The sequence below is a fragment of the Escherichia sp. XD33 genome (assembly GCF_019375075.1).
GTDB lineage: Bacteria > Pseudomonadota > Gammaproteobacteria > Enterobacterales > Enterobacteriaceae > Enterobacter > Enterobacter flexneri_A.
Genome location: NZ_JAENDM010000026.1, coordinates 1 through 56818 on the forward strand (window position 1 = coordinate 1; position 56818 = coordinate 56818).

Genomic DNA, 56818 nt, shown 5'->3' on the forward strand with positions numbered 1-56818 from the left:
GAACGTTGAAGACGACGACGTTGATAGGCCGGGTGTGTAAGCGCAGCGATGCGTTGAGCTAACCGGTACTAATGAACCGTGAGGCTTAACCTTACAACGCCGAAGATGTTTTGGCGGATGAGAGAAGATTTTCAGCCTGATACAGATTAAATCAGAACGCAGAAGCGGTCTGATGAAACAGAATTTGCCTGGCGGCCTTAGCGCGGTGGTCCCACCTGACCCCATGCCGAACTCAGAAGTGAAACGCCGTAGCGCCGATGGTAGTGTGGGGTCTCCCCATGCGAGAGTAGGGAACTGCCAGGCATCAAATTTAGCGTGCTGATATGGCTCAGTTGGTAGAGCGCACCCTTGGTAAGGGTGAGGTCCCCAGTTCGACTCTGGGTATCAGCACCACTTTTTAGGTTAAAGTTCGGCAGATTAGAAAAGAATTTGTCTGGCGGCAGTAGCGCGGTGGTCCCACCTGACCCCATGCCGAACTCAGAAGTGAAACGCCGTAGCGCCGATGGTAGTGTGGGGTCTCCCCATGCGAGAGTAGGGAACTGCCAGACATCAAATAAAACAAAAGGCTCAGTCGGAAGACTGGGCCTTTTGTTTTATCTGTTGTTTGTCGGTGAACACTCTCCCAACCAGGACAAATCCGCCGGGAGCGGATTTGAACGTTGCGAAGCAACGGCCCGGAGGGTGGCGGGCAGGACGCCCGCCATAAACTGCCAGACATCAAATCAAGCGAAAGGCCATCCGAAAGGATGGCCTTTTTGCTTTTCGAACTAACATTCAATTAATGGATTACCTGCGATAAAAATGCCCTCGTACGCTCTGATTTAGGATGCGCAAAAAACTCATCAGGTGCAGCTTGTTCCACTATCTCCCCACGATCCATAAAAATCACCCGGTCAGCGACGGTTCGTGCAAACCCCATCTCATGTGTTACACACAGCATTGTCATACCCGACTGCGCCAGCCCAATCATCGTATCCAGCACCTCTTTCACCATCTCAGGATCGAGCGCCGACGTTGGCTCATCAAACAACATAATTTTCGGCTTCATACACAGCGAACGCGCAATGGCAACGCGTTGCTGCTGACCACCTGAAATCTGTCCGGGAAACTTATGCGCATGTTCGGCAATTCTCACCCGCTCGAGGTAATGCATCGCCAGATCTTCAGCCTCTTTCTTAGGCATCTTGCGTACCCAAATCGGTGCCAGGGTACAGTTCTGTAGAACGGTCAGATGAGGGAAGAGATTGAAATGCTGAAAGACCATTCCCACTTCCTGCCTGACGCGCTCAATATTGCGGATATCTTCATTAAGTTCGATGCCATCTACCACGATCCGTCCCTGTTGATGTTCTTCCAGATGATTAATACAACGAATGGTTGTCGATTTACCGGAACCTGAAGGGCCACACAGAACGATCCGTTCTCCCGGTTGCACGGTTAAATTTATATTTTTCAAAACATGGAATTGTCCATACCATTTATTGACGTTTTCCAGCGTAATCATCGCGTTAGCAGGTTGCAGTAAAATTTGGCTCATAGTGTCCTCAATGCGGTGTACGCCCGGTGTTAAAACGTTTTTCCAGATGCTGGCTATAGCGCGACATGCTGAAACAGAAGATCCAGTAGATCAGCGCGGCGAAAACATACCCTTCCGTCGACATACCCAACCAGGCGGGATCAACGGTTGCCTGCTGAACGCTACTGAAAAGATCGAACAACCCGATAATGATCACCAGGCTGGTATCTTTGAAGAGTGCGATGATGGTATTTACCAGCCCAGGAATTACCAGCTTCAACGCCTGTGGCAGAATAACCAGCCCCTGAGTTTTCCAGTAACCCAACGCCAGCGACTCTGCCGCTTCATACTGCCCTTTAGGCAGTGCCTGTAATCCGCCTCGCACGACTTCCGCAACATATGCTGACTGAAACAGGATCACGCCAACCAGCGCGCGGATCAGTTTGTCGATACTGGTGCCTTCTGCCATAAACAACGGCAGCATGACCGAAGACATAAACAATACGGTAATCAACGGTACGCCGCGCCAGAACTCGATAAAAATGACCGATAAGATACGCACAATCGGCATATGGGAGCGGCGACCTAACGCCAGTAAGATCCCCCACGGTAGCGCCCCCGCAATCCCAACTGATGCAATAATTAAAGTTAGCGTCAGCCCGCCCCATTGCCGGGTTTCAACCCGCTCAAGAGCAAAAAAACCGCCATACATCAGCCACCAGACAATCAGTGGGTAAATCACCGCCCAGGCCGCAATATAGCGACCGCGATGCGGGAGTATTTTCCAGAACATTGGTGCGATCGACACAAGCCCAATCAGTAATGCGAGGTTAATTCGCCAGCGTTGGTCGTGTGGGTAAAGCCCATACATAAACTGACCAAATCGTTCGTGGATGAAGACCCAACAGGCACCGGCTTTTGTGCAGTCGGCACGCGTTGAGCCAACCCAGTTAGCCTGCAAAAATGCCCAGTTCAGCAACGGTGGGATCAGTTCCCACATCAACCATATGCAGCCAATAGTCAGCAGGCTATTGCTCCAGCTGGAGAACAGATTTTTTCGCACCCACACCATCGCGCGGTTTGAGTTATGGCTCGCCGGGCGCGGGGGATGAGACAGCAATACTTTTGTCATCATGACTCCTTAGCGTTCAACGATCGCGATGCGGCGGTTATAGATATTCATCAGCAGCGAGATAGTCAGGCTGATAATCAGATAGACCGACATGGTCATGGCTATCGTCTCGATGGCTTGCCCCGTCTGATTCAGCACGGTGCCGGCAAACAGCGAAACCATATCGGGATAGCCAATAGCGGCGGCAAGAGAGGAGTTTTTGACGATGTTGAGATACTGGCTGGTTAACGGTGGAATAATCACCCGCAATGCCTGGGGAATAATGACCTGGCGTAGCGTAACCGGGTTGGGTAATCCCAGTGACCGAGCCGCTTCATGTTGACCATAAGGCACTGCCTGGATCCCAGCGCGGATAATCTCGGCGATAAATGCAGAGGTATAAACCGAAAGTGCCAGCGTTAAGGCTGTCAGTTCAGGAATTAAAACCATCCCGCCGCGGAAGTTAAAGCCTCGTAGGGCTGGGACATCCCAGTGTAGTGCTGCGCCAAAAAGCCATTGCGCCAGTAAAGGCAAACCAATGATCAACACTGCGGCGATCGGCCAGGTGCGGCGCAGTTGTCCGGTCTTTATCTGGTATGTTTTATTAAAGCGGAATAGCCCAACAGAAAGGACTATAGCCATAACAACAGCCAGGATAAACGCAATAAATCCGTCTCCCAGCTGCGGTGACGGAATATAAAGCCCACGATTGCTCAAAAAGGCCAGATCAAACGCGCTCACAGCCTGGCGTGGTCCGGGCAAATTGCGCAACACGGCAAAGTACCAGAAGAAGATTTGCAGCAGCGGGGGAATATTACGGAAGATCTCAATATAAATTGTGGAAAGCTTTCGTAGCAGCCAGTTATCCGAAAGTCTCGCCAGACCGATAAAGAAGCCCAAAACAGAAGCGAACACAATACACAATGCAGAAACCAGTAGCGTATTGAGTAAGCCGACAATAAAAACGCGTCCGTAGGTGTCGCCCTGCTGGTAATCGATCAAATGCTGGACAATACCGAAGCCAGCGCCGCGATCCAGAAAGGCAAAACCTGAAGTAATGCCACGATTATTGAGATTCGTTACAGTGTTGTGAAATAACCAACCAACAATGCCGACAACAGCAACAACGGCAAGGATCTGGAATAACCAGGCACGAACCGTAGGGTTGGCAAAGGAGAGTGAGCCTTTAACGGTTGAGCGGCGATGAGACATAGAAACCTCGGAAAGCATAACGCTGAAGAGAGCGCCGCCGTCGCGACGCTCGTTACCTCACACCGACTTAACGCACGGGCGGTGCGTACTGAATACCGCCGTTATTCCAGAGATTATTTTGCCCACGTTTAATTTTCAGCGGGCTTTCTGAACCTACGTTACGCTCAAAAATTTCCGAGTAGTTACCCACCTGTTTGATGATGTTATAGGCCCATTTATTATCCAACTTCAGATCCTTGCCGTAATCGCCTTCTTTACCCAGCAGATGTGCCATATCAGGCGTTGCTGGATTAGCCGCTTTTTCATCAACGTTCTGGGAATTGATGCCCATCTCTTCAGCATTCAGCATGGCGAAAAGCGTCCAGCGTACAATCGAGAACCATTCATCATCGCCACGACGAACTACCGGCCCAAGCGGTTCTTTAGAGATAACCTCCGGTAAGACAATCCATTCAGCTGGGTTGCTTAATTTGATGCGCAGGGCATACAGTTGCGACTGATCCGAGGCCAGCGTATCGCAGCGACCAGATTCCAGTGCCTTCGCTGATTCGTCAGAGCGATCGAAAGTCACCGGTGTGTACTTCATATTGTTTGCCTTGAAATAGTCGGCAACGTTGAGTTCGGTATCAGTACCCGCCTGAATACAGACGGTAGCGCCATCCAGTTCTTTCGCGCTTTTTAGCCCCGCTTTATCGTGCGTCAGGAAGCCAATGCCGTCGTAATAAGTGACGCCAGTAAATGCCATTCCCATCCCGGCGTCGCGAGATGAAGTCCAGGTCGTATTACGGGAGAGCAAATCCACTTCCCCTGACTGTAAAGCCGTGAAGCGTTCTTTTGCTGTGAGTGGGGTATATTTCACTTTCGTGTCGTCACCAAATACAGCAGCGGCAACACCACGACAAATATCAACATCAATACCTGAAAATTTACCGTCAGCATCGGCATAAGAGAACCCAGGTAATCCATCACTGATCCCGCATTGCACAAAACCTTTTTTCTGTACGGCATCAAGCGTCGCGCCAGCATGCGCCTGATTTGCAACGGCAAGCAGCACGCTGGCGGCAGCCAGTGTGGCTATCATCATCTTTTTCATAATGCTTCCTGTGAGGCGAAAATTATCGTTATAGGACGTTTGGGAAACGTCTTTTACCTGTCTGTGGCCATCCTCTTATAAGCAAAAGTAGTGCCAGCTTTTGCGCACGATTTCGCGTCGCAATAAGCTGAGTGTAGACAGGAAATAATAAAAACAGCGCCCCGCAATGGTGCGAAAATGAAACATGCGCCACATTTTGGCGCAAAATATTTACGCGTGTTTTACTAAGCAGAATAATGATTGTTAGCGTGAGTATATTTCTGGTGAGAAGTGTGAAAGTTAAATTGATGCGTTATTTCGAAAGCAGCGAAATAACGCGATATAACATGCTAAATCAGCAGAGAATTAGCCAGCAGAATATAGCAATATTTTATCTTATGTAAAGATACTGTATCGTTAAACAGAGCGCGAAACTTCGCGCCCTGTTCAGTTATTTCGACAGAGCGATGATCCCCATCGTCAGGCCAGCAACAGCAGCTGCCCCGCCGGCAATAGCCCCAGCCGTTTCCCAGTTATCCTGAGTCGTGCCTTTCATACAGGTATTGGTGTGAACCAGACGACCCTGATCGTCATAAACCGGAACGCAGGGCGAATCGTGAGCACAGCCCGCCAGCAATGCGGTGAGCAATGCCACAGGAATTAATCTTTTCATGGTGTTACCTCAGTAATAAACGCTAACGCTTAATAAGTTAACTCTCTTATTAACGAGCTGAATGCCATTTTATCACCGGAGGTTATAAATCTTGCGGAATGAATAATGACAAATTATGTGAATTGTAAAAATAGTGAAGGGAGCGGGAACTATAGAAAGCTTTTAAAGAGTGAGCAGAAGAATATCTTATTAATTTTTATGGGTTTCACTGGAAATAATAAAGGCACCCGAAAGCGCCTTTATGTTTCTGATTTATCCTTTAAAGCAACGGCGGATCACCACAAAGAACACCGGTACGAAGAAGATTGCCAGCAACGTTGCAGAGACCATTCCTCCCATTACCCCGATACCCACAGCGTTCTGCGCGCCACTGCCGGCACCGTTACTGATAGCTAGCGGTAATACGCCGAGAATAAAGGCGAGAGAGGTCATCAGGATAGGACGCAGACGCATACGTACTGCCATCAGTGTCGCTTCAACAACACCTTTACCCTCTTTCTCCATGAGATCTTTAGCGAACTCAACGATCAAAATAGCGTTTTTGGCCGACAAGCCAATTGTCGTTAGCAAGCCCACCATAAAGTAGACGTCATTTTTTTGATTAAAGAGTGTCGCCGCCAGCAGCACGCCGACAATCCCTAACGGCACTACCAACATAACCGAGACAGGAATTGACCAGCTTTCATAGAGTGCAGCAAGGCACAGGAAAACAACCACAAAGGAAATTGCTACCAGAGCGGGAGCCTGGTTTCCCGATAAGCGTTCCTGATACGACATACCCGTCCAGTCATAACCAATGCCCGCAGGTAATTTTGACGCAAGGTTTTCCATCAACGCCATGGCATCGCCGGAACTGGTTCCTGGCGCGGCTTCCCCCTGAATCTCCATTGACGGCAGACCGTTGTAGCGTTCCAGTCGCGGAGAGCCATACACCCAATGTGAAGTGGTAAAGGCCGAGAATGGCACCATTTCGCCGTTGGCGCTGCGGACATAAAGTTTATCGACATCTTCTGGCAGCATACGGAATTTGGCATCCGCCTGAACATACAACTTTTTCACGCGACCACGGTCGATGAAGTCGTTAACGTAAGTCCCACCCAGCGCCGTTGAAATGGTCTGATTGATGTCAGAAAGTGAAACACCTAATGCCTGCGCCTTTTCCTGGTCAACTTCCAGTTTAAACTGCGCGGTGTCTTCCAGGCCATTAGGGCGCACGCTGACTAAGCTGGCAGGATGTTGCGCAGCCATACCAAGCAACTGGTTACGGGCCTGGGTTAGGGCATCGTGACCCAGCCCAGCCTGATCAATTAACTCAAAGTCGAAACCCGTTGCCGTGCCCAGTTCAACAATGGCTGGCATATTGAATGGAATGACAAAACCGTCGCGGATCTTGCCCAATTCCATTTTGGCACGATGGATTACCGCTTCCGCACTGTTTTCATCACCATTACGCTCTTCCCACGGTTTCAGACTGACGAAGGCCATACCGGCGTTTTGTGCCTGGCCGCTGAAGCTAAAGCCGTTAACCGTAAAGACACTTTCAACGTTCGCTTTCTCGTTTTTCAGATAGTAATCCGTCACTTGATCCAACACTTTTTGCGTCCGCTCTTGCGTCGCGCCAGCGGGTAACTGAATCATGGTCAGAAAGACACCCTGATCCTCTTCAGGTAAGAAGGAAGACGGAAGACGTAAAAACAACACCACCATTCCTGCAACAATCAGCGCATAGATCAGTAAATATCGTCCTGTGGAACCGAGGATTTTGCCGACGCTGTTGGTGTAGTGGTTAACGCTATGATCGAAGGTGGTATTAAACCAGCCGAAGAAACCGCCCTTATTTTCGTGATGCTCAGCAGAGACGGGTTTAAGCAGCGTTGCACATAACGCAGGGGTAAGAATCAATGCCACCAGAACAGAAAGCGCCATTGCCGAAACGATGGTGATAGAGAACTGGCGATAAATTGCCCCAGTAGAACCGCCGAAGAATGCCATCGGAATAAATACCGCTGACAGCACCATCGCGATACCCACCAGTGCGCCCTGAATTTGCGACATTGATTTTTCCGTCGCTTCTTTTGGCGGGAGCTTATCCTCCATCATCACGCGCTCGACGTTCTCCACCACCACTATCGCATCATCGACGAGCAGCCCGATGGCAAGCACCATCCCGAACATCGTTAGTGTGTTGATGGAGTAACCAAAAGCGGCGAGGATGGCAAACGTCCCTAACAACACCACGGGTACCGCAATGGTGGGGATCAGCGTTGCTCGCATATTCTGCAAGAACAGATACATCACCAGGAACACCAGCATAATGGCTTCGAACAGCGTTTTTACCACTTCGTGAATAGAAAGCTGGACGAATGGCGTGGTGTCATAAGGGTAGAGAACCTTCATTCCCTGCGGGAAGAATGGCTGTAATTCCGCCAGTTTTGCCTTAATGGCTTTCGCGGTATCGAGAGCATTCGCGCCGGTTGCCAGCTTAATCCCCAGGCCCGCCGCCGGTTTTCCGTTGATGCGAGCGATAACGTTATAGTTTTCACCGCCAAGTTCAACCCGTGCGACATCTTTCAGACGCACCACCGAGCCGTCACTGTTTACGCGCAGGGTCACTTTGCCGAATTCTTCCGGATTTTTTAACCGCGTCTGAGCAATAATCGAGGCATTCAACTGTTGCCCTGGTAACGCTGGCGTTCCGCCCAACTGTCCGGCAGCGATCTGATCGTTCTGTACCTTCAACTGGTTAATCACATCAACCGGTGTCAGTTTATATTTGTTTAGCAGATCGGCGTCCAGCCAGATACGCATCGCATACTGTGCGCCGAAAAGCTGTACGTCACCGACGCCATTCAGACGGCTAAGCGTATCTTTAACGTTAGAAGCCACATAGTCCGAGATATCGTCCTGTGTGGTGTCTGGGTTATCAGAGACAAAGCCCGCCACCATCAAATAGCTGCTACTGGACTTTTCAACACTGATCCCCTGCTGCTGAACTTCCTGCGGCAGCAACGGCGTGGCGAGCTGGAGTTTGTTCTGCACCTGCACTTGCGCGATATCAGGATCGGTCCCGGACTGGAAGGTAAGGGTAATTGTCACGCTACCGGCGGAATCGCTGGTGGAGGACATATACATCAGGTTATCGATACCATTCATATTCTGTTCGATAACCTGCGTCACCGTATCCTGCACGGTCTGCGCATCAGCACCTGGATAGTTTGCCGAAACAGAAACCGCAGGCGGTGCAATGGTTGGATACTGAGCGACGGGCAATTGTAGGATCGCCAGTGCGCCCGCCATCATCAGAATAATGGCCAGCACCCATGCAAATATCGGTCGTCGAATAAAAAAGTTTGCCATGTCAGATTACCTTACTTCGATGCAGTATCTGCGGGGGTATCGGTAGTGGCTTTAACCTGCTCTCCCGGACGCGCTTTTTGCAGGCCGCTGACAATGACTTGATCGCCAGATTTCAGACCTTCGCTAATCAACCATTTATCGCCAATCGCCTGACTGGCAACGACAGGGCGCGCTTCCACCTGACTTTTATCGTTAACAATCAGCACGGTTGCATCACCACGCGGTGTGCGGCTAACGCCTTGTTGCGGGATAAGAATGGCGTCAGGTTGGACGCCTTCATCAATCCGTGCACGCACAAACATACCCGGCAAAAGCGTATGTTGCGGGTTAGGGAAGACAGCACGTAGGGTTATGGAGCCGGTGCTTTCATCAACGGTCACATCAGAGAATTGCAGCGTACCTTTCAGGGGATAGGTTTGACCGTTTTCCATGACCAACTCTACGTTGCTGGTGGCGTTTTCCTTATGCAAATTTCCTTGCTCTACGGATTGCTTCAGCCTCATAAAATCGTTGCTGGATTGGGTCACATCAACGTAGATAGGATCGAGCTGCTGGACAGTCGCCAGTTCAGTCGTTTGCCCATTAGTGACAAGAGCGCCTTCGGTCACGGTCGATTTGCCGATACGTCCGCTAATTGGCGCAGTCACTTTGGTATAAGCGAGATTGATGCGAGCGCTTTCGACTGTGGCTTTTGCGGCAATCACGGCGGCATCGGCCTGGCGAGCATCAGCAATGGCCTGGTCGTACTCCTGCTGGCTGATGTATTTCGTACCCACGAGCGGAACGTAACGTTTTACCGTCAAATGCGCGATGGCGGCGGCGGCTTCACTTTTCGCCAGTTCGCCTTTCGCGCTGTCATAATTTGCCTGATAGGTCGCGGGATCGATCTGGTACAGGGACTGGCCTGCTTGTACATCGCTGCCTTCAGTGAAATTACGATTCAGTACGATCCCGCTAACCTGTGGGCGAACTTCGGCTATACGGTAAGCATTGGTGCGGCCTGGTAATTCAGTCTTAACTTCTAACGGGGCCGTTTTCACAATATGAACGGTAACCTGCGGTTCACCGACGTGAGCTTTCTCTTCTCCCTTATCGTTACAACCGGCGATTAAAGCCGCGGAGATCAGAATAAAGGAGGGCAGGAGGAAAAACCTGGCATGTTTCGTCATTACTATTCCTCAAAAAACCAAAAGCGCGTTATTTACCCAGAAAGGCAACGCGTTAACTCGCAGAAAGAAAAATACAGTTTGCTATCCTACAAATTATCATTCGTCGATGTAAGGAATAGTTATGAATACTGGCGTCTCAAGGCACATAAACACAAAAAAAGAATAATATTCTACTGTTTTATTTTGACGCGGGTTGAAAGAGGCAGAATTAAAACCTCGTAAATTGAAATATATATTCATGTGGCGAATGTATTTTAGGTAAATAATATATATTATTTATTTGACGATTTATAGCAACTCAATGTTACCCTCTCGTATAAATACACATTAGATGATAGATTAACCTTCGCTATTTTCTCACCCTGTGTCGAATATATTTATTTCCTGAATAATTAATCATGGCAAAAAGAACCAAAGCCGAAGCTCTGAAGACCCGGCAAGAACTGATTGAAACTGCCATCGCCCAGTTTGCGCAACATGGCGTAAGCAAGACGACGCTCAACGACATTGCCGATGCCGCTAACGTTACGCGTGGCGCTATCTACTGGCACTTCGAGAACAAGACCCAACTGTTTAATGAGATGTGGTTGCAACAGCCTTCATTGCGGGAGTTAATCCAGGAACACTTGACGGCTGGATTAGAGCATGACCCGTTTCAACAATTGCGTGAAAAATTGATTGTCGGCTTGCAATATATTGCCAAAATTCCCCGCCAGCAGGCGTTGCTGAAAATCTTATATCACAAATGTGAATTTAATGATGAGATGCTGGCCGAGGTAGTGATACGCGAAAAGATGGGCTTTAATCCGCAGACTCTCCGCGAAGTATTGCAGGCGTGTCAGCAACAAGGTTGTGTAGCAAATAACCTCGATTTAGATGTTGTGATGATTATTATTGATGGTGCCTTCAGCGGAATTGTTCAAAACTGGTTAATGAATATGGCGGGTTATGATCTTTATAAACAAGCACCCGCGCTGGTCGATAACGTATTAAGAATGTTCATGCCAGATGAAAACATAACGAAATTAATTCATCAAACGAATGAATTAAGTGTCATGTAAATTCACATTCTGTCCTGAAAATTCAGTTCGTCACAGTTAACCAGTTTTAGTGGATTAACTGAGTTCATATTACGGCATTTGTCTGTTTCTGTTGTCAGCAGTTCAATCCACTGCATCAGTAAAGTATCAAACAGAAAAACGAAGACAGCGAAAACGACGAGCCACCAATACTTGCGAATCATTACCTGAGCCTGTGCATGTTTAACCAAGTCTGGCAGGAAATATACACGAAATGAATAATCTGAAAACCAGGCTTACACTTCCTTTACTTTGCAATGAGATCGGGGTCAACTTCGCTTAACCGGCTTCGTTTTGACAGGTTGCCGGTCTTTCTTTTTTTCACTTTCGCCAGTTCTTCCGCAGAGTAATGCGACGCGACATCCAGCCGTCGAAGCCCCATTTTGATGTACTCGCTGTTGATCTCAATACCAATGAATTTTCGCCCGCTGGAGACGGCTACGGCACCGGTAGTAAAGCTACCGGCAAACGGGTCGAGAACGATATCGCCTGGGTTGGAAGAGGCGAGAATAATGCGTTTCAGTAAGGCTTCCGGTTTTTGCGTCGGGTGGTTCTCATATTCATCCATCAAATAACGCACGCGCGGAAAATCCCAGACGTTACCCGGTACTTTTTGATGATTGTATGGCTGTGGAGGATTTTTGCGATAATCGATCAACGCGCGCTGCGATCCGGTTTTGGCTTCTACCAGAATAGCATCACCGTTGAATGTGTAGTTCTTTGCGTCTTTCACCATCATCAGGATGGGTTCGTACATGGAGCCGTAGTGTTTTTTCGCCTGTACTCCAGAACTGTCATATGACCAGACGATGCGACTTTTGATGGTAAAAAGCTTGCGGCACTGGAGATCGATAAAGGGCATGTTTTCCGTGCTGTTCATGATGTACATGCTGCCCTGCTTTTTCAGAACGCGGTGGCACTCTGCAATCACTTAAAACAGCCAGTCGATAAACAGATCTTCTTTCCAGGCTTCGATCAGACCATCAAAATTTTTACCGATGTTATATGGTGGGTCGGCAAAGATCAGATCGACACTTTCGGCGGGGATCTTTTTAAGTTCGGCAAGCGCATCACCGTGAATAATGGTCTTAGCTTCATTACCAAACCGGGTCGGTTCACATCCTGTTCTCATGGTCACTCCCTTTGTGACACCTATAAAAAAGGCGCTTCCCCATGCCGAGTAGCGCCTTTTTAATCAAGCATTTAGCTAACCTGAATTAGTTCATGCCGTATTTTTTCAATTTTTTACGCAGCGTACCACGGTTGATGCCCATCATCAGCGCAGCACGGGTCTGGTTACCACGGGTGTATTGCATCACCATGTCCAACAGGGGCTGTTCTACTTCAGCCAGTACCAGCTCATAGAGGTCATTCACATCCTGACCATTCAGTTGAGCAAAATAGTTCTTCAGTGCCTGTTTAACCGAGTCACGCAGGGGTTTTTGGGTTACCTGATCCTGAGAGTTAACGGTAGAAACGGTCAGTACGTCAGAATTTACGCGTTGTTCGAACATAGTTCTGTCAGCTCTTTATTTCTGTTTACGCAAAATTTTCGAAGTATGCCTCCAACGCCTCCAGCTGTTCGCTGGCATCCTCAATGGCGTTGAATGTGCGCCGAAACTGGTCATTTGGAGCGTGTTCCTGGAGATACCAGGAAACGTGTTTACGTGCAATTCGGTACCCTTTTGCCGGACCATAAAAGTCATGCAGTTCCCGAACGTGCGCGCAAAGCAAGCGCTTAACCTCTGCCAAAGGCAGCGGGGGCAGCAACTCCCCAGTGTCCAGATAATGCTGGATTTCCCGAAAGATCCAGGGTCTTCCCTGAGCTGCGCGGCCTATCATCAGGGCATCCGCCCCTGTATAGTCGAGCACAGCTCTGGCTTTAAGCGGGTCAGTAATGTCGCCATTCGCGATAACCGGAATGGAAACTTTCTGCTTAACTGCCCGAATACTGTCGTACTCAGCTTCTCCATTGAACAAACAGGCGCGTGTACGGCCATGAATGGTCAGAGCCTGAATGCCACAGTCTTCAGCCAGTTGGGCAATCTCTTCGCAGTTACGGTGTTCCGGTGCCCAGCCGGTGCGAATCTTCAGGGTAACAGGAACGTCCACTGCATTGACGACCTCGGTAAGGATCGATTTAACGACATCCGGGTACTGCAAGAGGGCTGAACCTGCGAGCTTGCGATTCACTTTTTTAGCCGGGCAACCCATATTGATATCAATAATCTGGGCACCGCTTTCCACGTTAATACGTGCTGCATCTGCCATTTCTTTCGGATCGCTACCAGCAATTTGCACGGTGCGAATACCGGGTTCATCAATGTGCACCATCCGTAAACGAGATTTGTCGCTTTCCCAAACCTGTGGGTTAGAAGACATCATCTCGGATACTGTCAATCCGGCTCCCATCTCGTAGCACAACGTCCGAAAAGGTCTGTCTGTAATGCCAGCCATGGGCGCTGCGATCAGGCGATTTCTGAGCTGATATTGTCCGATGCGCATGAGTTAAGAAATGACCATACTGTGACTGCAAGGCGGCGTATATTACGCATTTTTTGCACGAGATGAAAGGCCAAACTTTGACCAATCCTCTGAGATGGATCAAAGAATTGCATTTAAAATGAGCGTGGTGCGATAATTACTCATAAAAATCATCATATTAGAAAATAGTGACTAAAATTTACACTCAAAGAAATTTGAGTAAGTTCTCAATTTTTCTTTATGAATGAAAATTTTGGCACGCAAATTTGCGTAAATAATCGGCAAATTTACGTGCCTTTTGTGAGCTTGCTCGCACTTCGCCCCGCGTCACCCTACGGCGATGCGAAGGTTAATTCTTACGACCGGTAATACGGCACCACTCTTCTTTTTCCACGACCGGGTCCAGTGCGAAGCTATCGGCATAAGCTTCACAAACGCTCTCTGCCTGGCTTGCCAGAATACCGGAAAGGCCCAGCAAACCGCCTGAAACCGGCAGGACGCTGATTAACGGTGCCAGTTCACGTAATGGGCCTGCAAGGATGTTAGCGACCACCACGTCGGCTTTCATTTCTTCTGGCTGATCTTTCGGTAAGTAGAGTTCCAGACGGTCAGAAACGCCATTACGTTCGGCGTTATCGCGGCTGGCCTGAATCGCCTGCGGATCGATATCAATACCAATGGCTTTTGCTGCACCCAGTTTCAGCGCCGCGATCGCCAGAATGCCGGAACCACAGCCAAAGTCGATGACTGTTTTACCGGTTAAATCGAGGCTGTCGAGCCATTGCAGGCACAGAGAGGTGGTTGGATGGGTACCCGTACCAAACGCCAGCCCTGGATCTAACATCACGTTGACGGCGTTTTCGTCCGGCACATCACGCCAGCTAGGGCAGATCCACAGTCGTTCACCAAAGCGCATCGGGTGGAAATTATCCATCCATTCGCGCTCCCAGTCTTTATCTTCTAGTTGTTCGATTTTATGCGCGAAGCCTGCGCCGAGCAGCGGATGGTTTTCCAGAATCGCCACCACGTCGTTCATATCGGTTTCAGCGTCGAACAGACCAATCACATCGGTGTCGCCCCACAGGCGCGTTTCGCCCGGCAGCGGTTCAAATACTGGCGTATCGTGGGTATCCTGAAAAGTGATAGAAACGGCACCCGCTTCCATCAGCGCATCGCTAAGATCTTCCGCGTTCGCGCCGGTGGTGTTCAGTTTCAGTTGGATCCAAGGCATGGCAAAACTCTTTATTTATCAGTAGTCAAAACGGTAGCTTGCGGGACGGATGTACCGAAACGGTTTCCGACCAGGAAAGCCAGCAAACTTAGTAGTAACGAGGGCACGATAGGGTGGAAGCCCAGGTACTGAATATTCAGCGTCGCGAGTACGGCATACAGCACGCCGCCAACGATCATCGCACTTAGCGCGCCTTTGGCGTTGGCGCGTTCCCAGTAAAGACCCAGCACCAGCGGCCACAGGAAAACGGCTTCCAGCCCACCGAAGGCCAGCAAATTCAGCCAGATGATCATTTCTGGCGGCTTCCAGGCGGCAAGCAGCAGCAACGCGCCGAGAACTAACGTAATTACCGCCGACATCCGCTTCAGACGCGTCTCGTTTTGCATTTGATCCGGACGGATATTCAGATAGAGATCTTTAATGATCGTAGCGGAACTTTGCAGCAGTTGGGCGTTAATTGTCGACATGATCGCAGCCATCGGTGCAGCCAGGAAGATCCCGGCGGCAAACGGTGGCAGCACTTTTACCATTAACGTCGGGATCACCAGATCCGGTACGGTGAGATCGGGGATCACCGCCCGACCTAACGCTCCGGCCAGGTGCATACCGAACATCAGGATTGCGACTACAATCGTACCGATGATGATCCCCCGGTGTACTGCTTTGCTGTCTTTATAAGAGATACAGCGCACCGCAGTATGCGGCAGGCCTATAACGCCAAAGCACACCAGTACCCAGAACGACGTCATAAAGGCAGGCGACAGAATATCGTCAGCGCCTTGTGGCGTAACCAGTTGCGGATCGATGGTTTGCAAGGTCTGTACTGCGTTGCTTAAGCCGCCAGCGGCATGTACCACGCCAATAAGCAGCACAACGGTGCCAATCAGCATCACAAGCCCTTGCATGGTGTCGTTCAGCACGCTGGCGCGAAAGCCACCAAAGGCGGTATATAACGCAATGCTGATACCAAAAATCAGCAGCCCGGTTTCATAAGGAATACCCGCCGCGGTTTCCAGCAGGCGCGCACCGCCGATAAACTGCACGGTCATCGCACCAACGAACGCAACCAGCAAACTCAAACTCGCCAGCCACACCAGAAGACGACTCTGGTAGCGGGCAAACAGCATATCGTTTAGCGTCACTGCATTGTAGCGGCGCGCAAGAATCGCAAACTTCTTGCCGAGAATACCGAGTGAAAGCCAGACTGCAGGAAGCTGAATCATCGCCAGCAATACCCAGCCCAGCCCGTATTTATAAGCAGCTCCTGGCCCGCCGATAAACGAACTGGCACTGATATAGGTCGCGGTGAGCGTCATCGCCAGCACAATACCGCCCATAGAGCGGCTGCCGAGGAAATACTCATTAAGGAAGGTGCCGGTGCTCCGTTTACGCATCGCATAAACCGAGATACCGAACACCACCACCAGATAGGCGACCAGCGGTAGAATTACTTCAAGCTGCATCGTCATCCTCCAGTGGGATATCGCGATAGATAAATTTCACCATCGCCCAGCACAGTCCAATAAACAGCAGCGGCGTCAGGATGCAGGCCATCTCAAACCAGCGCGGAAAGCCGGTAAAACCGGGGGCAACGCCAGATAAGTAAGCGGCTACTAACCAAACTGCCAGATACAAAAGGGTCAGCCCCAGCGCCCAGCGCGCCTCTTTATGGGCCTGAACAAAACGAGTGTCCATTTTTTGTCCCTGATGGGTGAAGAAAGCGGGGATTGTACCTTATGGGGGTTGTCGATCCCCAGTAATAAAAAAGGCCGGAAAATCCGGCCTTTTGACGCTTTAGCAGTCTTATTTTTCCTGAAGACCGAGTTTTTTCTCCAGATAGTGGATGTTAGTGCCACCATGCTGGAAGTTCTCGTCATTCATGATGCGGATCTGCAGATCAACGTTGGTTTTGATACCGTCGATGATCAGCTCCTGCAGCGCATTCTTCATGCGGGCAATCGCCACGTCACGGTTTTCACCGTAGCAAATCAGCTTACCGATCATTGAGTCATAGTACGGCGGTACGGTGTAGCCCGCGTAGATATGAGACTCCCAACGTACGCCAAAACCGCCAGGTGCGTGGAAACGGGTGATTTTGCCCGGACTTGGCAGGAAGGTGTTCGGATCTTCGGCGTTGATACGACATTCCACCGCATGGCCGCGAACGTGAACTTCTTCTTGCTTGATCGACAGCGGTTGACCGGCAGCGATACGCAGCTGTTCTTTGATCAGGTCAACGCCGGTGATCATTTCTGTAACCGGGTGTTCTACCTGAATACGGGTGTTCATTTCGATGAAATAGAACTCGCCGTTTTCGAACAGGAACTCGAAAGTACCTGCACCGCGATAGCCGATATCAACACACGCTTTAGCGCAACGTTCGCCGATGTAGCGACGCAGTTCCGGGGTAATGCCCGGTGCTGGCGCTTCTTCGACCACTTTCTGGTGGCGGCGTTGCATGGAGCAGTCACGTTCCGCCAGATAGATAGCGTTGCCCTGACCGTCAGCCAGTACCTGAATCTCGACGTGGCGAGGATTTTCCAGGTATTTCTCCATGTAAACCATATCGTTGCTGAAAGCAGCTTTCGCTTCCGCACGGGTCATGGAGATGGATTGTGCCAGTTCAGCGTCGCCGCGCACTACGCGCATACCGCGACCGCCGCCGCCGCCGGAGGCTTTGATAATCACCGGATAACCAATGCGTTTAGCAATGGCACGGTTTTTATCCATATCGTCGCCCAGCGGGCCGTCAGAACCCGGTACGCAAGGGACGCCCGCTTTTTTCATCGCCGCGATTGCGGATACTTTGTCGCCCATCAGGCGAATGGTTTCTGCTTTCGGGCCAATGAAGATAAAGCCGGAGCGTTCAACCTGCTCGGCAAAGTTGGCGTTCTCGGAGAGGAAGCCGTAACCCGGATGGATTGCTACTGCGCCGGTGATTTCAGCGGCGCTGATGATTGCCGGGATGTTCAGATAACTTTTTACTGACGGAGCAGGGCCAATACAGACCGTTTCATCTGCCAGTAATACGTGTTTTAGATCGCGATCCGCGCTGGAGTGCACAGCGACAGTCTTGATGCCCAGTTCTTTACAGGCACGAAGAATACGCAATGCAATCTCGCCGCGGTTGGCAATAACAATTTTATCCAGCATGTTCGCCTCGTTACTCGATGACGACCAGCGGCTCGTCAAATTCTACCGGTTGTCCACTTTCGACCAGAATTGCTTTCACGGTACCGGATTTGTCCGCTTCGATCTGGTTCATCATTTTCATGGCTTCAACGATGCACAGGGTATCGCCCACGTTGACTTTCTGACCCACTTCGATGAACGCTTTTGCGTCCGGGCTTGGGGTGCGGTAGAAAGTACCAACCATCGGGGAACGTACGATGTGACCACTGATTTCCGCTGCTGCTGGCGCTTCCATGGAAGGAACGGTCGCCGGAGCGGCTGCGTTAGATTGAGCTGGCTGCTGCATCATTGGTGCAGCGTAAGCTTGTTGCATCACAGGGAAACTTGCGGCAGGAGCTGCACGGCTAATGCGTACTGACTCTTCGCCTTCAGAAATTTCCAGTTCGGAGATGCCTGATTCTTCAACCAGCTCGATCAGTTTTTTAATCTTACGAATATCCATGAGTGGGTTCCGTACTCTTTGTTTAGTGTGATTGTGACAGGCGTTTCACCGCCGTCTGTAAAGCGTATGCCCCGACAGCTGTATGCATAGCGATAAATTCCAGCAGGCCGGGACGCTGGTCTATTTTGCCCCAGAGTGTCAATGTTAGACTTGACGGACATTGTGCAGCGATCTGCTGCTATCCTCCGGCAAAAAACAAAATATACCTTCGTTGCGCCAATGTCACCTTTTCCGCAGCGCAAAAACTGCGTCAGGGAGGACGAGGTCGCACATTATAACGATTTCGTAGCAATTGGCAGCTAAATACTGGTCTTATCAGGGAAGATAATCAACAGCTAACATGTAAATAACCTTCAACACCGTGTAATTTGCAACAAGCCGCACAATTCACGAAATTAGCGCCATCATCGACGGAACTTCTTATAACGTAAGGTGAAAAGCTGAAAAGCCAGCCCTGCGAAGATGAGGGGCTGCAATGAGATAATCTTCACAGACCACAAATAATGTAGGGATGCCAGGATCGCGACAAGATAGACGACATTACGCAGCGGTTGCTGGGGATTACCCAATTTTCACTGCATCGTCTGGATAGATGTGAATGCTAAAGCACGCAAAATTAACCGATTGACAATGCTCAGCATTAAATAGGTTCGAGTGATTAATTTGTAGTCAAACAAAATCAGATTATTCACCCCATGGTACCAGAAATAAGTAAGGGGCTAAGCGTAGCGTCGCCCAGGCAAAGCACCATAAACCTAACAGGCGACGGAGGCGTATCAATAATAGCTGTTTAGTGGAGTATCAATGCGCATCAATTTGTGGTCAGTCGAAATCATGACTTTCCAGTTTGGATGATGTTGTATAACTTCCTGACCAAGGTGTTCGACGAAAGCTGTCCGGCTAACCGCTTTTCCCGTTAACCGATTGAATAATGATTTCAAAATGAGTTCCCTCTCTTATTATTCCCTGCTAAATGGTTAGTTAACCTTCACCAGCGTGCGACCCTGGATCTGGTTATTAATGATGGCCTCGGCAAAGTTCGGTGCCTCTGACAGAGATATCTCTTTTGCCGCCTGGGTATAGAATGATTCTGGTAAATCGGCGACCAGTCGCTGCCAGGCTTGTGCGCGGCGTTCTGGTGGCGTCATTACTGAATCCACCCCTTGCAAACGGACATTACGCAGAATAAATGGCATGACCGTGGTTGGCAGAGTAAAACCACCCGCCAGACCACAGGCCGCCACGCAGCCGCCGTAATTCATTTGCGCCAGCACTTTTGCCAGCACTTTGTCGCCAACGGTGTCAATTGCCCCAGCCCAGACTTGTTTTTCCAGAGGACGGGATTCGGCAAACTCATCACGAGGGAGAACACGGCTAGCACCTAAACTTTTCAGATATTCATGGGTACTTTCGCGACCGGAAACGGCAACGACCTGATAACCCAACTTATGCAGCAGCGCCACGGCGGTACTGCCGACGCCACCACTGGCACCCGTCACGACAATCTCCCCGTCCTGCGGGCGAACACCGGCATCTTCCAGCGCCATCACACACAGCATGGCGGTAAAACCGGCAGTACCGATAATCATTGCTTTACGCGCGTCCAGCCCTTGCGGCATGGCAACCAGCCAGTCACCTTTCACTCGCGCCTGCTCCGCCAGCCCACCCCAGTGGTTTTCACCAACGCCCCAGCCAGTGAGTAACACCTCCTGACCGGCATGAAAACGCGGATCTTCGCTGGTGCGTACAGTTCCGGCAAAATCGATCCCAGGAATCATCGGAAAATTACGGATGATTTTTCCCTTACCGGTAATCGCCAGCGCATCTTTATAGTTCAGGCTCGACCAGTGAACATCGACCGTGACATCGCCCTCCGGCAGGCGACTTTCGTCCAGAGTCTGTACTGATGCGAGAGTTTTGCCGTCCTGCTGTTCTAAAAGTAACGCCTGCATAAGTGGTCCTCATGTGCATGATGGATTGGAAAATAATTTCTGAAGACTATACTCGCTAATGGAAAAGCAAAGCCGATGAAGCGCAATAAATTGCGAGATAAATCTGATTTGCTAGTATGCCCGCTTCCTCACTATCGGAGTTAACACAAGGATGAGATTAACGACGAAATTTTCGGCCTTTGTTACGCTGCTCACCGGGTTAACAATTTTTGTGACTTTGCTGGGCTGTTCGCTAAGTTTCTACAACGCCATTCAGTATAAGTTTAGTCATCGCGTTCAGGCGGTGGCGACGGCGATTGATACCCACCTTGTGTCGAATGACTTCAGCGTATTAAGGCCACAAATTACCGAATTAATGATGTCGGCAGATATCGTTCGTGTAGACCTGCTCCATGGTGATAAACAGGTTTATACCCTGGCCAGAAATGGTAGTTATCGTCCAGTTGGCTCCAGCGATCTGTTTCGCGAACTGAGCGTTCCGTTGATAAAGCATCCGGGGATGTCGTTGCGTCTGGTTTATCAGGATCCGATGGGCAACTATTTCCATTCGTTGATGACCACCGCGCCGCTCACGGGGGCGATTGGCTTTATCATTGTTATGCTCTTCCTGGCGGTACGCTGGTTACAACGGCAACTTGCCGGGCAAGAATTGCTGGAAACCCGGGCTACTCGTATCTTAAACGGTGAGCGTGGCTCTAATGTGTTGGGAACCATCTATGAATGGCCGCCCAGAACCAGCAGTGCGCTGGATACGCTGCTTCGTGAAATTCAGAACGCACGCGAACAACACAGCCGTCTTGATACGCTGATCCGCTCTTATGCCGCCCAGGACGTGAAAACCGGCCTCAATAACCGACTCTTTTTCGATAATCAGTTAGCAACGTTACTGGAAGATCAGGAGAAAGTAGGTACCCACGGGATCGTGATGATGATTCGTCTGCCGGATTTCAATATGTTGAGCGATACCTGGGGGCACAGCCAGGTTGAAGAACAGTTCTTCACTCTGACGAATCTGCTGTCGACATTTATGATGCGCTACCCTGGCGCACTGCTGGCGCGTTACCACCGCAGTGATTTTGCTGCGCTGTTACCGCACCGGACGTTAAAAGAGGCAGAGAGCATCGCCGGTCAGTTAATCAAAGCCGTTGATACCTTGCCGAACAATAAAATGCTCGATCGCGACGATATGATCCACATTGGTATCTGCGCCTGGCGTAGTGGTCAGGATACCGAGCAGGTAATGGAACATGCAGAGTCTGCCACGCGTAATGCGGGATTGCAGGGCGGCAATAGCTGGGCTATTTACGATGACTCGTTGCCTGAAAAAGGACGCGGTAATGTTCGCTGGCGTACGCTTATCGAGCAAATGCTCAGTCGCGGCGGCCCGCGCCTTTATCAAAAACCGGCGGTTACTCGCGAAGGTCAGGTTCATCATCGCGAACTCATGTGCCGCATCTTCGATGGTAATGAAGAGGTTAGCTCGGCGGAGTATATGCCGATGGTCTTGCAGTTTGGCTTATCGGAAGAGTATGACCGTCTGCAAATCAGCCGTCTTATTCCACTATTGCGTTACTGGCCAGAGGAAAATCTGGCGATTCAGGTTACCGTTGAGTCGCTGATTCGCCCGCGTTTTCAGCGTTGGCTGCGCGATACGTTAATGCAATGTGAAAAATCACAACGAAAACGCATAATTATTGAACTTGCAGAGGCCGATGTAGGTCAACATATCAGTCGTTTACAACCTGTTATTCGTTTAGTGAATGCTTTAGGGGTACGGGTAGCCGTCAACCAGGCTGGTTTGACGCTGGTAAGTACCAGTTGGATCAAAGAACTTAATGTTGAGTTACTCAAGCTCCATCCGGGGCTGGTCAGAAACATTGAGAAGCGAACGGAGAACCAGCTGCTGGTTCAAAGCCTGGTGGAAGCCTGCTCCGGGACCAGCACCCAGGTTTACGCCACCGGCGTGCGTTCGCGAAGCGAGTGGCAGACCCTGATTCAGCGCGGTGTTACAGGCGGGCAAGGGGATTTTTTCGCGTCCTCACAGCCACTTGATACTAACGTGAAAAAATATTCACAAAGATACTCGGTTTAACCTGCCGTTTAATCCGTTTTCACGTAGAATAACGCGCGCTGCGTCTCATGGGAGTGTGCTTGTCTGCTCGCCAGATTGTTGCAGCACATATGCAGATGAATGACCTTACGCGGTTGCAAACAGGCGAGGAATGCTGCTGATGCATTAAGCCTTTCTGGACTCAGGCAGAGATTTGTAACAAAGGAAACGAACTGCACTAATTTTCACCGTAGCAGATGATTTTTGCGCCTTGTCGCTGCTGCGTGTGGTTGGTAAAGTAAGCGGATTTTCTTTTCCGCCCCAGCTTTCAGGATTATCCCTTAGTATGTTGAAAAAATTTCGTGGCATGTTTTCCAATGACTTGTCCATTGACCTGGGTACTGCGAATACCCTCATTTATGTAAAAGGACAAGGCATCGTATTGAATGAGCCTTCCGTGGTGGCCATTCGTCAGGATCGTGCCGGTTCACCGAAAAGCGTAGCTGCAGTAGGTCATGACGCGAAGCAGATGCTGGGCCGTACGCCGGGCAATATTGCTGCCATTCGCCCAATGAAAGACGGCGTTATCGCCGACTTCTTCGTGACTGAAAAAATGCTCCAGCACTTCATCAAACAAGTGCACAGCAACAGCTTTATGCGTCCAAGCCCGCGCGTTCTGGTTTGTGTGCCGGTTGGCGCGACCCAGGTTGAACGCCGCGCAATTCGTGAATCCGCGCAGGGCGCTGGTGCCCGTGAAGTCTTCCTGATTGAAGAACCGATGGCTGCCGCAATTGGTGCTGGCCTGCCGGTTTCTGAAGCGACCGGTTCTATGGTGGTTGATATCGGTGGTGGTACCACTGAAGTTGCTGTTATCTCCTTGAACGGTGTGGTTTACTCCTCTTCTGTGCGCATTGGTGGTGACCGTTTCGACGAAGCTATCATCAACTATGTGCGTCGTAATTACGGTTCTCTGATCGGTGAAGCCACCGCAGAACGTATCAAGCACGAAATCGGTTCGGCTTATCCGGGCGATGAAGTCCGTGAAATCGAAGTTCGTGGCCGTAACCTGGCAGAAGGTGTTCCACGCGGTTTTACCCTGAACTCCAATGAAATCCTCGAAGCACTGCAGGAACCGCTGACCGGTATTGTGAGCGCGGTAATGGTTGCACTGGAACAGTGCCCGCCGGAACTGGCTTCCGACATCTCCGAGCGCGGCATGGTGCTCACCGGTGGTGGCGCACTGCTGCGTAACCTTGACCGTTTGTTAATGGAAGAAACCGGCATTCCAGTCGTTGTTGCTGAAGACCCGCTGACCTGTGTGGCGCGCGGTGGCGGCAAAGCGCTGGAAATGATCGACATGCACGGCGGCGACCTGTTCAGCGAAGAGTAATCGGATGCAGGCAGGGGAAGTGTCTGTTTACCCTGCCTGGTCTGATACGAGAATACGCATAACTTATGAAGCCAATTTTTAGCCGTGGCCCGTCGCTACAGATTCGCCTTATTCTGGCGGTGCTGGTGGCGCTCGGCATTATTATTGCCGACAGCCGCCTGGGGACGTTCAGTCAAATCCGTACTTATATGGATACCGCCGTCAGTCCTTTCTACTTTGTTTCCAATGCTCCTCGTGAATTGCTGGATGGCGTATCGCAGACGCTGGCCTCGCGTGACCAATTAGAACTTGAAAACCGGGCGTTACGTCAGGAACTGTTGCTGAAAAACAGTGAACTGCTGATGCTTGGACAATACAAACAGGAGAACGCGCGTCTGCGCGAGCTGCTGGGTTCCCCGCTGCGTCAGGATGAGCAGAAAATGGTGACTCAGGTTATCTCCACGGTTAACGATCCTTATAGCGATCAAGTTGTTATCGATAAAGGTAGCGTTAATGGCGTTTATGAAGGCCAGCCGGTCATCAGCGACAAAGGTGTTGTTGGTCAGGTGGTGGCCGTCGCTAAACTGACCAGTCGCGTGCTGCTGATTTGTGATGCGACCCACGCGCTGCCAATCCAGGTGCTGCGCAACGATATCCGCGTAATTGCAGCCGGTAACGGTTGTACGGATGATTTGCAGCTTGAGCATCTGCCGGCGAATACGGATATTCGTGTTGGTGATGTGCTGGTGACTTCCGGTCTGGGCGGTCGTTTCCCGGAAGGCTATCCGGTCGCGGTTGTCTCTTCCGTAAAACTCGATACCCAGCGCGCTTATACTGTGATTCAGGCGCGTCCGACTGCAGGGCTGCAACGTTTGCGTTATCTGCTGCTGCTGTGGGGGGCAGATCGTAACGGCGCTAACCCGATGACGCCGGAAGAGGTGCATCGTGTTGCTAATGAACGTCTGATGCAGATGATGCCGCAGGTATTGCCTTCGCCAGACGCGATGGGGCCAAAGTTACCTGAACCGGCAACGGGGATCGCTCAGCCGACTCCGCAGCAACCGGCGACAGGAAATGCAGCTACTGCGCCTGCTGCGCCGACACAGCCTGCTGCTAATCGCTCTCCACAAAGGGCTACGCCGCCGCAAAGTGGTGCTCAACCGCCTGCGCGTGCGCCGGGAGGGCAATAGTGGCGAGCTATCGTAGCCAGGGACGCTGGGTAATCTGGCTCTCTTTCCTCATTGCGCTGTTGCTGCAAATCATGCCCTGGCCGGATAACCTGATTGTTTTCCGGCCAAACTGGGTGTTACTCATCTTGTTGTATTGGATCCTGGCCTTGCCTCATCGCGTAAATGTGGGCACAGGTTTTGTGATGGGTGCCATACTGGATCTGATCAGCGGCTCGACGCTTGGCGTACGCGTATTGGCGATGAGCATCATTGCTTACCTGGTGGCGCTGAAATACCAGCTTTTCCGCAACCTCGCATTATGGCAGCAGGCGCTGGTCGTCATGTTGCTTTCGCTGGTGGTGGATATTATTGTTTTCTGGGCAGAGTTTTTAGTGATTAACGTCTCTTTCAGACCGGAAGTGTTCTGGAGTAGTGTAGTCAATGGGGTGCTCTGGCCGTGGATTTTCTTGCTGATGCGCAAAGTCCGTCAGCAGTTTGCAGTGCAATAAAGGTTTCTATGACTTCTCTGTATTTAGCTTCCGGTTCTCCGCGTCGTCAGGAGTTACTTGCGCAACTTGGCGTGACCTTTGAACGTATTGTTACGGGCATTGAGGAGCAGCGTCAGCCGCAGGAGAGCGCGCAGCAGTATGTTGTGCGTCTGGCGCGCGAGAAAGCACGGGCAGGTGTCGCGCAAACGGCGAAGGATCTCCCGGTGCTGGGTGCGGATACTATCGTTATCCTGAACGGAGAAGTGCTGGAGAAACCGCGCGACGCAGAGCATGCGGCGCAGATGTTGCGCAAATTATCGGGTCAGACCCATCAGGTGATGACGGCAGTGGCGTTGGCTGACAGCCAGCACATTCTCGATTGCCTGGTGGTCACCGATGTGACTTTCAGAACGTTAACAGACGAAGACATCGCGGGCTATGTCGCCAGCGGTGAACCGTTAGATAAAGCAGGTGCATACGGTATTCAGGGGCTGGGTGGCTGTTTTGTCAGGAAGATAAATGGCAGCTATCACGCCGTAGTCGGCTTACCGCTGGTTGAAACGGATGAATTATTAAGTAATTTTAACGCACTGCGTGAGAAAAGGGATAAACATGACGGCTGAATTGTTAGTAAACGTAACGCCTTCGGAAACGCGAGTGGCGTATATTGATGGCGGTATTCTGCAGGAAATTCATATTGAACGTGAGGCGCGACGCGGAATAGTAGGCAATATCTACAAGGGTCGTATAAGTCGTGTACTTCCGGGTATGCAGGCGGCTTTTGTAGATATTGGGCTGGATAAAGCCGCGTTTCTTCATGCATCTGACATCATGCCGCACACCGAATGTGTGGCGGGTGAAGAACAAAAGCAATTCACGGTGCGCGACATCTCGGAACTGGTTCGTCAGGGGCAAGATCTGATGGTGCAGGTGGTGAAAGATCCGCTTGGCACTAAAGGTGCGCGCCTGACCACCGATATCACGCTGCCTTCTCGCTATCTGGTGTTTATGCCAGGGGCTTCTCACGTTGGGGTTTCCCAACGTATTGAAAGCGAATCAGAACGTGAACGCCTGAAAAAAGTGGTCGCAGAGTATTGCGACGAGCAGGGCGGGTTTATCATCCGTACCGCAGCGGAAGGGGTTGGCGAGGCTGAACTGGCCTCCGATGCCGCTTATCTGAAACGCGTCTGGACCAAAGTTATGGAGCGTAAAAAACGCCCGCAGACCCGTTATCAGCTGTACGGCGAACTGGCGCTGGCGCAGCGTGTTCTGCGTGATTTCGCCGACGCCGAACTGGACCGCATTCGCGTTGACTCACGCCTGACTTACGAAGCATTGCTGGAGTTTACCTCGGAGTACATTCCCGAGATGACCAGCAAGCTGGAGCATTACACCGGACGCCAGCCGATTTTCGATCTCTTTGATGTCGAAAACGAAATCCAGCGAGCGCTGGAACGCAAAGTAGAACTGAAATCCGGTGGTTATCTGATTATCGACCAGACCGAAGCGATGACCACCGTGGACATCAATACCGGAGCGTTTGTCGGTCATCGCAATCTGGACGACACCATTTTCAATACCAATATTGAAGCGACGCAGGCTATCGCTCGCCAGTTACGGTTGCGTAATCTGGGCGGGATTATCATTATTGATTTCATCGATATGAATAATGAAGATCACCGCCGCCGCGTGCTGCACTCGCTGGAGCAGGCGTTGAGCAAAGACCGGGTGAAAACCAGCGTTAATGGTTTTTCGGCGCTGGGGCTGGTGGAGATGACGCGTAAACGCACCCGCGAAAGCATTGAGCACGTACTGTGTAACGAATGCCCAACCTGCCACGGTCGCGGAACGGTGAAAACCGTGGAAACGGTATGCTATGAAATCATGCGCGAGATTGTTCGTGTCCACCATGCTTACGATTCCGACCGTTTCCTGGTCTATGCTTCTCCGGCAGTAGCCGAAGCCTTGAAAGGCGAAGAGTCACACTCGCTGGCGGAAGTGGAAATTTTCGTTGGCAAACAGGTTAAAGTACAAATTGAACCGCTCTATAACCAGGAGCAGTTTGACGTCGTAATGATGTAAACAGATGCTGGGCCGCCATCCGGCAAAGGGTTTTTGAGTCACATTTTTAGCAGACAAGGAGTGACGGGTGAGGCGATTGCCGGGGATTTTACTGCTTACTGGAGCCGCGCTCGTTGTGATCGCTGCCCTGCTGGTTAGCGGCCTGCGTATTGCTTTACCGCATCTTGACGCCTGGCGTCCGGAAATCCTCAACAAAATAGAATCCGCGACTGGCATGCCGGTTGAAGCCAGTCAGCTCTCAGCCAGCTGGCAGAATTTTGGCCCGACGCTTGAAGCACACGACATCCGTGCAGAACTAAAAGATGGCGGCGAATTTTCGGTTAAACGCGTTACTCTGGCGCTGGATGTCTGGCAGAGCCTGTTACATATGCGCTGGCAGTTTCGCGACCTCACTTTCTGGCAGCTGCGCTTTCGCACCAACACTCCTATCACCAGCGGTGGTAGTGATGACAGTCTGGAAGCCAGTCACATCAGCGATCTGTTTCTTCGTCAATTTGACCATTTCGATCTTCGCGACAGTGAAGTCAGTTTCCTGACGCCATCCGGTCAGCGCGCCGAGCTGGCGATCCCACAACTCACCTGGCTGAACGATCCACGTCGACACCGTGCGGAAGGCCTGGTAAGCCTCTCCAGCCTTACCGGACAGCACGGCGTGATGCAGGTGCGCATGGATTTGCGCGATGATGAGGGGTTGTTAAGCAATGGTCGCGTCTGGCTCCAGGCGGATGACATCGACCTGAAGCCGTGGCTCGGTAAATGGATGCAGGACAATATTGCGCTGGAAACGGCACAGTTCTCCCTTGAAGGCTGGATGACGATCGACAAAGGCGATGTAACCGGCGGTGACGTCTGGCTGAAACAGGGCGGTGCCAGCTGGTTGGGCGAGAAGCAAACGCATACGCTGTCGGTGGATAATCTGACCGCGCATATTACGCGTGAAAATCCGGGCTGGCAGTTCTCTATTCCCGATACACGGATCACGATGGACGGCAAACCCTGGCCGAGCGGAGCATTGACGCTGGCCTGGATACCGGAACAGGACGTTGGCGGCAAAGACAATAAACGCAGTGACGAACTCCGGATTCGCGCCAGTAATCTGGAGCTGGCAGGCCTGGAGGGCATACGCCCGCTGGCCGCGAAACTTTCACCTGCACTGGGTGATGTTTGGCGCTCCACACAACCGAGCGGCAAGATTAACACTCTGGCGCTGGATATCCCGCTTCAGGCGGCAGACAAGACCCGTTTTCAGGCATCGTGGAGCGATCTGGCCTGGAAGCAATGGAAATTATTACCGGGTGCGGAACACTTCTCCGGGACGCTTTCCGGCAGCGTTGAAAATGGTTTGCTTACCGCGTCGATGAAGCAGGCAAAGATGCCTTACGAAACGGTATTCCGTGCGCCACTAGAAATCGCCGACGGCCAGGCAACTATAAGCTGGCTGAACAATAACAAAGGTTTCCAGCTGGATGGGCGTAATATTGACGTTAAAGCCAAAGCCGTCCATGCGCGCGGCGGTTTTCGTTACCTGCAACCTGCTAACGATGAACCCTGGCTGGGTATTCTGGCTGGCATCAGTACCGATGATGGTTCACAAGCCTGGCGCTATTTCCCGGAAAACTTGATGGGTAAAGACCTGGTTGATTACTTAAGTGGCGCGATTCAGGGCGGTGAAGCGGATAACGCGACGCTGGTTTATGGTGGCAATCCGCAACTCTTCCCCTATAAACACAACGAAGGTCAGTTTGAAGTGCTGGTGCCGCTGCGCAACGCGAAGTTTGCCTTCCAGCCGGACTGGCCTGCATTAACTAACCTTGATATTGAACTGGACTTTATTAACGACGGTTTATGGATGAAAACCGATGGCGTTAATCTGGGCGGCGTGCGCGCGAGTAATCTTACCGCAGTGATCCCTGACTACTCAAAAGAAAAACTGCTGATTGACGCTGACATTAAAGGTCCGGGTAAAGCCGTTGGCCCTTACTTTGATGAGACACCGCTGAAAGATTCTCTGGGTGCGACCCTGCAAGAACTCCAGCTCGACGGCGATGTGAATGCTCGCTTACATCTTGATATCCCGCTGAACGGCGAACTGGTAACCGCGAAAGGTGAAGTGACGCTGCGTAATAACAGTCTGTTTATCAAACCACTCGACAGCACCCTGAAAAATTTGAGCGGTAAATTCAGCTTTATCAATAGCGATCTGCAAAGTGAACCACTGACAGCAAGCTGGTTTAATCAGCCGTTGAACGTGGATTTTTCCACCAAAGAAGGGGCAAAAGCCTACCAGGTAGCGGTAAACCTCAACGGTAACTGGCAACCGGCGAAAACCGGCGTTCTGCCTGAAGCGGTGAACGAAGCATTGAGTGGCAGCGTGGCGTGGGATGGTAAAGTGGGCATTGATCTGCCTTATCATGCTGGTGCGACCTATAACATAGAGCTGAACGGCGATCTAAAGAATGTGAGCAGTCACTTACCTTCACCGTTAGCCAAACCTGCGGGTGAACCACTAGCGGTAAACGTTAAGGTTGATGGCAATCTCAACAGCTTTGAATTAACCGGACAGGCTGGTGCGGATAATCATTTCAATAGCCGCTGGTTGCTCGGTCAAAAGCTGACGCTCGATCGTGCTATTTGGGCGGCAGACAGTAAAACGCTCCCGCCGTTGCCGGAACAAAGTGGCGTTGAACTCAATATGCCGCCGATGAATGGTGCCGAGTGGCTGGCCCTGTTCCAGAAAGGCGCTGCGGAGAGTGTCGGTGGTGCAGCGAGTTTCCCACAACACATAACGTTACGTACGCCTATGTTGTCACTGGGAAATCAGCAATGGAATAACCTGAGTATTGTTTCGCAACCGACGGCAAATGGCACCCTGGTTGAAGCGCAAGGGCGTGAAATCAACGCCACGCTAGCGATGCGTAATAACGCGCCGTGGCTGGCGAATATCAAATATCTTTATTACAACCCGAGCGTGGCGAAAACTCGTGGTGATTCAACGCCGTCATCACCTTTCCCGACAACGGAGCGCATTAACTTCCGTGGCTGGCCGGACGCCCAAATACGATGCACAGAGTGCTGGTTCTGGGGGCAAAAATTCGGTCGCATTGACAGTGATATCACCATTTCTGGCGATACGTTAACGCTGACCAATGGACTGATTGATACTGGTTTCTCGCGGCTTACTGCCGATGGTGAATGGGTTAATAATCCGGGGAATGAACGTACCTCGCTGAAAGGAAAACTGCGCGGGCAGAAAATTGATGCCGCCGCAGAATTTTTTGGTGTCACGACGCCCATACGCCAGTCGTCATTTAATGTGGATTACGATTTACACTGGCGCAAAGCACCCTGGCAGCCAGATGAAGCGACGTTGAATGGCATCATTCATACTCAACTGGGTAAAGGCGAAATTACCGAAATCAATACCGGACATGCCGGGCAATTGCTGCGCTTATTGAGCGTAGATGCCCTGATGCGTAAGCTGCGTTTTGATTTCAGAGACACTTTTGGCGAAGGGTTCTATTTTGACTCCATTCGCAGCACCGCGTGGATTAAAGACGGCGTTATGCACACCGACGACACGCTGGTGGATGGCCTGGAGGCGGATATCGCCATGAAAGGGTCGGTAAATCTGGTACGTCGCGACCTGAATATGGAAGCGGTTGTCGCACCAGAGATTTCTGCGACGGTGGGCGTGGCTGCGGCTTTTGCGGTTAACCCCATTGTTGGCGCGGCAGTGTTTGCCGCCAGTAAAGTGCTGGGGCCGCTGTGGAGCAAAGTCTCCATTTTGCGCTATCACATTTCGGGTCCGCTGGACGATCCGCAAATCAACGAAGTGTTGCGCCAACCGCGTAAAGAAAAAGCGCAATGATTTGACGAGGGCGCGTAATTGCCCCAATCTCATAGGATAATCGTTGCCAAAGGCCAACGAGCCAGAACATAACCGTAGGTCGGATAGGGCGTTCACGCCGCATCCGGCAGCCGTTGCCTGATGCGACGCTGTGCGTCTTATCAGGCCTACAAACGGAACATAACCGTAGGTCGGATAAGGCGTTTACGCCGCATCCGGCAGCCGTTGCCTGATGCGACGCTGTGCGTCTTATCAGGCCTACAAACGGAACATAACCGTAGGTCGGATAAGGCGTTTACGCCGCATCCGACAGCCGTTGCCTGATGCGACGCTGTGCGTCTTATCAGGCCTACAAACCGGAACATAACCGTAGGCTGGATAGGGCGTTCACGCCGCATCCGGCAGCCGTAAAAAATCCTCTACTGCAGTAACTAACGAGTAGCAAAAACGATGAGTCTTAACCTGGTAAGTGAACAATTGCTAGCGGCGAACGGCCTGAAACATCAGGACTTGTTCGCGATCCTCGGTCAACTGGCCGAACGTCGCCTTGATTATGGCGATCTCTATTTTCAGTCGAGCTATCACGAATCCTGGGTTTTAGAAGACCGCATTATTAAAGATGGTTCTTACAACATCGATCAGGGCGTTGGTGTGCGTGCAACCAGCGGTGAAAAAACCGGATTTGCTTACGCTGACCAAATCAGCCTGCTGGCGCTGGAACAGAGTGCGCAAGCGGCGCGCACCATCGTCCGTGATAGTGGTGATGGTAAAGTACAGACGCTGGGCGCGGTAGAGCATAGCCCGTTGTATACCTCGGTAGATCCGCTGCAAAGCATGAGCCGTGAAGAGAAGCTGGATATCCTGCGTCGCGTCGATAAGGTTGCCCGCGAAGCGGACAAGCGCGTACAGGAAGTGACTGCCAGCCTCAGTGGTGTCTATGAATTAATTTTGGTTGCGGCCACCGACGGCACGCTAGCGGCGGATGTCCGTCCGCTGGTGCGTCTTTCCGTGAGCGTTCTCGTCGAAGAAGATGGCAAACGCGAACGCGGTGCCAGTGGCGGCGGCGGTCGTTTTGGTTATGAATTCTTCCTTGCCGATCTCGACGGCGAAGTCCGTGCGGATGCATGGGCAAAAGAAGCAGTGCGTATGGCGCTGGTCAATCTTTCTGCCGTTGCTGCACCAGCGGGCACCATGCCGGTAGTACTTGGCGCAGGTTGGCCGGGCGTGCTGTTGCATGAAGCGGTTGGTCACGGTCTGGAAGGCGACTTCAACCGCCGTGGCACTTCAGTATTTAGTGGACAGGTCGGGGAGCTGGTGGCTTCAGAACTGTGTACCGTGGTTGATGATGGCACGATGGTCGATCGCCGAGGTTCGGTGGCGATTGATGACGAAGGTACGCCAGGCCAGTACAACGTGCTGATTGAGAACGGCATTCTGAAAGGCTACATGCAGGATAAACTCAACGCGCGTTTGATGGGGATGACGCCGACTGGCAACGGTCGCCGTGAATCCTACGCCCATCTGCCCATGCCGCGTATGACCAACACCTATATGCTGCCGGGTAAATCGACCCCGCAGGAAATTATTGAATCCGTTGAGTACGGTATCTATGCACCGAACTTTGGTGGCGGTCAGGTGGATATCACCTCCGGCAAATTCGTTTTCTCCACTTCAGAAGCATATCTGATTGAAAACGGTAAAGTAACGAAGCCGGTGAAAGGCGCAACGTTGATTGGTTCCGGTATCGAAACCATGCAGCAGATTTCGATGGTTGGCAACGACCTGAAACTGGATAACGGCGTGGGTGTCTGCGGTAAAGAAGGGCAAAGTTTGCCGGTTGGCGTGGGCCAGCCAACGTTGAAAGTCGATAACCTGACTGTTGGCGGTACTGCGTAATAATTTCACTATTTTCAGAAGGATAATTAATCTTTCTACGTGCACGAACGGTCCCCTCGCCCCTTTGGGGAGAGGGTTAGGGTGAGGGGAACCCGTTGGCACAGGTTTGTACAACGTAACAGTACAATATGAATTACTTCTCTTTCCCGCGCCCGTGCATCTCCTGAAACAATTTACCGACCTCAACAAAATAATCCGTCAGCGAGTTGATCACGACCTGTACCTTCAGCGGCAGCTTATCTTTTTCGGTATATAACGCATAAACCGGGCGTGGATCTGACTGGTAACGCGGCAGCAGGATCTCCAGCTCCCCACGATTGATCTCGTTGATCACCCACATCAGCGGCACGTAGGCGATCCCGGCACCCGCCGTCAGCCAGCGCACCAGCGTCATCGGATCATTAGTCACAAATCTTCCTTGTGGGATCAGGCGAGTCGAGATCCCTTCCGGTGCGATCAGTTCAAATTCATTGTCGGGCCGCACGCTGTATTCAAGCCATGAATGACTACTCAAATCGGCGGGTTTTTCCGGTATGCCGTATTGTGTGAGATAGCTTTTCGCGGCGCACACCACCATTGGCATCGCGCCCAGACGGCGGGAAAACAGGCTGGAATCCTGCAACGCGCCGACGCGGATCACCACATCCAGACCGTCGGCAATCAGGTCGGGGGCTGGAATTCCGGTAACCAGATTGACGCTCAAACCTGGGTATTCTTTCAGCATTTTGGCTGTCAGCCCGGCGAGAACATTTTGTGCCATAGTTGAAGAACAGCCAATGCGTAGCGTCCCGATGGGGGTGTTATTGAAGGCATACAGTTGCTCATGAACATCCTGCACTTCATGAAGCATACGACGGCAGCCCTGGTAGTAAATTCTACCGGCTTCGGTCAGGCCAATGCTGCGTGTGCTACGGTTTAACAGCTTTACCTGCAACTCATCTTCCAGTTTTGATACCGTCTGACTGATGGACGAAACGCTCATCTGTAGCTGTCTGGCGGCGGCGGTAAAAGAGCCAAATTCAACTACTTTGGCAAACACCGACATGCGTTTTAGTCGTTCCATTATTCACTCTGACTTAAAAGTGATTTAGATCACATAATATAGATAACAGCATAACAGTTACGCTAATATATTAAATATCAATCTACAGCAATGTTGCTCTCGCCCGGCTTTCCATGCCCTTCTCTGCGGCGACAGATGCTGAAAATAATAACGCCTGCTCTCTCTTTACAACCAAGGTCAACATGAGTCTGTTTCCCGTTATCGTGGTGTTTGGGCTGTCCTTCCCACCGATATTTTTTGAATTGCTTTTATCACTGGCGATTTTCTGGCTGGTGCGCCGGGTACTTGTGCCAACAGGTATCTACGACTTTGTCTGGCATCCGGCGTTGTTCAACACCGCGCTCTATTGCTGCTTGTTTTATTTGATATCGCGACTGTTCGTTTGAGGTTGAAGTGAAAACACTAATAAGAAAATTCTCCCGTACGGCCATCACGGTCGTATTAGTCATTCTGGCCTTCATCGCAATTTTTAATGCCTGGGTCTATTACACCGAATCCCCCTGGACGCGTGACGCGCGCTTTAGCGCTGACGTCGTTGCGATCGCGCCGGACGTTTCTGGACTCATTACCCAGGTGAATGTTCATGATAACCAGCTGGTGAAAAAAGGACAGATACTGTTCACCATCGACCAGCCGCGCTATCAAAAGGCGCTTGAGGAAGCGCAAGCCGATGTTGCTTATTATCAGGTACTGGCACAGGAGAAACGCCAGGAGGCCGGACGTCGTAACCGTCTCGGTGTGCAGGCGATGTCTCGCGAAGAGATCGACCAGGCCAACAACGTACTACAAACGGTTCTGCATCAGTTAGCGAAAGCGCAGGCGACCCGCGATCTGGCAAAACTGGATCTTGAACGCACGGTGATCCGCGCGCCAGCAGATGGCTGGGTGACCAACCTCAACGTCTATACCGGTGAGTTTATTACTCGAGGATCAACGGCGGTTGCGCTGGTGAAACAGAACTCCTTCTATGTACTGGCCTATATGGAAGAAACTAAGCTGGAAGGGGTGCGTCCGGGGTATCGTGCAGAGATCACGCCGCTTGGCAGTAACAAAGTGCTGAAAGGGACTGTTGATAGTGTTGCCGCAGGGGTCACCAACGCCAGCAGCACGCGTGACGACAAAGGGATGGCGACCATCGACTCTAACCTTGAATGGGTGCGTTTGGCGCAACGTGTTCCGGTTCGTATTCGTCTCGACAACCAGCAAGAGAACATCTGGCCTGCGGGCACCACTGCTACAGTGGTGGTCACTGGCAAACAAGATCGCGACGAAAGCCAGGATTCGTTCTTCCGTAAAATGGCCCATCGCCTGCGTGAGTTTGGTTAATCACGATGGGTATTTTCTCCATTGCTAACCAACATATTCGCTTTGCGGTAAAACTGGCGACCGCCATTGTACTGGCGCTGTTTGTTGGCTTTCACTTCCAGCTGGAAACGCCACGCTGGGCGGTACTGACAGCGGCGATTGTTGCTGCCGGTCCGGCCTTTGCTGCGGGAGGTGAACCGTATTCTGGCGCTATTCGCTATCGTGGCTTTTTGCGCATCATCGGCACATTTATTGGCTGTATTGCCGGACTGGTGATCATCATTGCGATGATCCGCGCACCATTATTGATGATTCTGGTGTGCTGTATCTGGGCCGGTTTTTGTACCTGGATATCCTCGCTGGTACGAATAGAAAACTCGTATGCGTGGGGGCTGGCCGGTTATACCGCGCTGATCATTGTGATCACCATTCAGCCTGAACCATTGCTTACGCCGCAGTTTGCCGTCGAACGTTGTAGCGAGATCGTTATCGGTATTGTGTGTGCAATTATGGCGGATTTGCTCTTTTCTCCGCGATCGATCAAACAAGAAGTGGATCGAGAGCTGGAAAGTTTGCTGGTCGCGCAATATCAATTAATGCAACTCTGTATCAAGCATGGCGATGGTGAAGTTGTCGATAAAGCCTGGGGCGACCTGGTTCGACGCACCACGGCGCTACAAGGTATGCGCAGCAACCTGAATATGGAATCTTCCCGCTGGGCGCGGGCCAATCGACGTTTAAAAGCGATCAATACGCTATCGCTGACGCTGATTACCCAATCCTGCGAAACTTATCTTATTCAGAATACGCGCCCGGAATTGATCACTGATACTTTCCGCGAATTTTTTGACACACCGGTAGAAACCGCGCAGGACGTCCACAAGCAGCTCAAACGCCTGCGAAGAGTTATCGCCTGGACCGGGGAACGGGAAACGCCTGTCACCATTTATAGCTGGGTCGCGGCGGCAACGCGTTATCAGCTTCTCAAGCGCGGCGTTATCAGTAACACAAAAATCAACGCCACCGAAGAAGAGATCCTGCAAGGCGAACCGGAAGTAAAAGTAGAGTCAGCCGAACGTCATCATGCAATGGTTAACTTCTGGCGAACCACACTTTCCTGCATTCTGGGAACGCTTTTCTGGCTGTGGACGGGCTGGACTTCCGGTAGTGGTGCAATGGTGATGATTGCGGTCGTGACGTCACTGGCAATGCGTTTGCCGAATCCACGCATGGTGGCGATCGACTTTATCTACGGGACGCTGGCCGCGCTGCCGTTAGGGCTGCTCTACTTTTTGGTGATTATCCCTAATACCCAACAGAGCATGTTGCTGCTGTGTATTAGCCTGGCAGTGCTGGGATTCTTCCTCGGTATAGAAGTACAGAAACGGCGACTGGGCTCGATGGGGGCACTGGCCAGCACCATAAATATTATCGTGCTGGATAACCCGATGACTTTCCATTTCAGTCAGTTTCTCGACAGCGCATTAGGGCAAATCGTCGGCTGTGTGCTCGCGTTCACCGTTATTTTGCTGGTGCGGGATAAATCGCGCGACAGGACTGGACGTGTACTGCTTAATCAGTTTGTTTCTGCCGCTGTTTCCGCGATGACTACCAATGTGGCACGTCGTAAAGAGAACCACCTCCCGGCACTTTATCAGCAGCTGTTTTTGCTGATGAATAAGTTCCCAGGGGATTTGCCGAAATTTCGCCTGGCGCTGACGATGATTATCGCCCACCAGCGCCTGCGTGATGCGCCGATCCCGGTTAACGAGGATTTATCGGCGTTTCACCGACAAATGCGCCGCACAGCAGACCATGTGATATCTGCCCGTAGCGATGATAAACGTCGTCGGTACTTTGGTCAGTTGCTGGAAGAACTGGAAATCTACCAGGAAAAGCTACGCATCTGGCAAGCTCCACCGCAGGTGACGGAACCGGTTCATCGGCTGGCGGGGATGCTCCTTAAGTATCAACATGCGTTGACCGATAGTTAAGTCAAAACCGACGCCAAAAGCGTCGGTTTTTTCATGGCTATACTTAGCGATGAACGGCAGAACTCGCCGTGAAACGTGACGGTGGCAACAGATGAATATTTATACCTTTGATTTTGATGAGATTGAGAGTCAGGAGGATTTTTATCGCGACTTCAGCCAAGCCTTTGGTCTGGCGAAAGATAAGGTACGCGATCTCGACTCACTATGGGATGTGTTAATGAACGATGTCCTGCCGCTACCACTTGAGATTGAATTTGTTCATCTGGGAGAGAAAACGCGTCGCCGTTTTGGCGCGTTAATATTGCTGTTTGATGAGGCAGAGGAAGAGCTGGAAGGGCATTTGCGTTTTAATGTTCGTCATTAGCGCAAAAAAAAGCCCCCGAACCGGGGGCAATATCGTCGGACAAGACGATGAGGGTTTATTTGTACAGTTCAGCCGTAGCGTGCCAGGTGTCACCGCTACGAGCTTCAGTAATCTGGTAGGCCGTTGCGCCTTTTTCTTCCGCTTTTTTGTTCAGCATTTCACGCATATCCATTGGCGAAGACGCCACACCACTTACAGATACGGTCCCGATTGCTTCACGATTTTGTGCTTGTGCAGCATCAATGGAGTCGGCAGCGAATGCACCGAAAGAGAGAACAGAAAGTACGCTTAATGCAGCAACAGTGGTTTTGATTTTCATGATTTTTACCTCGACATAATCTTTTAGCTGGGCCTTTGTTTCGTGACCCATATCACAAAATCAAGTATACACTAATTATTGAGCTAATTAATACCGCGCTAACTGTTTCAGTTGATACTAAGTGTTAAAAATGTGAATTTTAATAACAAAAAAGAATTAAAAATACGGTTATTTATCGTTAATTCTAGTTTTTTCAATTAGATAATGAATTTTGCATAATGTGCTTTTTTTACCTTATGTATTCATTGTGTGAATGACATGTCGCAGTAAAACGCACTATTCGTTAAATTAATCGCAGGGGAAAGCAGGGGGTTGAGAGGGATAAGCAACATTTTCCCCGCCGTCAGAAACGACGGGGCAGAGATTAAAGCTCCTGGTCGAACAGCTCTAAAATCGCTTCGTACAGGTCTTTGACGGTGAAACCGTTAGCAGGGGTGGTAAAGATGGTGTCATCGCCAGCGATGGTGCCCAGAATACCTTCTGCTTTGCCCAGTGAGTCCAGCAGGCGAGCAATTAACTGCGCCGCGCCAGGGCTGGTATGAATCACGACAACTGCATCGTTGTAGTCGATATCCAGCACCAGATTCTTCAATGGACTGGAGGTGGTTGGTACACCCAGTTCAGCTGGCAGGCAGTAAACCATTTCCATTTTGGCATTGCGTGTACGTACAGCACCAAACTTGGTCAACATCCGCGAGACTTTAGACTGATTAATATTGTCAAAGCCTTGCTCCTGCAACGCGGCGACGATTTCGCCCTGGGAGCTAAATTTCTCTTCTTTAAGTAATGCTTTAAATGCTTTAACTAGTTCTTCTTGCTTAGCCGAGCTTCGCATAAGTCACCCGATATGGTGGTTGATACAACATTATTGTGCATACAGATGAATTTTTATGCAAACAGTCAGCCCTGAAGAAGGCTGAAATAATGTTATGAAAGAGCGGGATTTTATCAAATTTCGTTATTGAGAAACATGCCTGCGTCACGGCATGCAAATTCTGCTTAAAAGTAAATTAATTGTTATCAAATTGATGTTGTTTTGGCTGAACGGTAGGGTATATTGTCACCACCTGTTGGAATGTTGCGCTAATGCATAAGCGACTGTTAATTACGTAAGTTAGGTTCCTGATTACGGCAATTAAATGCATAAACGCTAAACTTGCGTGACTACACATTCTTGAGATGTGGTCATTGTAAACGGCAATTTTGTGGATTAAGGTCGCGGCAGCGGAGCAACATATCTTAGTTTATCAATATAATAAGGAGTTTAGGATGAAAGTCGCAGTCCTCGGCGCTGCTGGCGGTATTGGCCAGGCGCTTGCACTACTGTTAAAAACCCAACTGCCTTCAGGTTCAGAACTCTCTCTGTATGATATCGCTCCAGTGACTCCCGGTGTGGCCGTCGATCTGAGCCATATCCCTACTGCTGTGAAAATCAAAGGTTTTTCTGGTGAAGATGCGACTCCGGCGCTGGAAGGCGCAGATGTCGTTCTTATCTCTGCAGGTGTAGCGCGTAAACCGGGTATGGATCGTTCCGACCTGTTTAACGTTAACGCCGGCATCGTGAAAAACCTGGTACAGCAAGTTGCGAAAACCTGCCCGAAAGCGTGCATTGGTATTATCACTAACCCGGTTAACACCACAGTTGCGATTGCTGCTGAAGTGCTGAAAAAAGCCGGTGTTTATGACAAAAACAAACTGTTCGGCGTTACCACGCTGGATATCATTCGTTCCAACACCTTTGTTGCGGAACTGAAAGGCAAACAGCCAGGCGAAGTTGAAGTGCCGGTTATTGGCGGTCACTCTGGTGTTACCATTCTGCCGCTGCTGTCACAGGTTCCTGGCGTTAGTTTTACCGAGCAGGAAGTGGCTGATCTGACCAAACGCATCCAGAACGCGGGTACTGAAGTGGTTGAAGCGAAGGCCGGTGGCGGGTCTGCAACCCTGTCTATGGGCCAGGCAGCTGCACGTTTTGGTCTGTCTCTGGTTCGTGCACTGCAGGGCGAACAAGGCGTTGTCGAATGTGCCTACGTTGAAGGCGACGGTCAGTACGCCCGTTTCTTCTCTCAACCGCTGCTGCTGGGTAAAAACGGCGTAGAAGAGCGTAAATCTATCGGTACCCTGAGCGCATTTGAACAGAACGCGCTGGAAGGTATGCTGGATACGCTCAAGAAAGATATCGCCCTGGGCGAAGAGTTCGTTAATAAGTAATTGATTAGCGAATAATAAAAAACCGGAGCACAGACTCCGGTTTTTTGTTTTGAGCACTCGACTTAATTGGTTGCCGGATATTCCTGAATGGTGACCTGCAGCGTTAACTGCTTATCATCACGCATCACTACAACCGGGATCACCGAACCAGGGCGAATTTCTGCCACCTGATCCATCGTCTCCAGAGCAGAGATGGCCGGTTTGTTATCCACCGAAATAATCAGATCGTTGACCTGAATACCCGCATTCGCCGCCGGGCCGTCAGGTGACACTTCATTAACCACGATCCCTTGCAGTTGATCTATACCACCGCCCTGCGCGTGCAGTGGTGCGATCTCGCGTCCGCCGATACCAATGTAGCCGCGGATCACGCGACCATCGCGGATCAGCTTATCCATAATTTTGGTTGCTAACTGGAAAGGAATCGCAAAGCCGATACCTTCCGGCGTTTCGCCATCGTTACTCTTATCAAACGACAGCGTGTTAATGCCCATCAGTTCTCCCAGCGAGTTCACCAGCGCGCCGCCAGAGTTACCGTGGTTAATGGAAGCATCGGTTTGCAGGAAGTTTTGCCGCCCGGTCGGGTTCAGACCAATTCGACCCGTGGCACTAATAATCCCCTGGGTAATGGTCTGCCCGAGGTTGTACGGGTTACCGATCGCCAGTACCACGTCGCCAATGTGCGGTACGCGACGTGCATTGATTGGAATGGTAGGTAAACCGCCAGTGGCATTAATTTTAAGTACCGCCAGATCGGTTAGAGAGTCAGATCCCACCAGCAATGCTTCAAATACACGTCCATCCTGTAAGGCGACGATGATCTGATCGGCGTCGTTGATGACGTGTTTATTGGTGATGATATAACCGCGTTGATCCATGATTACACCGGATCCCAGGGTGCGGATCTCAAGCTGGTTGTGAGAGTTGGTGTTCAAACCACGGTTGTAAACGTTAACCACCGCTGGCGCGGCGCGGCGAACCGCCAGATTATAGCTGGCAGGCGTCTCATCGGTACTGTCAAATTGCGGAGTGGAAAGCGGGTTAAGGCTGCGCAGCGAAGGCATGGCAACCAGCAGAATAGCGCCGACAATTAATCCAATCGCAACGGAACGTAAGAGCTTCACAAACATGATGGAGGCGTCATTAAAAAAGGGAACGGCAGCAGCATACCACGAGTTAACCGGACATCACACGTCAGCCTGATGCCCGGTTTACGACATTAACGCATCAGCAGATAGATGCTTTCATTGCCGCGTACAATTTGCAGGGCGATGATGGCCGGTTTTGCCGCCAGCACTTTACGCATTTCAGCAATCGAGTTCACCCGATCGCGGTTGACGCCAATGATCACATCGTCTTTTTGCAAGCCTGCCTGAGCAGCTGGGCTTCCTTTGACAACTTCATCGATTTTAATACCTTTGCCGCCATCTTTTAGCTGACCATCGCTCAACGTTGCACCTTCCAGCGTTGGCGTGATCATTTCAGCGCTGGCCGACGAAGAGGTGCTGGTATCGAGCGTCACTTCTACTTCCAGTGGTTTGCCATTACGCAGCAGGCCAAGTTTCACTTTTGTGCCCGGCTCGGTGGTCGCAATACGAGAGCGCAACTCAGCAAAGCTATTCAGCGGTTTGCCGTTGAGGCTGGTAATAATATCGCCCGCTTTGACGCCCGCTTTCGCTGAGCCAGAACCTGGCAACACTTCGCTGACAAACGCGCCACGCTGCACGTCAAGGTTGAAGGCTTTGGCGATATCGGCACTCATCTCGGTGCCTTTGATGCCTAACAAACCGCGTTTGATTTCACCAAAGTCGATAAGCTGCTGCGCCAGTGTTCGCGCCATATTACTGGGGATGGCAAATCCAATCCCGACGCTCCCGCCGCCAGGCGCAAGGATTGCAGTGTTGATGCCAATTAACTCACCGTTAAGGTTTAACAGTGCACCGCCGGAGTTACCGCGGTTAATGGAAGCATCTGTCTGGATAAAGTTTTCCAGACCTTCAAGATTCAACCCGCTGCGGCCTAATGCGGAAACAATGCCAGAGGTGGCGGTTTGCCCAAGGCCAAATGGGTTACCGACCGCCACGGCAAAATCACCGACGCGCAATTTATCGGAGTCGGCAATAGCGATTTGCGTTAATTTGCTCGGGTTTTGAATTTGCAACAGGGCTATATCGCTCTGGTCATCGCTACCAATCAGTTTTGCATCAAACTCGCGCCCATCATTGAGCTGAATACTGATTTTCTGTGCCTGATTAATCACATGGTTGTTGGTCAGCACATAGCCTTTACTGGCGTTGATGATGACACCGGAGCCTAAACCTTCGAAGGGTTGTGCAGGTTGATCCGGTAAATCATCACCAAAAAACTTTTTGAATTCTTCCGGGATTTTCTGTCCCTGACTGGCCGTTCCTTCCACCCGTACGCTCACCACTGCCGGAAGCACTTTTTCCAGCATTGGAGCCAGACTGGGGAGGGGGGCCTGATCGGCAACCTGGCCTGGAATCGACGCGACGGCCTGAAATGACGCCGAGAGAGTTAACCCGACACTTAACGCTAATGCACTCAACAGCTGGGTTTGTTTTTTCATTATTCCTGCTCTCGTACCTGAATGATAAGAAAAGAGATTCAAAACAGTTTGATGTTATTGAATTTTCAGACGGCTAACAATGAGACACCAGATTAAATGATAGTCGGGGAGGGAGAGAAGAGGAGGGCGCAATGGCTGCGCCCGAAAAATAAATTAGTCGCGCTTCGCGCCAGTACGCAGCAGGCCGGATGCGCCTTCAGAATAGTCGCGAGGCATCTGCACCGGTGCCTGATCGTTGCTGGCTTCAGACTCTGCCAGACGATTACGGAACGGGTTTGCTTCAGCAGACAGTTCCGGCAGCAGGCTGCTGGAGCTTTTCGCCATGTGCTGATACAGCTGGCGATAGTCGTGCGCCATGGTATCCAGTAATTCCGCGCTGCGGGCAAAGTGGCTAACCAGCTCTTCGCGATACTCGTCCAGTTCAGCTTTATTCTTTTCCAGTTCGTACTGCAACGCCTGTTGCTGGCGTAGTTTACGATTACCAAAACGCATGGCCACAGCACCAATAATGATGCCGACGACTAACCCAATTAGCGCATATTCCCAGGTCATGAACATCTCCCGTTGTCTTTTGTTTCCGTAGGGTGTTGGCTTCAGGCTCCATGCCTGCGGCTGATTATGCCACTATAACCGTTAATTCCACAGAAGTGGAATCCCGACTGCATATCGCGTAGTGTAGAACGGCCTTTTTTTCGTCAACCGTGAACAACGGCGCACCGATTATTCAAGGAATAACAATAAGATCATGCAAAGCATTACCCCAACATCGCAATACCTGAAGGCGCTCAATGAAGGCAGCCATCAACCCGACGACGTTCAAAAAGAGGCCGTCAGCCGCCTGGAAATTATTTATCAAGAACTCATCAATAGCAGGCCACCAGCCCCCAGGACGAGTGGGCTAATGGCGCGGGTCGGTAAGCTGTGGGGTAAACGCGAAGACACAAAGCATACGCCAGTGCGTGGCTTATATATGTGGGGCGGTGTAGGACGCGGGAAAACCTGGCTGATGGACCTTTTCTATCAAAGCCTGCCGGGAGAGCGGAAACAGCGCCTGCACTTTCACCGTTTTATGCTGCGGGTGCACGAAGAGCTAACTGCCTTACAGGGGCAGACCGATCCGCTGGAAATTATTGCCGATCGCTTTAAAGCCGAAACTGACGTGCTCTGTTTTGACGAATTTTTTGTTTCTGATATTACCGACGCCATGCTACTTGGCGGTCTGATGAAAGCCCTGTTCACCCGCGGTATTACCCTGGTAGCGACGTCAAATATTCCGCCGGACGAACTTTATCGAAATGGCCTGCAACGTGCGCGTTTTCTGCCTGCAATCGATGCCATTAAACAGCATTGTGATGTAATGAACGTGGACGCTGGTGTTGATTATCGACTGCGTACACTCACTCAGGCGCATCTGTGGCTTTCGCCACTCAACGATGAAACCCGGGCGCAGATGGATAAACTATGGTTGGCGCTGGCGGGGGCGAAACGAGAAAATTCACCGACGTTAGAAATCAACCATCGGCCATTGGCGACAATGGGCGTCGAGAACCAGACGCTGGCGGTCTCTTTTACTACGCTGTGCGTCGACGCCCGCAGTCAGCATGACTATATTGCGCTCTCACGTCTCTTTCATACGGTCATGTTGTTTGATGTACCAGTTATGACGCGGTTGATGGAGAGCGAAGCGCGGCGCTTTATTGCGCTGGTGGATGAGTTTTACGAGCGCCATGTCAAATTAGTGGTGAGTGCAGAAGTGCCGCTGTATGCAATTTATCAGGGCGAGCGGCTGAAATTTGAGTTCCAGCGTTGCCTGTCACGTCTGCAAGAGATGCAAAGCGAAGAGTATCTGAAGCGCGAGCATTTAGCAGGTTAAAACCTGCCACAAATCACAAAAAGGGGTCGATCTTTGACCCCGACTTCTCTATAATCCTGCGACCCCACGTTACAAGAAAGTTTTTTTCCCAAAACTTTTTGTGTGCTGGCATAGGCTATTCGAAGGGGTAGGTTTGCCGGACTTTGTCGTGTGAACCTCAACAATTGAAGACGTTTGGGTGTTCACCAACGTGTAACTATTTATTGGGTAAGCTTTTAATGAAAACTTTTACAGCTAAACCAGAAACCGTAAAACGCGACTGGTATGTTGTTGACGCGACCGGTAAAACTCTGGGCCGTCTGGCTACTGAACTGGCTCGTCGCCTGCGCGGTAAGCACAAAGCGGAATACACTCCGCACGTAGATACCGGTGATTACATCATCGTTCTGAACGCTGACAAAGTTGCTGTAACCGGCAACAAGCGTACTGACAAAGTGTACTATCACCACACCGGCCACATCGGTGGTATCAAACAAGCGACCTTTGAAGAGATGATTGCTCGCCGTCCTGAGCGTGTGATTGAAATCGCGGTTAAAGGCATGTTGCCAAAAGGCCCGCTGGGTCGTGCTATGTTCCGTAAACTGAAAGTTTACGCGGGTAACGAGCACAACCACGCGGCACAGCAACCGCAAGTTCTTGACATCTAATCGGGATTATAGGCAATGGCTGAAAATCAATACTACGGCACTGGTCGCCGCAAAAGTTCCGCAGCTCGCGTTTTCATCAAACCGGGCAACGGTAAAATCGTAATCAACCAACGTTCTCTGGAACAGTACTTCGGTCGTGAAACTGCCCGCATGGTAGTTCGTCAGCCGCTGGAACTGGTCGACATGGTTGAGAAACTGGACCTGTACATCACCGTTAAAGGTGGTGGTATCTCTGGTCAGGCTGGTGCGATCCGTCACGGTATCACCCGCGCTCTGATGGAATACGACGAGTCCCTGCGTTCTGAACTGCGTAAAGCTGGCTTCGTTACTCGTGACGCTCGTCAGGTTGAACGTAAGAAAGTCGGTCTGCGTAAAGCACGTCGTCGTCCGCAGTTCTCCAAACGTTAATTGGCTTCTGCTCCGGCAGAAAACAATTTTCGAAAAAACCCGCTTCGGCGGGTTTTTTTATAGCTAAAATCTGAATCAGCGTAAAAACTGGAAAGTTGCTTTTTGCTGCCACCTGACAGACAGGTAAAACAAAAACCACATCGCCAATAAGGGACTAAGTCAACTATTTCAGACTAAAGCGCATCTCTTTTTCCCCATTTCCGGCATCGACTCACCACAATGGTCGCAAAATCTGGTAAACTATCATCCAATTTTCTGCCCAAATGTCGGGTATTGCTCATTTTTTGTTTGATTTTCGAACAAAGAGAGTCGTTCCTTATTGGGTAACACAACTTCTGACTGGCCACCTGGTGGCTGGTAGCAGTAAAAATTCTGACTATACCTGGAGGTTTTCATGGCTGTCGCTGCCAACAAACGTTCGGTAATGACGCTGTTTTCCGGTCCTACTGACATCTATAGCCATCAGGTCCGCATTGTGCTGGCTGAGAAAGGTGTAAGTTTCGAGATCGAACACGTGGAAAAGGACAATCCGCCTCAGGATCTGATTGACCTCAACCCGAATCAGAGCGTTCCGACCCTGGTGGATCGTGAGCTGACCCTGTGGGAATCTCGCATCATTATGGAATATCTGGATGAGCGTTTCCCGCATCCGCCACTGATGCCTGTTTACCCGGTAGCTCGCGGTGAAAGCCGTCTGTACATGCATCGCATCGAAAAAGACTGGTACACGCTGATGAACACCATCATCAACGGTTCAGCTTCTGAAGCAGATGCCGCACGTAAGCAACTGCGCGAAGAACTGCTGGCGATTGCGCCGGTCTTCGGTCAGAAGCCGTACTTCCTGAGCGATGAGTTCAGCCTGGTCGATTGCTATCTTGCTCCGCTGCTGTGGCGTCTGCCGCAACTGGGCATCGAGTTCAGCGGCCCGGGTGCGAAAGAGCTGAAAGGCTATATGACCCGCGTCTTTGAGCGTGACTCTTTCCTTGCTTCTTTAACTGAAGCAGAACGTGAAATGCGTCTGGGCCGGAGTTAATCTGTATGGATTTGTCACAGCTAACACCACGTCGTCCCTATCTGCTGCGTGCATTCTATGAGTGGTTGCTGGATAACCAGCTCACGCCGCACCTGGTGGTGGATGTGACGCTCCCTGGCGTGCAGGTTCCTATGGAATATGCGCGTGACGGGCAAATCGTACTCAACATTGCGCCGCGTGCTGTCGGCAATCTGGAACTGGCGAATGATGAGGTGCGCTTTAACGCGCGCTTTGGTGGCATTCCGCGTCAGGTTTCTGTGCCGCTGGCTGCCGTGCTGGCTATCTACGCCCGTGAAAATGGCGCTGGCACGATGTTTGAACCTGAAGCTGCCTACGATGAAGATGCCAGCATCATGAATGATGAAGAGGCATCGGCAGACAACGAAACCGTTATGTCGGTTATTGATGGCGATAAGCCAGATCACGATGATGACACTCATCCTGACGATGAACCTCCGCAGCCACCACGCGGTGGTCGACCGGCATTACGCGTTGTTAAGTAATACAAAACAGGCCCTGGTGGCCTGTTTTGTCTTTTAATGGCTTAATAAAATAGCGTGATTGTGGCAATCATATTCACCACGAAACCGACTGCCATGGGGATCGCTGTCCGCTTCACCACCGCAAAAGGCGAAACGCCTGCAATTCCTGACGTAACGACTACCACCGCAGTAATCGGCGAAACCGCGCGTGCTAGCGTCGTGGCAAAATGCATCGGCATAATCATTACAACCGCTGGTACATGTAGTCCGGCTGCGATATTCGGAATAAGACTGGCAAATGACATAAACGGCGCATTGCCAGAGCCCATCACAATGGCACAAATGGCAATGACCAGCGCCATAATAATCATCACGCCAATACCGCCCAGACCAGAATGCTCCGCACCCCTGATAACCGCATCGACAGTGCCAATCGTCGTTAAGCCTTTCGCAAATATTTCACCCGCGACCACCAGCGTTACCACGTTGGCAAACTGCGTACCCATGCCGTCAAAAAACGCCTGCACATCGTCCATTGTTTCGCGCAAGTTATGCTTGCGGAAGAACTCAACAAACATCGTCACCGTCAAACTCAGTAACATCACCACCACCAGATGCAGTTCTGACTGCATCAGCCCGACGTGGGCGAGGAACAGCGAGCCGAGCATCAGGATTAACGGCATCACAGGTAAAATGGCGTAATAGAGCGGCGGGACATTATCGAGAGCTTTTTGCTCTGCCTGTTCGTGATTGATATTTTTATCTTTTTTGTCAAAAGCGCGTTGCACGAAAAAGTGGGAGATCGCCACCGAGATAATGACGAAAGAGGCGACCGGAAGCTGGTAGTGGAAGAAGTATGTGGCAATTTTCATTCCCGCTACCTGGGCAGCAAAAATGGAGTTCGTTTCCAGAATTCCCCACTCAATGGACATTGTGGTTGCGATAACCGCCACCGCAGAGAGGCGACTTACTCCCAGACTCACCAGCGTCGGAAATAAGGTGACCATCAGCAACATACCCAGACCGGAGGCGCTGGTAATAAACTGCGCCATGATTTGGCCGATGACGTAAGTTGCCGACAGAATAATATACGGCGAGCGAATGAGTTTTAACGGGCGGCTTAACAAGCTCACCATCGCGCGACTGGCCCCTATGCGCTCCATGTAGCGGGCATAACCGCCCACCGCCATAATCGACAGCCCCAATCCGGCAATGCGGTTGGACAGCATGCGCAGGATTTCATTATAAATATCGACGATCAAGTAGCCGCTGCTTTTGGTGGGATCGAGTACACCACCGAACCCTAACCAGACACCGCACATCATCAGGAAGATACCTGCGGCAGCCAGCACCACCTGAGGTTTGTAGTTTTTCAGGATCAAATAGCCCATCGTAATTAATACGATGACAGATATAATTATGCCGAACATTGTTGAACTCCGTGTCAAAAGAAAACGGTCAATCCCATAAACGGCAGATTGAAAACAACGATGTTATATTTTTTGCAAGGCTATTTATGGTGCGGATGTCGTGTTTTTAATTGTAGGTGAGGTGATTTTTCATTAAAAAATATGCGCTTATGATTATTTTGTAAGAACACATTCATAATATTCATAATGCTCGTGAATAGTCTTATAAATAATTCAAACGGGATGTTTTTATCTGCGTTACATTAATTTTTCGCAATAGTTAATTATTCCGTTAATTATGGTAATGATGAGGCACAAAGAGAAAACCCTGCCATTTTCCCCTACTTTCAATCCTGTGATAGGATGTCACTGATGATGTTAATCACACTGACCTTACAGAATGGGCCTTATGAACGCATTTGATTCGCAAACCGAAGATTCTTCACCTGCAATTGGTCGCAACTTGCGTAGCCGCCCGCTGGCGCGTAAAAAACTCTCCGAAATGGTGGAAGAAGAGCTGGAACAGATGATCCGCCGTCGTGAATTTGGCGAAGGTGAACAATTACCGTCTGAACGCGAACTGATGGCGTTCTTTAACGTCGGGCGTCCTTCGGTGCGTGAAGCGCTGGCAGCGTTAAAACGCAAAGGTCTGGTGCAAATAAACAACGGCGAACGCGCTCGCGTCTCGCGTCCTTCTGCGGACACTATCATCGGTGAGCTTTCCGGCATGGCGAAAGATTTCCTTTCTCATCCCGGTGGGATTGCCCATTTCGAACAATTACGTCTGTTCTTTGAATCCAGTCTGGTGCGCTATGCGGCTGAACATGCCACCGATGAGCAAATCGATTTGCTGGCAAAAGCACTGGAAATCAACAGTCAGTCGCTGGATAACAACGCGGCATTCATTCGTTCAGACGTTGATTTCCACCGCGTGCTGGCGGAGATCCCCGGTAACCCAATCTTCATGGCGATCCACGTTGCCCTGCTCGACTGGCTTATTGCCGCACGCCCAACGGTTACCGATCAGGCACTGCACGAACATAACAACGTTAGTTATCAACAGCATATTGCGATCGTTGATGCGATCCGCCGTCATGATCCTGACGAAGCCGATCGTGCGTTGCAATCGCATCTCAACAGCGTCTCTGCTACCTGGCACGCTTTCGGTCAGACCACCAACAAAAAGAAATAATGCCACTTTAGTGAAGCAGATCGCATTATAAGCTTTCTGTATAGGGTGTTGCTTAATTGATCTGGTATAACAGGTATAAAGGTATATCGTTTATCAGACAAGCATCACTTCAGAGGTATTTATGGCAACGAATTTACGTGGCGTAATGGCTGCACTCCTGACTCCTTTTGACCAACAACAAGCACTGGATAAAGCGAGTCTGCGTCGCCTGGTTCAGTTCAATATTCAGCAGGGCATCGACGGTTTATACGTGGGTGGTTCGACCGGCGAGGCCTTTGTACAAAGCCTTTCCGAGCGTGAACAGGTACTGGAAATCGTCGCCGAAGAGGCGAAAGGTAAGATTAAACTCATCGCCCACGTCGGTTGCGTCAGCACCGCCGAAAGCCAACAACTTGCGGCATCGGCTAAACGTTATGGCTTCGATGCCGTCTCCGCCGTCACGCCGTTCTACTATCCTTTCAGCTTTGAAGAACACTGCGATCACTATCGGGCAATTATTGATTCAGCGGATGGTTTGCCGATGGTGGTGTACAACATTCCAGCCCTGAGTGGGGTAAAACTGACCCTGGATCAGATCAACACCCTGGTTACGTTGCCTGGCGTCGGTGCGCTGAAACAGACTTCTGGCGATCTCTATCAGATGGAACAGATCCGTCGTGAACATCCTGATCTGGTGCTCTATAACGGTTACGACGAAATCTTCGCTTCCGGCTTGCTGGCAGGCGCTGATGGTGGTATCGGCAGTACTTACAACATCATGGGCTGGCGATATCAGGGGATCGTGAAGGCGCTGAAAGAAGGCGATATCCAGACCGCGCAGAAACTGCAAACTGAGTGCAACAAAGTCATTGATTTACTGATCAAAACGGGCGTATTCCGCGGCCTGAAAACTGTCCTGCATTATATGGATGTCGTTTCTGTGCCGCTGTGCCGCAAACCGTTTGGACCGGTAGATGAAAAATATCTGCCAGAACTGAAGGCGCTGGCCCAGCAGTTGATGCAAGAGCGCGGGTGAGTTGTTTTCCCCTCGCTCGCCCCTACCGGGTGAGGGGAAATAAACGCATCTGTACCCTACAATTTTCATACCAAAGCGTGTGGGCATCGCCCACCGCGGGAGACTCACAATGAGTACTACAACCCAGAATATCCCGTGGTATCGCCATCTCAACCGTGCACAATGGCGCGCATTTTCCGCTGCCTGGTTGGGATATCTGCTTGACGGTTTTGATTTCGTTTTAATCGCCCTGGTACTCACCGAAGTACAGGGTGAATTCGGGCTGACGACGGTGCAGGCGGCAAGTCTGATCTCCGCAGCCTTTATCTCTCGCTGGTTCGGCGGCCTGATGCTCGGCGCTATGGGTGACCGCTACGGGCGTCGTCTGGCAATGGTCACCAGCATCGTTCTCTTCTCGGCCGGGACGCTGGCCTGCGGCTTTGCGCCAGGCTACATCACCATGTTTATCGCTCGTCTGGTCATCGGCATGGGGATGGCGGGTGAATACGGTTCCAGCGCCACCTATGTCATTGAAAGCTGGCCAAAACATCTGCGTAACAAAGCCAGTGGTTTTTTGATTTCAGGCTTCTCTGTGGGGGCCGTCGTTGCCGCTCAGGTCTATAGCCTGGTGGTTCCGGTCTGGGGTTGGCGTGCGCTGTTCTTTATCGGCATTTTGCCAATCATCTTTGCTCTCTGGCTGCGTAAAAACATCCCGGAAGCGGAAGACTGGAAAGAGAAACACGCAGGTAAAGCACCAGTACGCACAATGGTGGATATTCTCTACCGTGGTGAACATCGCATTGCCAATATCGTAATGACACTGGCGGCGGCTACTGCGCTGTGGTTCTGCTTCGCCGGTAACCTGCAAAATGCCGCGATCGTCGCTGTTCTTGGGCTGTTATGCGCCGCAATCTTTATCAGCTTTATGGTGCAGAGTACAGGCAAACGCTGGCCAACGGGCGTAATGCTGATGGTGGTCGTGTTGTTTGCTTTCCTCTACTCATGGCCGATTCAGGCGCTGCTGCCAACGTATCTGAAAACCGATCTGGCTTATAACCCGCATACTGTAGCCAATGTGCTGTTCTTTAGTGGCTTTGGCGCGGCGGTGGGATGCTGCGTAGGTGGCTTCCTCGGTGACTGGCTGGGAACCCGCAAAGCGTACGTTTGTAGCCTGCTGGCCTCGCAGCTGCTGATTATTCCGGTATTTGCGATTGGCGGCGCAAACGTCTGGGTGCTCGGTCTGTTACTGTTCTTCCAGCAAATGCTTGGACAAGGGATCGCCGGGATCTTACCAAAACTGATTGGCGGTTATTTCGATACCGACCAGCGTGCAGCGGGCCTGGGCTTTACCTACAACGTTGGCGCATTGGGCGGTGCACTGGCCCCAATCATCGGCGCGTTGATCGCTCAACGTCTGGATCTGGGTACTGCGCTGGCATCGCTCTCGTTCAGTCTGACGTTCGTGGTGATCCTGCTGATTGGGCTGGATATGCCTTCTCGCGTTCAGCGTTGGTTGCGCCCGGAAGCGTTGCGTACTCATGACGCTATCGACGGTAAACCATTCAGCGGTGCCGTGCCGTTTGGCAGCGCCAAAAACGATTTAGTCAAAACCAAAAGTTAATCCTGTTGCCCGGTCTATGTACCGGGCCTTTCGCTAAGGGAAGATGTATGTCGTTACTTGCACAACTGGATCAAAAAATCGCTGCTAACGGTGGCCTGATTGTCTCCTGCCAGCCGGTTCCGGACAGCCCGCTCGATAAACCCGAAATCGTCGCCGCCATGGCATTAGCGGCAGAACAGGCGGGCGCGGTTGCCATTCGCATTGAAGGTGTGGCAAATCTGCAAGCCACGCGTGCGGTGGTGAGCGTGCCGATTATTGGAATTGTGAAACGCGATCTGGAGGATTCTCCGGTACGCATCACGGCCTATATTGAAGATGTTGATGCGCTGGCGCAGGCGGGCGCGGACATTATCGCCATTGACGGCACCGACCGCCCGCGTCCGGTGCCTGTTGAAACGCTGCTGGCACGTATTCACCATCACGGTTTACTGGCGATGACCGACTGCTCAACGCCGGAAGACGGCCTGGCATGCCAAAAGCTGGGAGCCGAAATTATTGGCACTACGCTTTCTGGCTATACCACGCCTGAAACGCCAGAAGAGCCGGATCTGGCGCTGGTGAAAACGTTGAGCGACGCCGGATGTCGGGTGATTGCCGAAGGGCGTTACAACACGCCTGCTCAGGCGGCGGATGCGATGCGCCACGGCGCGTGGGCGGTGACGGTCGGTTCTGCAATCACGCGTCTTGAGCACATTTGTCAGTGGTACAACACAGCGATGAAAAAGGCGGTGCTATGACCACACTGGCGATTGATATCGGCGGTACTAAACTTGCCGCCGCGCTGATTGGCGCTGACGGGCAGATCCGCGATCGTCGTGAACTTCCTACGCCAGCCAGCCAGACACCAGAAGCCTTGCGTGATGCCTTATCCGCATTAGTCTCTCCGTTGCAAGCTCATGCGCAGCGGGTTGCCATCGCTTCGACCGGGATAATCCGTGACGGCAGCTTGCTGGCGCTTAATCCGCATAATCTTGGTGGATTGCTACACTTTCCGTTAGTCAAAACGCTGGAACAACTTACCAATTTGCCGACCATTGCCATTAACGACGCGCAGGCCGCAGCATGGGCGGAGTTTCAGGCGCTGGATGGCGATATAACCGATATGGTCTTTATCACCGTTTCCACCGGCGTTGGCGGCGGTGTAGTGAGCGGCTGCAAACTGCTTACCGGCCCTGGCGGTCTGGCGGGGCATATCGGGCATACGCTTGCCGATCCACACGGCCCAGTCTGCGGCTGTGGACGCACAGGTTGCGTGGAAGCGATTGCTTCTGGTCGCGGCATTGCAGCGGCAGCGCAGGGGGAGTTGGCTGGCGCGGATGCGAAAACTATTTTCACGCGCGCCGGGCAGGGTGACGAGCAGGCGCAGCAGCTGATTCACCGCTCCGCACGTACGCTTGCAAGGCTGATCGCTGATATTAAAGCCACAACTGATTGCCAGTGCGTGGTGGTCGGTGGCAGCGTTGGTCTGGCAGAAGGGTATCTGGCGCTGGTGGAAACGTATCTGGCGCAGGAGCCAGCGGCATTTCATGTTGATTTACTGGCGGCGCATTACCGCCATGATGCAGGTTTACTTGGGGCTGCGCTGTTGGCCCAGGGAGAAAAATTATGATGATGGGTGAAGTACAGTCATTACCGTCTGCTGGGTTACATCCTGCGTTACAGGACGCGTTAACGCTGGCATTAGCTGCCAGACCGCAAGAAAAAGCGCCGGGTCGTTACGAATTACAGGGCGACAATATCTTTATGAATGTCATGACGTTTAACACTCAATCGCCCGTCGAGAAAAAAGCGGAATTGCACGAGCAATACATTGATATCCAGCTGTTATTAAACGGTGAGGAACGGATTCTGTTTGGCATGGCAGGCACTGCGCGTCAGTGTGAAGAGTTCCACCATGAGGATGATTATCAGCTTTGCAGCACCATTGATAACGAGCAAGCCATCATCTTAAAACCGGGAATGTTCGCCGTGTTTATGCCAGGTGAACCGCATAAACCAGGATGCGTTGTCGGCGAGCCTGGAGAGATTAAAAAGGTTGTGGTGAAGGTTAAGGCTGATTTAATGGCTTAAAACTTAGTTCGTTTTAAAGATTCTGCAGACACTGTCTGCAGAATTCGAAACCGCTGAAATTAACGGCGTCTATAGCCTTCCTCTAGCACCGCCTGTGTTCGAACGAGTTCATCTGCGAGTCGTTTCTCATCAGGTAGTTGCATCTTATATTCGCTTGCCAGAACGGTGTTAGGCAAACCTGCCAGAGCATAATGCGCTTCTCCGGCTCCTTTCTCTGCACAGAGAACCAGACCGATGGGCGGATTTTCATCCGGTAGCGTCCAGTGCTCTTTGGCGTAGTTGAGATACATATTCATCTGTCCGGCATCGCTATAGCTGAATTTGCCCACTTTTAGATCGACGATTAGCAGGCAGCGTAAACGGCGGTGGAAAAACAGCAGATCGACACGAAACCAGTTGTCATCAATGCGTAACCTTCGCTGTCGACCAACAAAGGCAAAATCATCCCCAAGTTCCAGCATGAAATCCATCAGGTGGTTGATCAGCGCCTCCTCGAAATCAGATTCTGAATATTCATCTTTCAATTCCAGAAATTCGAGCACAAAGGGATCGCGTATCGCCTGTTGCGGAAGAATATGCGTCTCGGCAGGAGCGTGTTGTTGCAGCATGGCTGATTTGTCATGTGACAGTAGTGTCCGCTCATAAAACTGGGTCGCAATTTGCCGCTCTAGCTGGCGAACAGACCAGCCACAGCGGAGCGTCTCTTTTTCATAAAAGCTGCGGGCGTCAGCGTTTTTAACGGAAAGTAAACGGACGTAGGTGGACCTGGGCAAGGGGAAAGATTTGGCAGACAGCGTCTGCCAAATCTTTGCCGATGGGAATTCTGCAGACGGTGTCTGCGGAATTCCCAATGGTGTTAATTCGCCAGACATTGTCTGGCGAATTTCAACATGTTGAAAAAAGAGGTAAAAAAGCCTCATTTGGCGTAAGTTTTTTGCAGAGAACCCACGCTTATACCTTAGACATAAATCCTTTGATAGTCGCTTGATTAGCTGCGCACCATACGCAGCCCTGGCCTCGCCACCTTGTTCAAATTCGACAATTCGTCGGCCAATTTCCTGGTACGTCGCGGTCATTAACGCGTTAACGCTACGTACCGTTTCCGTCCGGGCGCTATCGACCAGATGAATAATACCGTCGTGGATTTGCTGGTAGCCTGCTGTGGTTCCTTCTGAGAGCGATTCCATTATCTGTCCCTTTATATGGAGCTAAGTTGAATAATGGAATGAGCTATACTCTGGGGGGTGAGCACTGAACAATTAAGAACAGCGTATTACATTTACTTTCCCCAAGATATGCGAAGAGCTTTCCTGAAACATTAACCGATCGTATAAAACGAATGCCTGATAGTACTCCTGTCCGGCATTGTTATCACAAGTAGACTACGCTTATCACAGCTTTCCCATCAAGTTCGATTTTTTCTGAACCGCCTAAATCATTCGCGATAGATGCGCTCACCTGAAGCGGTATAATGGCGTTCGTTACAGGAGTTGGGGTTGTTTCACCTGGTTTTACAAAGGTGTAATAATAGCTTTGATCGACTGCAAGCGGATAAGCGGTGAGCGTTTGCCATGCTCTTTTTTGCCCTGTTATGACGGCATCTGCACCTGCTATTGATACAGCTAACGTCTGGCTACCATTGCTGGCACTAATGTTGTTGCTATCAATTAACACGGCATAACTACCGATATTTTTATTATCTTTTGTTTTCCCTAAGCCGAATAAGCGCGTTGTCTGGCTGGATTTGCCCCTATATTTCCAGACACCTGTTATCACTTAACCCATTACTGGCCTGCTGCCGCAGATATTCCCGTGGCGAGCGATAACCCAGTGCACTATGCGGATGCCATTCGTTATA

At 51.0% G+C, this 56818-nt stretch carries 49 protein-coding genes, 1 tRNA gene, 3 rRNA genes and 2 pseudogenes; 29 read left to right on the forward strand and 26 right to left on the reverse strand.

What is annotated here, in order from left to right:
• The 4 genes from K0778_RS15585 to rrf (K0778_RS15600) form a co-directional block, all read left to right on the forward strand.
• Window positions 1-93: ribosomal RNA gene (locus tag K0778_RS15585) — 23S ribosomal RNA — on the forward strand; the annotation flags it as partial.
• A gap of 94 nt (window positions 94-187) precedes the next feature.
• Window positions 188-303: ribosomal RNA gene (rrf, locus tag K0778_RS15590) — 5S ribosomal RNA — on the forward strand.
• Window positions 304-317: 14 nt separating this feature from the next.
• Window positions 318-393: transfer RNA gene (locus K0778_RS15595), tRNA-Thr, on the forward strand.
• A 39-nt stretch (window positions 394-432) separates the two neighbouring features.
• Window positions 433-548, forward strand: a 5S ribosomal RNA gene (rrf, locus tag K0778_RS15600).
• Window positions 549-778: 230 nt separating this feature from the next.
• On the opposite strand, the gene K0778_RS15605 is transcribed toward rrf (K0778_RS15600), so the two are convergent.
• The 7 genes from K0778_RS15605 to acrE all read right to left on the reverse strand — a co-directional run bounded on the left by K0778_RS15605 (window position 779) and on the right by acrE (window position 10110).
• Window positions 779-1537: an amino acid ABC transporter ATP-binding protein gene (locus tag K0778_RS15605; RefSeq protein ID WP_053286699.1), complete on the reverse strand. Its 759-nt coding sequence runs from the start codon at window positions 1535-1537 to the stop codon at window positions 779-781.
• A 7-nt stretch (window positions 1538-1544) separates the two neighbouring features.
• Window positions 1545-2648 (reverse strand): amino acid ABC transporter permease, encoded by a 1104-nt coding sequence (locus K0778_RS15610; RefSeq protein ID WP_001301413.1) that lies wholly within the window; start codon window positions 2646-2648, stop codon window positions 1545-1547.
• Between the two features lie 9 nt (window positions 2649-2657).
• Window positions 2658-3839, reverse strand: a complete 1182-nt coding sequence (locus tag K0778_RS15615) for an amino acid ABC transporter permease (protein ID WP_063084559.1) — start codon at window positions 3837-3839, stop codon at window positions 2658-2660.
• 67 nt (window positions 3840-3906) lie between these two features.
• Entirely contained in the window at window positions 3907-4932 is a 1026-nt protein-coding gene (locus K0778_RS15620; RefSeq protein WP_000738568.1) for an amino acid ABC transporter substrate-binding protein, read from the reverse strand.
• Window positions 4933-5362: 430 nt separating this feature from the next.
• Window positions 5363-5584, reverse strand: coding sequence for a membrane protein (locus K0778_RS15625; RefSeq protein WP_000825639.1), 222 nt, complete (start codon window positions 5582-5584; stop codon window positions 5363-5365).
• Between the two features lie 252 nt (window positions 5585-5836).
• The gene (gene acrF, locus K0778_RS15630; RefSeq protein ID WP_001273220.1) at window positions 5837-8941 is read right to left on the reverse strand and encodes a multidrug efflux RND transporter permease subunit AcrF; all 3105 of its coding nucleotides are present in this window, start codon (window positions 8939-8941) and stop codon (window positions 5837-5839) included.
• Window positions 8942-8952: 11 nt separating this feature from the next.
• Entirely contained in the window at window positions 8953-10110 is a 1158-nt protein-coding gene (gene acrE / locus K0778_RS15635) for a multidrug efflux RND transporter periplasmic adaptor subunit AcrE (RefSeq protein ID WP_000160334.1), read from the reverse strand.
• Window positions 10111-10508: 398 nt separating this feature from the next.
• Here acrE and acrS point away from each other — a divergent pair, with 398 nt between their 5' ends.
• Entirely contained in the window at window positions 10509-11171 is a 663-nt protein-coding gene (gene acrS / locus K0778_RS15640) for a multidrug efflux transporter transcriptional repressor AcrS (protein ID WP_001556266.1), read from the forward strand.
• A gap of 2 nt (window positions 11172-11173) precedes the next feature.
• Here the strand turns inward: acrS and K0778_RS15645 are convergent, their stop codons facing one another.
• From K0778_RS15645 to K0778_RS15690, 10 genes and pseudogenes are all read right to left on the reverse strand, one after another.
• Window positions 11174-11353, reverse strand: a complete 180-nt coding sequence (locus K0778_RS15645; protein ID WP_001355779.1) for a DUF2556 family protein — start codon at window positions 11351-11353, stop codon at window positions 11174-11176.
• A gap of 83 nt (window positions 11354-11436) precedes the next feature.
• Window positions 11437-12321, reverse strand: a pseudogene (gene yhdJ / locus K0778_RS15650) (adenine-specific DNA-methyltransferase).
• Between the two features lie 85 nt (window positions 12322-12406).
• Window positions 12407-12703 carry a DNA-binding transcriptional regulator Fis gene (gene fis / locus K0778_RS15655; protein WP_000462905.1) on the reverse strand — a complete coding sequence of 99 codons (297 nt, stop codon included), beginning with the start codon at window positions 12701-12703 and terminating at the stop codon, window positions 12407-12409.
• Window positions 12704-12728: 25 nt separating this feature from the next.
• A complete protein-coding gene (gene dusB / locus K0778_RS15660) occupies window positions 12729-13694 on the reverse strand; it encodes a tRNA dihydrouridine synthase DusB (protein WP_001219652.1) in 966 nt (321 codons plus the stop codon).
• Between the two features lie 328 nt (window positions 13695-14022).
• Window positions 14023-14904: a 50S ribosomal protein L11 methyltransferase gene (prmA, locus tag K0778_RS15665; RefSeq protein ID WP_001145827.1), complete on the reverse strand. Its 882-nt coding sequence runs from the start codon at window positions 14902-14904 to the stop codon at window positions 14023-14025.
• Window positions 14905-14915: 11 nt separating this feature from the next.
• Window positions 14916-16367: a sodium/pantothenate symporter gene (gene panF, locus K0778_RS15670; RefSeq protein ID WP_001175728.1), complete on the reverse strand. Its 1452-nt coding sequence runs from the start codon at window positions 16365-16367 to the stop codon at window positions 14916-14918.
• Window positions 16357-16599: a YhdT family protein gene (locus K0778_RS15675; RefSeq protein ID WP_000381173.1), complete on the reverse strand. Its 243-nt coding sequence runs from the start codon at window positions 16597-16599 to the stop codon at window positions 16357-16359. Before K0778_RS15675 ends, panF begins: the two co-directional genes overlap by 11 nt.
• 108 nt (window positions 16600-16707) lie before the next feature.
• Window positions 16708-18057 (reverse strand): acetyl-CoA carboxylase biotin carboxylase subunit, encoded by a 1350-nt coding sequence (gene accC, locus K0778_RS15680; protein ID WP_000884639.1) that lies wholly within the window; start codon window positions 18055-18057, stop codon window positions 16708-16710.
• Window positions 18058-18067: 10 nt separating this feature from the next.
• The gene (accB, locus tag K0778_RS15685) at window positions 18068-18538 is read right to left on the reverse strand and encodes an acetyl-CoA carboxylase biotin carboxyl carrier protein (RefSeq protein ID WP_000354622.1); all 471 of its coding nucleotides are present in this window, start codon (window positions 18536-18538) and stop codon (window positions 18068-18070) included.
• A 977-nt stretch (window positions 18539-19515) separates the two neighbouring features.
• Window positions 19516-20490 (reverse strand): MDR family oxidoreductase, encoded by a 975-nt coding sequence (locus K0778_RS15690; protein ID WP_001148481.1) that lies wholly within the window; start codon window positions 20488-20490, stop codon window positions 19516-19518.
• Window positions 20491-20641: 151 nt separating this feature from the next.
• Between K0778_RS15690 and csrD the strand changes: the two genes are divergently transcribed.
• From csrD to tldD, 8 genes are all read left to right on the forward strand, one after another.
• Complete coding sequence (gene csrD, locus K0778_RS15695; RefSeq protein WP_001241469.1) at window positions 20642-22582, forward strand: RNase E specificity factor CsrD; 1941 nt, start codon at window positions 20642-20644, stop codon at window positions 22580-22582.
• Window positions 22583-22886: 304 nt separating this feature from the next.
• The gene (gene mreB, locus K0778_RS15700) at window positions 22887-23930 is read left to right on the forward strand and encodes a rod shape-determining protein MreB (protein ID WP_000913396.1); all 1044 of its coding nucleotides are present in this window, start codon (window positions 22887-22889) and stop codon (window positions 23928-23930) included.
• A gap of 65 nt (window positions 23931-23995) precedes the next feature.
• On the forward strand, window positions 23996-25099 hold the full coding sequence (gene mreC, locus K0778_RS15705) for a rod shape-determining protein MreC (protein ID WP_000802511.1): 1104 nt from the start codon (window positions 23996-23998) through the stop codon (window positions 25097-25099).
• Complete coding sequence (gene mreD / locus K0778_RS15710; RefSeq protein WP_000179409.1) at window positions 25099-25587, forward strand: rod shape-determining protein MreD; 489 nt, start codon at window positions 25099-25101, stop codon at window positions 25585-25587. Before mreC ends, mreD begins: the two co-directional genes overlap by 1 nt.
• Before the next feature lie 8 nt (window positions 25588-25595).
• Window positions 25596-26189, forward strand: a complete 594-nt coding sequence (gene yhdE / locus K0778_RS15715; protein WP_001618876.1) for a nucleoside triphosphate pyrophosphatase YhdE — start codon at window positions 25596-25598, stop codon at window positions 26187-26189.
• Window positions 26179-27648 carry a ribonuclease G gene (rng, locus tag K0778_RS15720; protein ID WP_063084560.1) on the forward strand — a complete coding sequence of 490 codons (1470 nt, stop codon included), beginning with the start codon at window positions 26179-26181 and terminating at the stop codon, window positions 27646-27648. Before yhdE ends, rng begins: the two co-directional genes overlap by 11 nt.
• Window positions 27649-27715: 67 nt before the next feature.
• Window positions 27716-31516 (forward strand): AsmA2 domain-containing protein YhdP, encoded by a 3801-nt coding sequence (gene yhdP / locus K0778_RS15725; RefSeq protein ID WP_001253618.1) that lies wholly within the window; start codon window positions 27716-27718, stop codon window positions 31514-31516.
• 429 nt (window positions 31517-31945) lie between these two features.
• On the forward strand, window positions 31946-33391 hold the full coding sequence (gene tldD, locus K0778_RS15730; protein WP_063084561.1) for a metalloprotease TldD: 1446 nt from the start codon (window positions 31946-31948) through the stop codon (window positions 33389-33391).
• Window positions 33392-33524: 133 nt separating this feature from the next.
• On the opposite strand, the gene aaeR is transcribed toward tldD, so the two are convergent.
• Window positions 33525-34454, reverse strand: a complete 930-nt coding sequence (aaeR, locus tag K0778_RS15735) for an HTH-type transcriptional activator AaeR (protein WP_000440317.1) — start codon at window positions 34452-34454, stop codon at window positions 33525-33527.
• Between the two features lie 182 nt (window positions 34455-34636).
• On the opposite strand from aaeR, the gene aaeX reads away from it, so the two are divergent.
• The 4 genes from aaeX (at window position 34637) to K0778_RS15755 (ending at window position 38117) form a co-directional block, all read left to right on the forward strand.
• The gene (gene aaeX / locus K0778_RS15740; RefSeq protein WP_000051841.1) at window positions 34637-34840 is read left to right on the forward strand and encodes a p-hydroxybenzoic acid efflux pump operon protein AaeX; all 204 of its coding nucleotides are present in this window, start codon (window positions 34637-34639) and stop codon (window positions 34838-34840) included.
• 7 nt (window positions 34841-34847) lie between these two features.
• Complete coding sequence (gene aaeA / locus K0778_RS15745; protein ID WP_000854021.1) at window positions 34848-35780, forward strand: p-hydroxybenzoic acid efflux pump subunit AaeA; 933 nt, start codon at window positions 34848-34850, stop codon at window positions 35778-35780.
• 5 nt (window positions 35781-35785) lie between these two features.
• A complete protein-coding gene (aaeB, locus tag K0778_RS15750; protein ID WP_001384240.1) occupies window positions 35786-37753 on the forward strand; it encodes a p-hydroxybenzoic acid efflux pump subunit AaeB in 1968 nt (655 codons plus the stop codon).
• Between the two features lie 91 nt (window positions 37754-37844).
• The gene (locus K0778_RS15755; protein ID WP_001029005.1) at window positions 37845-38117 is read left to right on the forward strand and encodes a barstar family protein; all 273 of its coding nucleotides are present in this window, start codon (window positions 37845-37847) and stop codon (window positions 38115-38117) included.
• Between the two features lie 55 nt (window positions 38118-38172).
• Here K0778_RS15755 and yhcN read toward each other — a convergent pair whose 3' ends face one another.
• Window positions 38173-38436, reverse strand: a complete 264-nt coding sequence (gene yhcN, locus K0778_RS15760; RefSeq protein WP_000695690.1) for a peroxide/acid stress response protein YhcN — start codon at window positions 38434-38436, stop codon at window positions 38173-38175.
• A gap of 364 nt (window positions 38437-38800) precedes the next feature.
• A complete protein-coding gene (gene argR / locus K0778_RS15765; RefSeq protein ID WP_001257846.1) occupies window positions 38801-39271 on the reverse strand; it encodes a transcriptional regulator ArgR in 471 nt (156 codons plus the stop codon).
• Between the two features lie 434 nt (window positions 39272-39705).
• Here argR and mdh point away from each other — a divergent pair, with 434 nt between their 5' ends.
• Window positions 39706-40644, forward strand: a complete 939-nt coding sequence (mdh, locus tag K0778_RS15770; RefSeq protein ID WP_001295272.1) for a malate dehydrogenase — start codon at window positions 39706-39708, stop codon at window positions 40642-40644.
• 62 nt (window positions 40645-40706) lie between these two features.
• Here mdh and degS read toward each other — a convergent pair whose 3' ends face one another.
• The 3 genes from degS to zapG form a co-directional block, all read right to left on the reverse strand.
• A complete protein-coding gene (degS, locus tag K0778_RS15775) occupies window positions 40707-41774 on the reverse strand; it encodes an outer membrane-stress sensor serine endopeptidase DegS (protein WP_000497723.1) in 1068 nt (355 codons plus the stop codon).
• Window positions 41775-41863: 89 nt separating this feature from the next.
• Window positions 41864-43231: a serine endoprotease DegQ gene (degQ, locus tag K0778_RS15780; RefSeq protein ID WP_001618875.1), complete on the reverse strand. Its 1368-nt coding sequence runs from the start codon at window positions 43229-43231 to the stop codon at window positions 41864-41866.
• A gap of 153 nt (window positions 43232-43384) precedes the next feature.
• Window positions 43385-43783 carry a Z-ring associated protein ZapG gene (zapG, locus tag K0778_RS15785; protein WP_001295270.1) on the reverse strand — a complete coding sequence of 133 codons (399 nt, stop codon included), beginning with the start codon at window positions 43781-43783 and terminating at the stop codon, window positions 43385-43387.
• A gap of 193 nt (window positions 43784-43976) precedes the next feature.
• Between zapG and zapE the strand changes: the two genes are divergently transcribed.
• The 5 genes from zapE to sspB all read left to right on the forward strand — a co-directional run bounded on the left by zapE (window position 43977) and on the right by sspB (window position 47695).
• Window positions 43977-45104: a cell division protein ZapE gene (gene zapE / locus K0778_RS15790; RefSeq protein ID WP_001190802.1), complete on the forward strand. Its 1128-nt coding sequence runs from the start codon at window positions 43977-43979 to the stop codon at window positions 45102-45104.
• 218 nt (window positions 45105-45322) lie between these two features.
• Window positions 45323-45751, forward strand: coding sequence for a 50S ribosomal protein L13 (gene rplM / locus K0778_RS15795; protein ID WP_000847559.1), 429 nt, complete (start codon window positions 45323-45325; stop codon window positions 45749-45751).
• A 15-nt stretch (window positions 45752-45766) separates the two neighbouring features.
• A complete protein-coding gene (rpsI, locus tag K0778_RS15800; RefSeq protein WP_000829818.1) occupies window positions 45767-46159 on the forward strand; it encodes a 30S ribosomal protein S9 in 393 nt (130 codons plus the stop codon).
• A 394-nt stretch (window positions 46160-46553) separates the two neighbouring features.
• A complete protein-coding gene (sspA, locus tag K0778_RS15805) occupies window positions 46554-47192 on the forward strand; it encodes a stringent starvation protein SspA (protein ID WP_000257293.1) in 639 nt (212 codons plus the stop codon).
• A 5-nt stretch (window positions 47193-47197) separates the two neighbouring features.
• The gene (gene sspB / locus K0778_RS15810; RefSeq protein ID WP_000366126.1) at window positions 47198-47695 is read left to right on the forward strand and encodes a ClpXP protease specificity-enhancing factor; all 498 of its coding nucleotides are present in this window, start codon (window positions 47198-47200) and stop codon (window positions 47693-47695) included.
• Between the two features lie 41 nt (window positions 47696-47736).
• On the opposite strand, the gene dcuC is transcribed toward sspB, so the two are convergent.
• Window positions 47737-49104 carry an anaerobic C4-dicarboxylate transporter DcuC gene (gene dcuC / locus K0778_RS15815; protein WP_063084563.1) on the reverse strand — a complete coding sequence of 456 codons (1368 nt, stop codon included), beginning with the start codon at window positions 49102-49104 and terminating at the stop codon, window positions 47737-47739.
• 379 nt (window positions 49105-49483) lie between these two features.
• Between dcuC and nanR the strand changes: the two genes are divergently transcribed.
• The 6 genes from nanR to nanQ all read left to right on the forward strand — a co-directional run bounded on the left by nanR (window position 49484) and on the right by nanQ (window position 54960).
• Window positions 49484-50275 (forward strand): transcriptional regulator NanR, encoded by a 792-nt coding sequence (gene nanR, locus K0778_RS15820; RefSeq protein WP_000523845.1) that lies wholly within the window; start codon window positions 49484-49486, stop codon window positions 50273-50275.
• Window positions 50276-50396: 121 nt separating this feature from the next.
• The gene (nanA, locus tag K0778_RS15825) at window positions 50397-51290 is read left to right on the forward strand and encodes an N-acetylneuraminate lyase (RefSeq protein ID WP_000224714.1); all 894 of its coding nucleotides are present in this window, start codon (window positions 50397-50399) and stop codon (window positions 51288-51290) included.
• Window positions 51291-51399: 109 nt separating this feature from the next.
• Complete coding sequence (gene nanT, locus K0778_RS15830; RefSeq protein ID WP_000108459.1) at window positions 51400-52890, forward strand: sialic acid transporter NanT; 1491 nt, start codon at window positions 51400-51402, stop codon at window positions 52888-52890.
• Between the two features lie 47 nt (window positions 52891-52937).
• Window positions 52938-53627: an N-acetylmannosamine-6-phosphate 2-epimerase gene (locus tag K0778_RS15835; protein WP_000054239.1), complete on the forward strand. Its 690-nt coding sequence runs from the start codon at window positions 52938-52940 to the stop codon at window positions 53625-53627.
• On the forward strand, window positions 53624-54499 hold the full coding sequence (nanK, locus tag K0778_RS15840; protein WP_000209011.1) for an N-acetylmannosamine kinase: 876 nt from the start codon (window positions 53624-53626) through the stop codon (window positions 54497-54499). The genes K0778_RS15835 and nanK overlap by 4 nt, the downstream gene beginning before the upstream one ends.
• Window positions 54496-54960 (forward strand): N-acetylneuraminate anomerase, encoded by a 465-nt coding sequence (gene nanQ, locus K0778_RS15845; RefSeq protein WP_000979882.1) that lies wholly within the window; start codon window positions 54496-54498, stop codon window positions 54958-54960. Before nanK ends, nanQ begins: the two co-directional genes overlap by 4 nt.
• Window positions 54961-55019: 59 nt before the next feature.
• Here the strand turns inward: nanQ and K0778_RS15850 are convergent, their stop codons facing one another.
• Together K0778_RS15850 and K0778_RS15855 are read right to left on the reverse strand one after the other, a co-directional pair.
• Window positions 55020-56147 (reverse strand): YhcG family protein, encoded by a 1128-nt coding sequence (locus K0778_RS15850; protein WP_000445116.1) that lies wholly within the window; start codon window positions 56145-56147, stop codon window positions 55020-55022.
• A gap of 184 nt (window positions 56148-56331) precedes the next feature.
• Window positions 56332-56709, reverse strand: a pseudogene (locus K0778_RS15855) (DUF1120 domain-containing protein); the annotation flags it as partial.
• Window positions 56710-56818: the final 109 nt, after the last annotated feature.

Coding starts and splice junctions, on each gene's coding strand:
- prmA (WP_001145827.1), bottom strand. CDS start 14,904: ATGCCTTGGATCCAACTGAAACTGAACACCACCGGCGCGAACGCGGAA.
- panF (WP_001175728.1), bottom strand. CDS start 16,367: ATGCAGCTTGAAGTAATTCTACCGCTGGTCGCCTATCTGGTGGTGGTG.
- nanA (WP_000224714.1), top strand. CDS start 50,397: ATGGCAACGAATTTACGTGGCGTAATGGCTGCACTCCTGACTCCTTTT.
- acrS (WP_001556266.1), top strand. CDS start 10,509: ATGGCAAAAAGAACCAAAGCCGAAGCTCTGAAGACCCGGCAAGAACTG.
- sspB (WP_000366126.1), top strand. CDS start 47,198: ATGGATTTGTCACAGCTAACACCACGTCGTCCCTATCTGCTGCGTGCA.
- nanQ (WP_000979882.1), top strand. CDS start 54,496: ATGATGATGGGTGAAGTACAGTCATTACCGTCTGCTGGGTTACATCCT.
- rplM (WP_000847559.1), top strand. CDS start 45,323: ATGAAAACTTTTACAGCTAAACCAGAAACCGTAAAACGCGACTGGTAT.
- yhcN (WP_000695690.1), bottom strand. CDS start 38,436: ATGAAAATCAAAACCACTGTTGCTGCATTAAGCGTACTTTCTGTTCTC.
- K0778_RS15645 (WP_001355779.1), bottom strand. CDS start 11,353: ATGATTCGCAAGTATTGGTGGCTCGTCGTTTTCGCTGTCTTCGTTTTT.
- dcuC (WP_063084563.1), bottom strand. CDS start 49,104: ATGTTCGGCATAATTATATCTGTCATCGTATTAATTACGATGGGCTAT.
- zapE (WP_001190802.1), top strand. CDS start 43,977: ATGCAAAGCATTACCCCAACATCGCAATACCTGAAGGCGCTCAATGAA.
- K0778_RS15610 (WP_001301413.1), bottom strand. CDS start 2,648: ATGACAAAAGTATTGCTGTCTCATCCCCCGCGCCCGGCGAGCCATAAC.
- nanK (WP_000209011.1), top strand. CDS start 53,624: ATGACCACACTGGCGATTGATATCGGCGGTACTAAACTTGCCGCCGCG.
- nanT (WP_000108459.1), top strand. CDS start 51,400: ATGAGTACTACAACCCAGAATATCCCGTGGTATCGCCATCTCAACCGT.
- K0778_RS15835 (WP_000054239.1), top strand. CDS start 52,938: ATGTCGTTACTTGCACAACTGGATCAAAAAATCGCTGCTAACGGTGGC.
- acrF (WP_001273220.1), bottom strand. CDS start 8,941: ATGGCAAACTTTTTTATTCGACGACCGATATTTGCATGGGTGCTGGCC.
- accC (WP_000884639.1), bottom strand. CDS start 18,057: ATGCTGGATAAAATTGTTATTGCCAACCGCGGCGAGATTGCATTGCGT.
- aaeB (WP_001384240.1), top strand. CDS start 35,786: ATGGGTATTTTCTCCATTGCTAACCAACATATTCGCTTTGCGGTAAAA.
- K0778_RS15625 (WP_000825639.1), bottom strand. CDS start 5,584: ATGAAAAGATTAATTCCTGTGGCATTGCTCACCGCATTGCTGGCGGGC.
- argR (WP_001257846.1), bottom strand. CDS start 39,271: ATGCGAAGCTCGGCTAAGCAAGAAGAACTAGTTAAAGCATTTAAAGCA.
- K0778_RS15755 (WP_001029005.1), top strand. CDS start 37,845: ATGAATATTTATACCTTTGATTTTGATGAGATTGAGAGTCAGGAGGAT.
- degQ (WP_001618875.1), bottom strand. CDS start 43,231: ATGAAAAAACAAACCCAGCTGTTGAGTGCATTAGCGTTAAGTGTCGGG.
- K0778_RS15690 (WP_001148481.1), bottom strand. CDS start 20,490: ATGCAGGCGTTACTTTTAGAACAGCAGGACGGCAAAACTCTCGCATCA.
- fis (WP_000462905.1), bottom strand. CDS start 12,703: ATGTTCGAACAACGCGTAAATTCTGACGTACTGACCGTTTCTACCGTT.
- mdh (WP_001295272.1), top strand. CDS start 39,706: ATGAAAGTCGCAGTCCTCGGCGCTGCTGGCGGTATTGGCCAGGCGCTT.
- degS (WP_000497723.1), bottom strand. CDS start 41,774: ATGTTTGTGAAGCTCTTACGTTCCGTTGCGATTGGATTAATTGTCGGC.
- tldD (WP_063084561.1), top strand. CDS start 31,946: ATGAGTCTTAACCTGGTAAGTGAACAATTGCTAGCGGCGAACGGCCTG.
- yhdE (WP_001618876.1), top strand. CDS start 25,596: ATGACTTCTCTGTATTTAGCTTCCGGTTCTCCGCGTCGTCAGGAGTTA.
- rng (WP_063084560.1), top strand. CDS start 26,179: ATGACGGCTGAATTGTTAGTAAACGTAACGCCTTCGGAAACGCGAGTG.
- K0778_RS15620 (WP_000738568.1), bottom strand. CDS start 4,932: ATGAAAAAGATGATGATAGCCACACTGGCTGCCGCCAGCGTGCTGCTT.
- mreB (WP_000913396.1), top strand. CDS start 22,887: ATGTTGAAAAAATTTCGTGGCATGTTTTCCAATGACTTGTCCATTGAC.
- csrD (WP_001241469.1), top strand. CDS start 20,642: ATGAGATTAACGACGAAATTTTCGGCCTTTGTTACGCTGCTCACCGGG.
- K0778_RS15850 (WP_000445116.1), bottom strand. CDS start 56,147: ATGGAATCGCTCTCAGAAGGAACCACAGCAGGCTACCAGCAAATCCAC.
- acrE (WP_000160334.1), bottom strand. CDS start 10,110: ATGACGAAACATGCCAGGTTTTTCCTCCTGCCCTCCTTTATTCTGATC.
- dusB (WP_001219652.1), bottom strand. CDS start 13,694: ATGCGCATCGGACAATATCAGCTCAGAAATCGCCTGATCGCAGCGCCC.
- sspA (WP_000257293.1), top strand. CDS start 46,554: ATGGCTGTCGCTGCCAACAAACGTTCGGTAATGACGCTGTTTTCCGGT.
- zapG (WP_001295270.1), bottom strand. CDS start 43,783: ATGACCTGGGAATATGCGCTAATTGGGTTAGTCGTCGGCATCATTATT.
- aaeR (WP_000440317.1), bottom strand. CDS start 34,454: ATGGAACGACTAAAACGCATGTCGGTGTTTGCCAAAGTAGTTGAATTT.
- K0778_RS15605 (WP_053286699.1), bottom strand. CDS start 1,537: ATGAGCCAAATTTTACTGCAACCTGCTAACGCGATGATTACGCTGGAA.
- K0778_RS15675 (WP_000381173.1), bottom strand. CDS start 16,599: ATGGACACTCGTTTTGTTCAGGCCCATAAAGAGGCGCGCTGGGCGCTG.
- aaeX (WP_000051841.1), top strand. CDS start 34,637: ATGAGTCTGTTTCCCGTTATCGTGGTGTTTGGGCTGTCCTTCCCACCG.
- nanR (WP_000523845.1), top strand. CDS start 49,484: ATGGGCCTTATGAACGCATTTGATTCGCAAACCGAAGATTCTTCACCT.
- rpsI (WP_000829818.1), top strand. CDS start 45,767: ATGGCTGAAAATCAATACTACGGCACTGGTCGCCGCAAAAGTTCCGCA.
- accB (WP_000354622.1), bottom strand. CDS start 18,538: ATGGATATTCGTAAGATTAAAAAACTGATCGAGCTGGTTGAAGAATCA.
- K0778_RS15615 (WP_063084559.1), bottom strand. CDS start 3,839: ATGTCTCATCGCCGCTCAACCGTTAAAGGCTCACTCTCCTTTGCCAAC.
- mreC (WP_000802511.1), top strand. CDS start 23,996: ATGAAGCCAATTTTTAGCCGTGGCCCGTCGCTACAGATTCGCCTTATT.